The organism is Streptomyces sp. NPDC057900, from assembly GCF_042887885.1.
GTDB lineage: Bacteria > Actinomycetota > Actinomycetes > Streptomycetales > Streptomycetaceae > Streptomyces.
Genome location: NZ_JBHVOI010000002.1, coordinates 550,466 through 605,209, shown reverse-complemented (window position 1 = coordinate 605,209; position 54,744 = coordinate 550,466). Strand labels below are relative to the sequence as shown.

58 protein-coding genes and 1 pseudogene (2 of these 59 only partly in view) are annotated in these 54,744 nt (G+C 70.9%); 22 read left to right on the top strand and 37 right to left on the bottom strand.

Annotated features, from left to right (window positions below):
• Positions 1-1,665 carry the 5' portion of a glycerol-3-phosphate dehydrogenase/oxidase gene (locus ACFVQ0_RS10120; protein WP_390086376.1) on the bottom strand. Its footprint begins 42 nt before the window's first position, so 1,665 of the gene's 1,707 nt are visible here — the first part of the coding sequence; its start codon is at positions 1,663-1,665; the stop codon falls past the left edge of the window.
• Between the two features lie 248 nt (positions 1,666-1,913).
• Here ACFVQ0_RS10120 and ACFVQ0_RS10115 point away from each other — a divergent pair, with 248 nt between their 5' ends.
• Entirely contained in the window at positions 1,914-3,176 is a 1,263-nt protein-coding gene (locus ACFVQ0_RS10115) for a nucleotide sugar dehydrogenase (RefSeq protein WP_390086374.1), read from the top strand.
• Positions 3,177-3,290: 114 nt separating this feature from the next.
• Positions 3,291-3,914: a hypothetical protein gene (locus ACFVQ0_RS10110; RefSeq protein ID WP_390086373.1), complete on the top strand. Its 624-nt coding sequence runs from the start codon at positions 3,291-3,293 to the stop codon at positions 3,912-3,914.
• Positions 3,915-3,990: 76 nt separating this feature from the next.
• Here the strand turns inward: ACFVQ0_RS10110 and ACFVQ0_RS10105 are convergent, their stop codons facing one another.
• The 4 genes from ACFVQ0_RS10105 to ACFVQ0_RS10090 form a co-directional block, all read right to left on the bottom strand.
• A complete protein-coding gene (locus ACFVQ0_RS10105) occupies positions 3,991-5,115 on the bottom strand; it encodes a GuaB3 family IMP dehydrogenase-related protein (RefSeq protein ID WP_024490221.1) in 1,125 nt (374 codons plus the stop codon).
• Between the two features lie 105 nt (positions 5,116-5,220).
• Positions 5,221-6,723, bottom strand: coding sequence for an IMP dehydrogenase (gene guaB / locus ACFVQ0_RS10100; RefSeq protein WP_390086371.1), 1,503 nt, complete (start codon positions 6,721-6,723; stop codon positions 5,221-5,223).
• Between the two features lie 150 nt (positions 6,724-6,873).
• On the bottom strand, positions 6,874-7,449 hold the full coding sequence (locus tag ACFVQ0_RS10095; RefSeq protein WP_024490219.1) for a sigma-70 family RNA polymerase sigma factor: 576 nt from the start codon (positions 7,447-7,449) through the stop codon (positions 6,874-6,876).
• 285 nt (positions 7,450-7,734) lie between these two features.
• Positions 7,735-8,346 carry a response regulator transcription factor gene (locus tag ACFVQ0_RS10090; RefSeq protein ID WP_003948568.1) on the bottom strand — a complete coding sequence of 204 codons (612 nt, stop codon included), beginning with the start codon at positions 8,344-8,346 and terminating at the stop codon, positions 7,735-7,737.
• A gap of 413 nt (positions 8,347-8,759) precedes the next feature.
• On the opposite strand from ACFVQ0_RS10090, the gene ACFVQ0_RS10085 reads away from it, so the two are divergent.
• The gene (locus ACFVQ0_RS10085; protein WP_073732621.1) at positions 8,760-9,095 is read left to right on the top strand and encodes a WhiB family transcriptional regulator; all 336 of its coding nucleotides are present in this window, start codon (positions 8,760-8,762) and stop codon (positions 9,093-9,095) included.
• A 129-nt stretch (positions 9,096-9,224) separates the two neighbouring features.
• Here the strand turns inward: ACFVQ0_RS10085 and ACFVQ0_RS10080 are convergent, their stop codons facing one another.
• The gene (locus tag ACFVQ0_RS10080; protein ID WP_390086369.1) at positions 9,225-10,115 is read right to left on the bottom strand and encodes a LysR family transcriptional regulator; all 891 of its coding nucleotides are present in this window, start codon (positions 10,113-10,115) and stop codon (positions 9,225-9,227) included.
• Positions 10,116-10,230: 115 nt separating this feature from the next.
• Between ACFVQ0_RS10080 and ACFVQ0_RS10075 the strand changes: the two genes are divergently transcribed.
• The 6 genes from ACFVQ0_RS10075 (at position 10,231) to ACFVQ0_RS10050 (ending at position 16,695) form a co-directional block, all read left to right on the top strand.
• Positions 10,231-11,004, top strand: coding sequence for an SDR family NAD(P)-dependent oxidoreductase (locus ACFVQ0_RS10075; protein WP_390086367.1), 774 nt, complete (start codon positions 10,231-10,233; stop codon positions 11,002-11,004).
• 108 nt (positions 11,005-11,112) lie between these two features.
• Entirely contained in the window at positions 11,113-12,240 is a 1,128-nt protein-coding gene (locus ACFVQ0_RS10070; protein ID WP_390086365.1) for a substrate-binding domain-containing protein, read from the top strand.
• Between the two features lie 209 nt (positions 12,241-12,449).
• Positions 12,450-13,781 (top strand): ABC transporter substrate-binding protein, encoded by a 1,332-nt coding sequence (locus tag ACFVQ0_RS10065; protein WP_390086363.1) that lies wholly within the window; start codon positions 12,450-12,452, stop codon positions 13,779-13,781.
• On the top strand, positions 13,778-14,716 hold the full coding sequence (locus ACFVQ0_RS10060) for a carbohydrate ABC transporter permease (RefSeq protein WP_390086361.1): 939 nt from the start codon (positions 13,778-13,780) through the stop codon (positions 14,714-14,716). The genes ACFVQ0_RS10065 and ACFVQ0_RS10060 overlap by 4 nt, the downstream gene beginning before the upstream one ends.
• A complete protein-coding gene (locus ACFVQ0_RS10055; protein WP_390086359.1) occupies positions 14,713-15,642 on the top strand; it encodes a carbohydrate ABC transporter permease in 930 nt (309 codons plus the stop codon). The genes ACFVQ0_RS10060 and ACFVQ0_RS10055 overlap by 4 nt, the downstream gene beginning before the upstream one ends.
• Before the next feature lie 24 nt (positions 15,643-15,666).
• A complete protein-coding gene (locus ACFVQ0_RS10050; protein ID WP_390086357.1) occupies positions 15,667-16,695 on the top strand; it encodes a hydroxyacid dehydrogenase in 1,029 nt (342 codons plus the stop codon).
• Between the two features lie 93 nt (positions 16,696-16,788).
• Here ACFVQ0_RS10050 and groL read toward each other — a convergent pair whose 3' ends face one another.
• From groL to ACFVQ0_RS10030, 4 genes are all read right to left on the bottom strand, one after another.
• Positions 16,789-18,411 carry a chaperonin GroEL gene (groL, locus tag ACFVQ0_RS10045; RefSeq protein WP_073732630.1) on the bottom strand — a complete coding sequence of 541 codons (1,623 nt, stop codon included), beginning with the start codon at positions 18,409-18,411 and terminating at the stop codon, positions 16,789-16,791.
• A gap of 104 nt (positions 18,412-18,515) precedes the next feature.
• Positions 18,516-18,824 carry a co-chaperone GroES gene (gene groES, locus ACFVQ0_RS10040; protein WP_311303721.1) on the bottom strand — a complete coding sequence of 103 codons (309 nt, stop codon included), beginning with the start codon at positions 18,822-18,824 and terminating at the stop codon, positions 18,516-18,518.
• Positions 18,825-18,976: 152 nt separating this feature from the next.
• Positions 18,977-19,309: a hypothetical protein gene (locus tag ACFVQ0_RS10035; protein WP_390086355.1), complete on the bottom strand. Its 333-nt coding sequence runs from the start codon at positions 19,307-19,309 to the stop codon at positions 18,977-18,979.
• Positions 19,306-20,328, bottom strand: a complete 1,023-nt coding sequence (locus ACFVQ0_RS10030) for a polysaccharide deacetylase family protein (RefSeq protein WP_390086353.1) — start codon at positions 20,326-20,328, stop codon at positions 19,306-19,308. The genes ACFVQ0_RS10035 and ACFVQ0_RS10030 overlap by 4 nt, the downstream gene beginning before the upstream one ends.
• Positions 20,329-20,410: 82 nt before the next feature.
• On the opposite strand from ACFVQ0_RS10030, the gene ACFVQ0_RS10025 reads away from it, so the two are divergent.
• Positions 20,411-21,685 carry a methyltransferase domain-containing protein gene (locus ACFVQ0_RS10025; RefSeq protein WP_390086351.1) on the top strand — a complete coding sequence of 425 codons (1,275 nt, stop codon included), beginning with the start codon at positions 20,411-20,413 and terminating at the stop codon, positions 21,683-21,685.
• A 25-nt stretch (positions 21,686-21,710) separates the two neighbouring features.
• On the opposite strand, the gene ACFVQ0_RS10020 is transcribed toward ACFVQ0_RS10025, so the two are convergent.
• The 4 genes from ACFVQ0_RS10020 to ACFVQ0_RS10005 form a co-directional block, all read right to left on the bottom strand.
• A complete protein-coding gene (locus ACFVQ0_RS10020) occupies positions 21,711-22,076 on the bottom strand; it encodes a hypothetical protein (protein ID WP_390086349.1) in 366 nt (121 codons plus the stop codon).
• A 52-nt stretch (positions 22,077-22,128) separates the two neighbouring features.
• Positions 22,129-22,794 (bottom strand): hypothetical protein, encoded by a 666-nt coding sequence (locus ACFVQ0_RS10015; RefSeq protein WP_390086347.1) that lies wholly within the window; start codon positions 22,792-22,794, stop codon positions 22,129-22,131.
• Positions 22,795-22,879: 85 nt separating this feature from the next.
• A complete protein-coding gene (locus ACFVQ0_RS10010; RefSeq protein WP_390086346.1) occupies positions 22,880-23,350 on the bottom strand; it encodes a VOC family protein in 471 nt (156 codons plus the stop codon).
• A gap of 63 nt (positions 23,351-23,413) precedes the next feature.
• Positions 23,414-24,892: an MFS transporter gene (locus ACFVQ0_RS10005; protein WP_390087749.1), complete on the bottom strand. Its 1,479-nt coding sequence runs from the start codon at positions 24,890-24,892 to the stop codon at positions 23,414-23,416.
• Between the two features lie 122 nt (positions 24,893-25,014).
• Here ACFVQ0_RS10005 and ACFVQ0_RS10000 point away from each other — a divergent pair, with 122 nt between their 5' ends.
• Positions 25,015-25,740, top strand: a complete 726-nt coding sequence (locus ACFVQ0_RS10000) for a TetR/AcrR family transcriptional regulator (protein WP_390086345.1) — start codon at positions 25,015-25,017, stop codon at positions 25,738-25,740.
• On the opposite strand, the gene ACFVQ0_RS09995 is transcribed toward ACFVQ0_RS10000, so the two are convergent.
• From ACFVQ0_RS09995 to tsaB, 4 genes are read right to left on the bottom strand one after another with little or no spacing between them, the layout of a single operon-like run.
• Positions 25,667-25,969, bottom strand: coding sequence for a hypothetical protein (locus ACFVQ0_RS09995; RefSeq protein WP_390086344.1), 303 nt, complete (start codon positions 25,967-25,969; stop codon positions 25,667-25,669). The genes ACFVQ0_RS10000 and ACFVQ0_RS09995 overlap by 74 nt on opposite strands.
• Positions 25,966-27,078: a tRNA (adenosine(37)-N6)-threonylcarbamoyltransferase complex transferase subunit TsaD gene (gene tsaD / locus ACFVQ0_RS09990; RefSeq protein ID WP_390086342.1), complete on the bottom strand. Its 1,113-nt coding sequence runs from the start codon at positions 27,076-27,078 to the stop codon at positions 25,966-25,968. The genes ACFVQ0_RS09995 and tsaD overlap by 4 nt, the downstream gene beginning before the upstream one ends.
• Positions 27,078-27,569, bottom strand: a complete 492-nt coding sequence (gene rimI / locus ACFVQ0_RS09985; RefSeq protein WP_390086340.1) for a ribosomal protein S18-alanine N-acetyltransferase — start codon at positions 27,567-27,569, stop codon at positions 27,078-27,080. The genes tsaD and rimI overlap by 1 nt, the downstream gene beginning before the upstream one ends.
• Entirely contained in the window at positions 27,566-28,213 is a 648-nt protein-coding gene (tsaB, locus tag ACFVQ0_RS09980; RefSeq protein WP_390087747.1) for a tRNA (adenosine(37)-N6)-threonylcarbamoyltransferase complex dimerization subunit type 1 TsaB, read from the bottom strand. The genes rimI and tsaB overlap by 4 nt, the downstream gene beginning before the upstream one ends.
• A gap of 185 nt (positions 28,214-28,398) precedes the next feature.
• On the opposite strand from tsaB, the gene ACFVQ0_RS09975 reads away from it, so the two are divergent.
• Entirely contained in the window at positions 28,399-28,932 is a 534-nt protein-coding gene (locus ACFVQ0_RS09975) for a hypothetical protein (RefSeq protein ID WP_390087745.1), read from the top strand.
• A 6-nt stretch (positions 28,933-28,938) separates the two neighbouring features.
• Here the strand turns inward: ACFVQ0_RS09975 and ACFVQ0_RS09970 are convergent, their stop codons facing one another.
• The 9 genes from ACFVQ0_RS09970 to ACFVQ0_RS09930 all read right to left on the bottom strand — a co-directional run bounded on the left by ACFVQ0_RS09970 (position 28,939) and on the right by ACFVQ0_RS09930 (position 36,962).
• Positions 28,939-29,100: a hypothetical protein gene (locus ACFVQ0_RS09970; protein WP_390086338.1), complete on the bottom strand. Its 162-nt coding sequence runs from the start codon at positions 29,098-29,100 to the stop codon at positions 28,939-28,941.
• 129 nt (positions 29,101-29,229) lie between these two features.
• Entirely contained in the window at positions 29,230-29,793 is a 564-nt protein-coding gene (gene tsaE, locus ACFVQ0_RS09965) for a tRNA (adenosine(37)-N6)-threonylcarbamoyltransferase complex ATPase subunit type 1 TsaE (protein WP_390086336.1), read from the bottom strand.
• Entirely contained in the window at positions 29,759-31,012 is a 1,254-nt protein-coding gene (locus ACFVQ0_RS09960) for an alpha/beta fold hydrolase (protein WP_390086334.1), read from the bottom strand. Before ACFVQ0_RS09960 ends, tsaE begins: the two co-directional genes overlap by 35 nt.
• Positions 31,013-31,154: 142 nt before the next feature.
• Positions 31,155-32,357, bottom strand: a complete 1,203-nt coding sequence (alr, locus tag ACFVQ0_RS09955) for an alanine racemase (protein WP_390086332.1) — start codon at positions 32,355-32,357, stop codon at positions 31,155-31,157.
• A gap of 86 nt (positions 32,358-32,443) precedes the next feature.
• On the bottom strand, positions 32,444-32,833 hold the full coding sequence (locus ACFVQ0_RS09950; RefSeq protein ID WP_390086330.1) for a DUF488 domain-containing protein: 390 nt from the start codon (positions 32,831-32,833) through the stop codon (positions 32,444-32,446).
• A gap of 38 nt (positions 32,834-32,871) precedes the next feature.
• Entirely contained in the window at positions 32,872-34,347 is a 1,476-nt protein-coding gene (locus tag ACFVQ0_RS09945) for an NAD(P)H-hydrate dehydratase (RefSeq protein WP_390086328.1), read from the bottom strand.
• Positions 34,348-34,395: 48 nt separating this feature from the next.
• A complete protein-coding gene (locus ACFVQ0_RS09940) occupies positions 34,396-34,764 on the bottom strand; it encodes a holo-ACP synthase (RefSeq protein WP_390086326.1) in 369 nt (122 codons plus the stop codon).
• Between the two features lie 28 nt (positions 34,765-34,792).
• Positions 34,793-36,640 (bottom strand): glutamine--fructose-6-phosphate transaminase (isomerizing), encoded by a 1,848-nt coding sequence (gene glmS, locus ACFVQ0_RS09935; RefSeq protein ID WP_390086324.1) that lies wholly within the window; start codon positions 36,638-36,640, stop codon positions 34,793-34,795.
• Between the two features lie 133 nt (positions 36,641-36,773).
• Positions 36,774-36,962, bottom strand: coding sequence for a hypothetical protein (locus ACFVQ0_RS09930; RefSeq protein ID WP_390086322.1), 189 nt, complete (start codon positions 36,960-36,962; stop codon positions 36,774-36,776).
• A 234-nt stretch (positions 36,963-37,196) separates the two neighbouring features.
• Here ACFVQ0_RS09930 and ACFVQ0_RS09925 point away from each other — a divergent pair, with 234 nt between their 5' ends.
• Both ACFVQ0_RS09925 and ACFVQ0_RS09920 read left to right on the top strand, forming a co-directional pair.
• Positions 37,197-38,732, top strand: a complete 1,536-nt coding sequence (locus ACFVQ0_RS09925; protein WP_390086320.1) for a restriction endonuclease fold toxin-2 domain-containing protein — start codon at positions 37,197-37,199, stop codon at positions 38,730-38,732.
• Positions 38,733-38,769: 37 nt separating this feature from the next.
• Entirely contained in the window at positions 38,770-39,243 is a 474-nt protein-coding gene (locus tag ACFVQ0_RS09920; RefSeq protein WP_390086318.1) for a hypothetical protein, read from the top strand.
• Positions 39,244-39,335: 92 nt separating this feature from the next.
• Here the strand turns inward: ACFVQ0_RS09920 and ACFVQ0_RS09915 are convergent, their stop codons facing one another.
• Positions 39,336-39,563, bottom strand: a complete 228-nt coding sequence (locus tag ACFVQ0_RS09915) for a DUF397 domain-containing protein (RefSeq protein WP_390087743.1) — start codon at positions 39,561-39,563, stop codon at positions 39,336-39,338.
• 153 nt (positions 39,564-39,716) lie between these two features.
• Positions 39,717-40,448, bottom strand: coding sequence for an SDR family oxidoreductase (locus ACFVQ0_RS09910; protein ID WP_390086316.1), 732 nt, complete (start codon positions 40,446-40,448; stop codon positions 39,717-39,719).
• 129 nt (positions 40,449-40,577) lie between these two features.
• Between ACFVQ0_RS09910 and ACFVQ0_RS09905 the strand changes: the two genes are divergently transcribed.
• Positions 40,578-41,168, top strand: a complete 591-nt coding sequence (locus tag ACFVQ0_RS09905) for a TetR/AcrR family transcriptional regulator (protein ID WP_390086314.1) — start codon at positions 40,578-40,580, stop codon at positions 41,166-41,168.
• 99 nt (positions 41,169-41,267) lie between these two features.
• On the opposite strand, the gene ACFVQ0_RS09900 is transcribed toward ACFVQ0_RS09905, so the two are convergent.
• On the bottom strand, positions 41,268-41,891 hold the full coding sequence (locus tag ACFVQ0_RS09900) for a TetR/AcrR family transcriptional regulator (protein ID WP_390086311.1): 624 nt from the start codon (positions 41,889-41,891) through the stop codon (positions 41,268-41,270).
• 115 nt (positions 41,892-42,006) lie between these two features.
• On the opposite strand from ACFVQ0_RS09900, the gene ACFVQ0_RS09895 reads away from it, so the two are divergent.
• Entirely contained in the window at positions 42,007-43,458 is a 1,452-nt protein-coding gene (locus ACFVQ0_RS09895) for an amidase (RefSeq protein WP_390086309.1), read from the top strand.
• A gap of 178 nt (positions 43,459-43,636) precedes the next feature.
• Entirely contained in the window at positions 43,637-43,984 is a 348-nt protein-coding gene (locus ACFVQ0_RS09890; RefSeq protein ID WP_390086307.1) for a hypothetical protein, read from the top strand.
• Positions 43,985-44,034: 50 nt separating this feature from the next.
• Here the strand turns inward: ACFVQ0_RS09890 and ACFVQ0_RS09885 are convergent.
• Positions 44,035-44,224, bottom strand: a pseudogene (locus ACFVQ0_RS09885) (DUF397 domain-containing protein).
• Between the two features lie 47 nt (positions 44,225-44,271).
• Here ACFVQ0_RS09885 and ACFVQ0_RS09880 point away from each other — a divergent pair.
• Complete coding sequence (locus tag ACFVQ0_RS09880; protein ID WP_390086305.1) at positions 44,272-45,231, top strand: aldo/keto reductase; 960 nt, start codon at positions 44,272-44,274, stop codon at positions 45,229-45,231.
• A gap of 106 nt (positions 45,232-45,337) precedes the next feature.
• Here the strand turns inward: ACFVQ0_RS09880 and ACFVQ0_RS09875 are convergent, their stop codons facing one another.
• Positions 45,338-45,832, bottom strand: coding sequence for a hypothetical protein (locus ACFVQ0_RS09875; protein ID WP_390086303.1), 495 nt, complete (start codon positions 45,830-45,832; stop codon positions 45,338-45,340).
• Complete coding sequence (locus tag ACFVQ0_RS09870) at positions 45,829-48,600, bottom strand: hypothetical protein (RefSeq protein ID WP_390086301.1); 2,772 nt, start codon at positions 48,598-48,600, stop codon at positions 45,829-45,831. Before ACFVQ0_RS09870 ends, ACFVQ0_RS09875 begins: the two co-directional genes overlap by 4 nt.
• A gap of 265 nt (positions 48,601-48,865) precedes the next feature.
• Here ACFVQ0_RS09870 and ACFVQ0_RS09865 point away from each other — a divergent pair, with 265 nt between their 5' ends.
• Positions 48,866-49,903 (top strand): sodium:calcium antiporter, encoded by a 1,038-nt coding sequence (locus tag ACFVQ0_RS09865; RefSeq protein WP_390086299.1) that lies wholly within the window; start codon positions 48,866-48,868, stop codon positions 49,901-49,903.
• Between the two features lie 27 nt (positions 49,904-49,930).
• Here the strand turns inward: ACFVQ0_RS09865 and ACFVQ0_RS09860 are convergent, their stop codons facing one another.
• From ACFVQ0_RS09860 to ACFVQ0_RS09850, 3 genes are read right to left on the bottom strand one after another with little or no spacing between them, the layout of a single operon-like run.
• Positions 49,931-50,344: a VOC family protein gene (locus ACFVQ0_RS09860; protein WP_390086297.1), complete on the bottom strand. Its 414-nt coding sequence runs from the start codon at positions 50,342-50,344 to the stop codon at positions 49,931-49,933.
• Positions 50,345-50,392: 48 nt separating this feature from the next.
• Positions 50,393-50,785: a helix-turn-helix domain-containing protein gene (locus ACFVQ0_RS09855; RefSeq protein WP_390086295.1), complete on the bottom strand. Its 393-nt coding sequence runs from the start codon at positions 50,783-50,785 to the stop codon at positions 50,393-50,395.
• Positions 50,786-50,811: 26 nt separating this feature from the next.
• Complete coding sequence (locus tag ACFVQ0_RS09850) at positions 50,812-51,732, bottom strand: LysR substrate-binding domain-containing protein (protein WP_390086293.1); 921 nt, start codon at positions 51,730-51,732, stop codon at positions 50,812-50,814.
• Positions 51,733-51,885: 153 nt separating this feature from the next.
• Here ACFVQ0_RS09850 and ACFVQ0_RS09845 point away from each other — a divergent pair, with 153 nt between their 5' ends.
• Both ACFVQ0_RS09845 and ACFVQ0_RS09840 read left to right on the top strand, forming a co-directional pair.
• On the top strand, positions 51,886-52,302 hold the full coding sequence (locus ACFVQ0_RS09845) for a nuclear transport factor 2 family protein (protein ID WP_390086291.1): 417 nt from the start codon (positions 51,886-51,888) through the stop codon (positions 52,300-52,302).
• Between the two features lie 60 nt (positions 52,303-52,362).
• A complete protein-coding gene (locus tag ACFVQ0_RS09840; protein WP_390086289.1) occupies positions 52,363-53,289 on the top strand; it encodes a zinc-binding dehydrogenase in 927 nt (308 codons plus the stop codon).
• A 23-nt stretch (positions 53,290-53,312) separates the two neighbouring features.
• Here ACFVQ0_RS09840 and ACFVQ0_RS09835 read toward each other — a convergent pair whose 3' ends face one another.
• Positions 53,313-54,218, bottom strand: a complete 906-nt coding sequence (locus tag ACFVQ0_RS09835) for a LysR family transcriptional regulator ArgP (RefSeq protein ID WP_390087741.1) — start codon at positions 54,216-54,218, stop codon at positions 53,313-53,315.
• 69 nt (positions 54,219-54,287) lie between these two features.
• Between ACFVQ0_RS09835 and ACFVQ0_RS09830 the strand changes: the two genes are divergently transcribed.
• A protein-coding gene (locus ACFVQ0_RS09830; protein WP_390086287.1) for a LysE/ArgO family amino acid transporter crosses the window boundary here: on the top strand, positions 54,288-54,744 show its 5' portion. Its footprint extends 170 nt past the window's final position; only the first 457 of its 627 coding nucleotides appear in the window; the start codon lies at positions 54,288-54,290; its stop codon lies beyond the right edge, outside the window.

The window sequence follows — 54,744 nt, the reverse complement described above, 5'->3', positions numbered from 1 at the left end:
CGCCGTGAGGTCGTCAGGCTGGCGCTGCGACTCCCGTTCCGCCTCCACGCGCTTCTCGTAGTGCGTGACCTCCCGGTCGATCTGGCTCTTGTCCCAGCCGAGCACCGGGGCCATCAGCTCGGCGCAGAGCCGGGCGGAACGCGTGCCCCGGTCGAAGGTCTCGATGGAGATCCGGGTCCGCCGGGTCAGCACGTCGTCGAGGTGGCGGGCGCCCTCGTGCGAGGCCGCGTAGACGATCTCGGCCTTGAGGTAGTCGTCGGCGGACGGCAGCGGCTCGCCGAGCACCGGCTCCGCGGCGATCAGCTCCAGGATCTCCTCGGTCATCGCGCCGTACCTGTTCAGCAGATGCTCCACCCGGGCGACGTGCAGCCCGGTCCGGGCGGCGATCCTGGCCCGCGCGTTCCACAGCGCGTGGTAGCCCTCCGCGCCCAGCAGCGGGATGTCCTCCGTGACACAGTCGGCCACCCGCTGGTCGAGGCCGTGCACCGCCTCGTCGACGGCGTCCTTGGCCATCACCCGGTACGTCGTGTACTTGCCGCCCGCGACGACGACGAGGCCCGGCGCCGGATGCGCCACCGTGTGCTCGCGGGACAGCTTGCTGGTCGCGTCCGACTCACCGGCCAGCAGGGGGCGCAGTCCGGCGTAGACGCCCTCGACGTCGTCCCTGGTCAGCGGGGTGAACAGGACCGAGTTGACGTGTTCGAGCAGATAGTCGATATCGGCGCTGGACGCCGCCGGGTGGGCCTTGTCCAGGTCCCAGTCGGTGTCGGTCGTGCCGATGATCCAGTGGCGGCCCCACGGGATGACGAAGAGCACGGACTTCTCGGTGCGCAGGATCAGGCCGGTGGAGGAGTGGATGCGGTCCTTCGGGACGACGAGGTGGATGCCCTTGGAGGCCCGGACGTGGAACTGGCCGCGCTCCCCGATCAGCGCCTGGGTGTCATCCGTCCAGACGCCGGTGGCGTTGACCACCTGTTTGGCCCTGATCTCGTACTCGCCGCCCGCCTCGACGTCCTCCACCCGGGCGCCGACGACCCGCTCGCCCTCCCGGAGGAAGGCGGTCACCCGGGCCCCGTTCGCCACCTGGGCGCCGTACCCGGCGGCGGTCCGCACCAGCGTCGCCACATAGCGGGCGTCGTCCATCTGGGCGTCGTAGTACTGCAGGGCCCCCACCAGCGCGTCCTTCTTCAGCGCGGGGGCGATCCGCAGGGCGTGGCGGCGCGAGAGGTGCCGGTGCACGGGCAGCCCTCTGCCGTGCCCGGACGACACCGACATCGCGTCGTACAGCGCGACGCCGGAGCCCGCGTACAGCCGCTCCCAGCCCTTGTGCTGCAACGGGTAGAGGAACGGCACCGGCTTCACCAGATGTGGCGCGAGGCGTCCCAGCAGCAGCCCGCGCTCCTTCAGTGCCTCCCGGACGAGCGCGAAGTCGAGCATCTCCAGATAGCGCAGCCCGCCGTGGATCAGCTTGCTCGACCTGCTCGACGTGCCGGACGCCCAGTCGCGCGCCTCGACCAGGCCGGTCGAGAGCCCTCTCGTGGCCGCGTCGAGTGCCGTCCCGGCGCCGACCACGCCCGCCCCCACGACCAGCACGTCCAGTTCGCGCTCGGCCATCGCTGCGAGCGCCTCGACGCGCTCCGCGGGTCCCAGTGTCGCTGTCCTCACCGCTGCCTCCCGGTAGATCGGGGTGGTACGGGCACGGGGTGCGGTCCGACCGGGGGGTCGGACACCCGTGCCCACCCCTCGATTCTGTCCGCGCTTCGCGACTTCAGCCACCGCCTGTGGACAACACCCGGACAACCACGGCCACACAATGCGACATATAGGTCATATTTACGCCTAGTCTGACATTGCGCTGTCCCCAGGGGTTGCGCTTTCTGTCCTCATGGTCTTAGGGAAGGACGGCCACCCACGTGCCTGCAGACCTCGCCGTCATCGGACTCGGTCACCTCGGCCTGCCCCTCGCCCAAGCCGCCGTCGCAGCCGGTATCCAGACCGTCGGCTACGACACCGACCCCCGGGCCTTCGCGGAGCTCTCCGCGGGCCGCACCCCCGTCGAGGGATCACTCCCCGCGTCCGACATCCGGCGCATGCTCTCCGGGGGATTCCGCCCCACCACCAACGAGGCCGAGCTCGGCCGGGTCCGCACCGCCGTGATCTGCGCGCCCACCCCGCTCGGCCCGGACCGCACCCTGGACCTGAGCGCCGTCGGCGAGGCGGCCCGCGCCCTCGCCGCCCGGCTTCGGCCGCACACCACGGTGCTGCTGGAATCCTCGGTGCCGCCCGGCACCACGGAGAACTTCCTGCTCCCCCTCCTGGAAAAGGGCTCCGGGCTGCGCGGCGGCCGCGATTTCCACCTCGCGTACTCCCCGACCCGGCTCGACCCCGGCAACCGCACCCACGTCTACGCCAACACCCCCAAGGTCATCGGCGGCCTCACCCCCGCCTGCACCGAATCGGCCGCGGCCTTCTACAGCCGGCTCACCGACAAGGTCGTCCGCGCCCGCGGCCCGCGCGAGGCCGAGATGACGAAGGTCCTGGAGACCAACTTCCGGCACGTCAACATCGCCCTGGTCAACGAGATGGCCGTGCTCTGCCACGACCTCGGCGTCGACCTCTGGGACGTCATCCGGTGCGCGGAGACCAAGCCCTTCGGCTTCCAGCCCTTCCGTCCGGGCCCCGGCGTCGGCGGCCACGGAGCCCCGGTCGACCCCGGCTTCCTCCCGTACAGCAGCCGCACCCCGGGCCACCCGCTGCGGATGGTCTCGCTCGCCCAGGAGATCAACGACCGGATGCCGCAGTACGTGATCCAGCGCTGCGCCACCCTCCTCAACGAGCACGGCAAGTCCGTGCGCGGCGCCCGGATCCTCCTCCTCGGCGTCACCTACAAGCCCGACCTCGCCGACCAGGAGGCCTCCCCCGCCCGCGAGATCGCCACCCGGCTGATGGACATGGGCGCCCAGATCGGCTACCACGACCCCCACGTGCTGGACTGGCGGGTACGCGAACTCCCGGTCCCGCGCGCCGACTCGCTGTACGAGGCGGCCTCCAGCGCCGACCTCACGGTGCTGCTCCAGCACCACCGCACGTACGACCTCCAGGGGCTCGCCGTGAAGGCTCAACTGCTCCTTGACACCCGGGGCGCGACCCCCGCCGGGGCCGCGCACCGGCTCTAGCGAACTCTGGGCGCAATCCAGCCACGGAATCTTCTGGGCCGATGTCCGACGCGGCTGCTAGCCTGCGGCGTCACTTATCGCACAGCCGTGCGCATCGCCCAGGGGGGAACCCAAATGAGCCAGCCCGTACCACCGCCGAACCAGCCTTACGACGCCCAGCCGCAGGGCGGTGCGCCGAAACCGGCGGACGGCAACCCGTACGCCGGACAGCAGCCGGGCCAGCCCCAGCCCGGCGCCCCGACCGGCAACCCGTTCGGCGCCCAGCAGCCTGGTCCGTACGGCCAGCCGGGTGCCCAGTTCGGCGGCGGCGCACCGTTCGCGCCGGTGGCCCCGGCGCGGGACAACCTCGCGCTCGGGCTGGTCGTCGCGTTCGTGGCGGCCCTGGTCGCCGCGGGCATCTACGGCGCGATCATCGGTGCCACCAAGCACGAGATCGGCTACGCGGCCGTGGGTGTGGGCGCCATCGTCGGCTTCGCCGCGGGCAAGATCGGCGGCCGCAACCCCGTCCTGCCGGTGCTCGGCGCCGTCTTCGCGCTGATCGGCGTCTACGCCGGGCAGCTGCTCGGTGAGGCCATCATCATCAGCAAGCAGCTCCCGCTGTCCGTCACGGACATCTTCCTCGACCACTTCAGCGACCTGAACACGGTGTGGAAGGAAGACTCCGACTTCGTCAGCGTCCTCTTCTTCGTGGTCGCCGCGGTGGTCGCGTTCTCCACGGCGAAGAAGACGGCCGACTAGTCACGGACCGCACACCGCACGCACCGGAGGGCCCGGACGGCGATCGCCGTCCGGGCCCTCCGTCGTACGCGTGCGCTCAGCGGCGGTGCTGCGAGTCGGCCACCGTGACCTCGACGCGCTGGAACTCCTTGAGGTCGCTGTAGCCCGTGGTCGCCATCGCCCGGCGCAGTGCGCCGAAGATGTTCATCGAGCCGTCGGGGGTGTGCGAGGGGCCGGTGAGGACCTCCTCCGTCGTCCCGACCGAGCCGAGGTCGACCAGCTTGCCGCGCGGCACGTCCTCGTGGACGGCCTCCATGCCCCAGTGCCGGCCGCGGCCCGGCGCGTCCGTCGCGCGGGCGAGCGGGGAGCCCATCATCACGGCGTCCGCGCCGCAGGCGATGGCCTTCGGCAGGTCGCCGGACCAGCCGACGCCGCCGTCCGCGATCACGTGCACGTACCGGCCGCCGGACTCGTCCATGTAGTCGCGGCGGGCACCGGCCACGTCCGCGACGGCGGTCGCCATCGGGACCTGGATGCCGAAGACGTTGCGCGTGGTGTGCGCGGCGCCGCCGCCGAAGCCGACCAGGACACCGGCCGCGCCGGTACGCATCAGGTGCAGGGCGGCGGTGTACGTGGCGCAGCCGCCGACGATCACCGGGACGTCCAGCTCGTAGATGAACTGCTTCAGGTTGAGCGGCTCGGCCGCGCCCGAGACGTGCTCGGCGGAGACCGTGGTCCCCCGGATGACGAAGATGTCCACACCCGCGTCGACGACGGCCTTGGAGAACTGGGCGGTGCGCTGCGGGGAGAGCGCGGCGGCGGTGACGACACCGGAGTCGCGCACCTCCTTGATGCGCTGCCCGATCAGCTCCTCCTGGATGGGGGCGGAGTAGATCTCCTGGAGCCGGCGGGTGGCCGACTCGACGGGCATCTGGGCGATCTCGTCGAGCAGCGGCTGCGGGTCGGCGTGCCGGGTCCACAGGCCTTCCAGGTTGAGGACGCCGAGGCCGCCGAGCTCGCCGATGCGGATGGCGTGCTGCGGGGAGACGACGGAGTCCATGGGAGCGGCCAGGAACGGCAGCTCGAAGCGGTAGGCGTCGATCTGCCAGGCGATCGAGACCTCCTTCGGGTCGCGGGTCCGGCGGCTCGGGACGACGGCGATGTCGTCGAATGCGTAAGCCCGGCGGCCGCGCTTGCCGCGCCCGATCTCGATCTCAGTCACGATGGTGTGGCCTTTCCCTCTACGTCTGCGCTGTCCAGTATCCCCGACACATACAGGAGGGGCGGTTCCGGGAACCCCGGACCGCCCCTCACCTGCGCTGTCGCGTTACTTCCTGCTGTAGTTCGGTGCTTCGACCGTCATCTGGATGTCGTGCGGGTGGCTCTCCTTGAGACCCGCGGAGGTGATCCGGACGAAGCGGCCCTTGCTCTCCATCTCGTCGACGGAGGCGGCGCCCACGTAGCCCATCGTCTGGCGGAGGCCGCCGACGAGCTGGTGCAGGACGTTGGCCAGCGGGCCCCGGTAGGGCACCTGGCCCTCGATGCCTTCGGGGACGAGCTTGTCGTCGGAGGACACCTCGGCCTGGAAGTACCGGTCCTTCGAGTACGAGCGGCCCTGGCCGCGGGACTGCATCGCGCCGAGCGAGCCCATGCCCCGGTACGACTTGAACTGCTTGCCGTTGATGAACTGCAGCTCGCCCGGGGACTCCTCGCAGCCCGCGAGCAGCGAGCCGAGCATCACCGCGTCGGCGCCGGCCACCAGGGCCTTGCCGATGTCGCCGGAGTACTGGAGGCCGCCGTCGCCGATGACCGGGACGCCCGCCGCACGGGCCGCGAGAGCGGCCTCGTAGATCGCGGTGACCTGCGGGACGCCGATGCCGGCGACCACGCGGGTGGTGCAGATCGAACCGGGTCCGACGCCCACCTTGACGCCGTCCACGCCGGCGTCGACCAGGGCCTGGGCGCCGTCGCGGGTCGCGACGTTGCCGCCGATGACGTCCACGTTCACGGCCGACTTGATCTTCGCCATCCAGTTGAGGGCGTTGCTGTTGTGGCCGTGCGAGGTGTCGACGATCAGGAAGTCCACCCCGGCACCGGCCAGCGCCTGGGCGCGGTCCAGCGCCTCCGGGCTGGCGCCGACGGCCGCGCCGACGAGCAGCCGGCCCTCGGCGTCCTTGGCGGCGTTCGGGTACTGCTCGGCCTTCTTGAAGTCCTTGACCGTGATGAGGCCCTTGAGGATGCCCGCCTCGTCGACCAGCGGCAGCTTCTCGATCTTGTGGCGGCGCAGCAGCTCCATGGCGTCCACGCCGGAGATGCCGACCCGGCCGGTGACCAGCGGCATCGGCGTCATGACCTCGCGCACCTGGCGCGCGCGGTCCGACTCGAAGGCCATGTCGCGGTTGGTGACGATGCCGAGCAGCTTGCCCGCCGCGTCGGTGACCGGAACGCCGCTGATGCGGAACTTGGCACACAGCGCGTCGGCCTCGCCGAGCGTGGCGTCCGGGCTGACCGTGATCGGGTCGGTGACCATGCCGGACTCGGACCGCTTCACCAGGTCCACCTGGTTGACCTGGTCCTCGACCGAGAGATTGCGGTGCAGTACGCCCACGCCGCCCTGCCGGGCCATGGCGATCGCCATGCGGGCCTCGGTCACCTTGTCCATCGCGGCGGAGAGCAGCGGGATGTTCACGCGTACGTTCCGCGAGATGAGCGACGAGGTGTCGACCGCGTTGGGCAGCACGTCAGATGCGCCCGGCAGCAGCAGCACGTCGTCGTATGTCAGCCCGAGCGTCGCGAATTTCTCGGGCACTCCGTCGACGTTTGCAGTCATGACACCTTCCCCAAATGGCCTTGATCGGTGCGGATGTCCATGCTAACGGCCTCCGTGCGTGTCTCATTCCACGAGCAAGATCACCAAGAGGTTCTGTACCTTCCTACGGGAGCGCGGCGACCCGGTCCGCGGGATCCCCGAGGCCCCGGCTCACTGCTCCGCGAGAGCCCGCAGCCGGCTCAGCGCACGGTGCTGGGCGACCCGGACCGCGCCCGGCGACATGCCCAGCAGCTGTCCGGTCTCCTCCGCGGTCAGCCCGACCGCGACGCGCAGAACCAGCAGCTCGCGCTGGTTCTCCGGAAGGTTGGCGAGGAGCCGCTTGGCCCAGGCGGCGTCGCTGCTGAGCAGCGCGCGCTCCTCGGGCCCGAGTGAATCGTCCGGCCGCTCCGGCATCTCGTCGGAGGGCACCGCGGTCGATCCCGGGTGGCGCATCGCGGCCCGCTGGAGATCGGCCACCTTGTGGCCGGCGATGGCGAAGACGAAGGCTTCGAAGGGTCTGCCGGTGTCCTTGTACCGGGGCAGCGCCATCAGCACCGCGACACAGACCTCCTGCGCCAGGTCTTCCACGAAGTGGCGGGCATCACCGGGCAGCCGGTTCAGCCGGGACCTGCAGTAGCGCAGGGCGAGGGGGTGGACATGAGCCAGCAGATCGTGCGTGGCCTGCGCGTCGCCCTCGACGGCGCGGTGCACCAGGGCACCGATCGCCGTCGTTCCGTCGTCGCGCATCGGACCATGGTGCCCCGGTGCCGCGTCATCCGCGGCACCGCGTCCGTAGTTGTGCACCGAAGCGTTATGAGCGGGTGCGCCGGAAGTCATGTCCTGCGCCCTCCCCTTCCGCTCGACCGAATCGTTCCCGAGGAACTCCACATCTCAAGGATGCGGCATCGGCCGGGAAGCGTCACATACCGCGGGGGCGGCGGACTCCTCTGGCGGGAAACCGCCGGGCCCCGGGTCGCCCCGTCCGCCGGTGTGCGGACGGGGGGTGAATCGACTGCCGACCGTGCCCGGCCCTCAGCGGACCAGACCCCAGCGGAAGCCGAGCGCGACGGCGTGCGCCCGGTCCGAGGCTCCGAGCTTCTTGAAAAGACGCCTGGCGTGTGTCTTCACCGTGTCCTCCGAGAGGAACAGCTCACGGCCGATCTCCGCGTTGGAGCGGCCGTGACTCATCCCTTCGAGCACCTGGATCTCACGCGCGGTGAGCGTGGGGGCCGCGCCCATCTCCGCCGACCGCAGCCGTCGCGGGGCCAGTCGCCACGTCGGATCGGCCAGCGCCTGGGTGACGGTCGCCCGGAGCTCCGCCCGGGAGGCGTCCTTGTGCAGATACCCGCGGGCCCCGGCGGCGACCGCGAGCGCCACACCGTCCAGGTCCTCCGCGACGGTCAGCATGATGATCCGCGCTCCGGGATCGGCGGAGAGCAGCCGCCGGACCGTCTCCACACCTCCCAGACCGGGCATGCGTACGTCCATCAGAATCAGATCCGAACGGTCGGCACCCCAGCGGCGGAGGACTTCCTCGCCGTTGGCCGCCGTCGTCACACGCTCGACGCCGGGCACGGTCGCGACCGCGCGACGGAGCGCCTCTCGGGCAAGCGGGGAGTCGTCGCAGACGAGGACGGATGTCATGACCGCCCTCCGAAGCTGATGCGCGTCACCTTGAGCCTCCAGGCTGTTACAAGTCGTCACCTGTGCGGTTGACGCTCTCGGACACCTGCCCGATCGCTTTCTCTGTCAACCGCCTCCGCACTCTCAACGATGGTCACTCGAAAGAGTTACGGGTCGGAGAACAGGGTTCGGCACTCTACGTGAGGGAGCGGACACAGAGGAGTGCGCCACGGGTTCGTCCAGCCGTCAACTGAAACTTCACAGGGACGCATGCCCCATTTAGCGGGTTTTCTTCCCTTTTGCTGGTGTCTGTGACTAGATTCGCAATCAGTCATATTTACATCTACTAACACCCTAGATGTACGGTCATGAACACGGCCGATGACGGACGACAACGACGTTTCCGACTCAGCACGGTTTCGAGGGGACAAGCAATGGCAGATTTCTCCCGCCTTCCCGGACCCAACGCCGATCTGTGGGACTGGCAGCTGCTGGCGGCCTGCCGCGGGGTCGACAGCTCGCTGTTCTTCCACCCGGAGGGCGAACGGGGCGCCGCCCGGAGCGCCCGCGAGAACTCCGCGAAAGAGGTCTGCATGCGGTGCCCGGTGCGCGCCGAGTGCGCGGCCCACGCCCTGGCGGTGCGAGAGCCCTACGGGGTGTGGGGCGGACTGACAGAGGACGAGCGCGAGGAGCTCATGGGACGGGCCCGCAACCGGCTGATCTCCGCGACGGCGCCCGCAGGCCCGGCGTCACCCCCCGGGCACGGCTGACCCTCGCCGCCGCCCAGTACGGCAGAAACGTTTCTTCACGCGGATGGCGTGACGTACGCGCCGCAATCCCCGCTCCGCGGACTCCGCGCCCCGCGGACCCCTCGGCGCGGCCCCCTCAGCGCGGACCCTTCAGCGGGCGGCCGCCAGCGACAGCTGGTCCAGCGTGGCCGCCACGGCCGGGACCTGCGCCAGGTCGGGCAGGGTCAGCGCGACGATCTCGCGCTCGATGGCCGGTTCCACGGTGACCGTCACGGCGCCACGGGGGCGCACCGACTCGATCGCCAGCGCCGGCAGCACGGCCACCCCGAGACCGGCGCCGACCAGGCCGATCACGGCGGGGTAGTCGTCGGTGGCGAAGTCGATCCGGGGGGTGAAGCCGGACTCCTCGCAGACCTCCACCAGCTGCCGGCGGCAGCGCGGGCAGCCGGCGATCCACGGTTCCGCGGCGAGTTCCCCGATGCCCACCGCCGTCCGGCCCGCCAGCTGATGTCCGTCGGGCAGCAGGCCGACGAGCCGGTCGGTGAGCAGCGGGCGCACCACCAGGTCGTCCCACTCGGCGCCCTGTGTGCCGTACCGGAAGGCCAGGGCGATGTCGCAGTCGCCGTCGCGCAGCATCTCCACCGAACGGGGCGGCTCGGCCTCGACCAGGGAGACCCGGGTGCCGGGGTGCTCGGCCCGCAGCGCCGCGAGGGCGCCCGGGACCAGGCTGGAACTGCCGCTCGGGAAGGACACCAGCCGGACCCGGCCGGCCCGCAGGCCCGCGATCGCGGCGACCTCCTCCTCCGCGGCGGTGAGCCCGGCGAGGATGCCGGAGGCGTGCCGTACGAGCGCCTGGCCGGCCTGCGTCAGCCGCATCTCGCGTCCGGTCCGGATGAGCAGCGTGGTGCCGGCGGAGGATTCCAGGGCCTTCATCTGCTGGCTGACCGCGGGCTGTGTGCAGCCCAGCTCGCGGGCGGCGGCGGAGAAGGAGCCGGTGGCGGAGACGGCTCGCAGGACGCGGAGATGACGGGCTTCGATCACCCTTCGAATATAAGCCCCTCTTGGGGCAGGTGCGAATTGTTCGCGTGTGACTTTGAGCCACCGGCCGGGGAGGGGGCGCGTCAGGGGGGTCGCGCGGGGCACTAACGTGCCGCGTATGACGACTGCACTGATTACGGGCGCGACCTCGGGCATCGGGGCCGCGTTCGCGCGGCGGCTCGCGGCCGAGGGGCACAACCTGGTCCTGGTGGCCCGTGACACCGAGCGGCTGCGCGAGCAGGCCACCGAGCTGCACGACCGGCACGGCATCGAGGCCGAGGTGCTGCCCGCCGACCTGTCCCTGGACGAGGGGATCGCGGCGGTGGAGGCCCGGCTGAGCGACCGCCTTCAGTCCGTCGATCTTCTGGTCAACAACGCCGGGTTCGGCAACAGGGGCAGTTATCTGGACGTCCCCATGGCCGATGAGCTGGCGATGCTGAAGGTGCACTGCGAGGCGGTGCTGCGGCTGACGTCCGCGGCGGCGGCCGGGATGAAGGAGCGCGGCCGGGGCGGCGTGGTGAACGTGGCCTCGGTGGCGGCGTTCGTGCCGCGCGGTACGTACGGGGCGTCCAAGGCGTGGGTCGTGCAGTTCACCCAGGGCGCGGCCAAGGACCTGGCGGGCTCGGGGGTGCGGCTGATGGCGCTCTGCCCCGGCTTCGTACGGACGGAGTTCCACCAGCGGGCCGGTATGGGCACGGGAAACATCCCGGGCTGGATGTGGCTGGACGCCGACAAGCTGGTGACCGCGGCCCTGGCGGACCTGGCGCGGGGCAAGTCGGTCTCGGTCCCGGACCCCCGCTACAAGGCGCTCATGGGGCTGGTCAAGGTGACGCCGCGCGGTCTGCTCGGGGGCGTCACCTCCAGGACGGGCCGCAAGTACGGACCTCAGTGACGGTCGGCATGACGGTGGGCGCACCGTGACGCCCTCGGCCGATTGTGATCGAATGATCAGAACAGTGCAACGTTCGATCATCCGCTAACCGCCTGAGGGGCTGCCACCGTGCGCGAAGGTGCCGCTGAACGTCATGACCGACTGCTGAAACTGGTGCGCGAGCAGGGCACCGCACGGGTCTCGGACCTCGCGGACCGGCTCGGCGTCTCCCCGGTGACGGCGCGCCGCGACGCCGAGGCGCTGGCCGCACGGGGGCTGCTCGACCGGGTGCACGGTTCGGTCTCCTGGCCCGCCGAACGCGGACCGGCCGGCACCCCGGCGGGCGGCGGCCCGGTCATCGGGATGCTGGCCCCGGCCGCCGTCTACTACTTCGCCGAGGTGATCCGCGGCGCCCACGAGGCGGCGGCCCGGCTCGGCGCCCGGCTGATCCTGCGGGTCACCGACTACCGCCCGGAGGACGACGCGGCGCACGCCGCCGGACTGCTGGCGGCCGGGGCGCAGGGGCTGCTGCTGGCCCCGAGCTGGACGGAGCCGGGGCATCCGGCCGCCTACAGCGACTGGCTCGCCCAGCTGCCCGTGGAGAAGGTCCTGGTGGAGCGGACCGGGGTGCCGGGCGGGCCGCTGGACGGTTTCGACCGGGTCTGCTCGGACCACGCGCACGGGGTCCTGCTCGCCATCCGGTACCTGCTGGAGCTGGGCCACGGGGCGCCGCTGCTGGTCGCTCGGGCGGACAGCCCGACGGCGCAGGCGGTCCGGGCCGGGTACGCGCGGGGGCTGGCGGTGCTGGGGCTGCGCGCGCCGGGCCCGGTGATCGAGTCGTCCTCGGACGAGCGCGATCCGGTGCTGTTCGAGCAGGCCGCGCTCGGGCTCCGGGACGCGGTGCGGCGCGGGCGGGCGACCGCGGCGCTGATGCACAACGACGAGGACGCCATCCGGATGATGCGGCGGCTGGCAGAGCTCGGTGTCCGGGTGCCCGACGACCTGTCCCTGGTCACGTACGACGACGAGGTGGCGGCGCTCGCGGACACCCCGCTCACCGCGGTGGCGCCGCCCAAGCGGGAGGTCGGGCGCAGCGCGGCGGAACTGCTGGTCGAGCGGTTGTCGGGGGAGCGCTACGGGGTGCCCGCCGACCTGGCGCCGAGGCGTCATGTCGCCCTGCTGCCGACGCTGCGGGTGCGGGACTCGTGCGGGCGGCCGTCGGGCCGGACGGCGGACTCGGGGGCGGCCGAGAGCTGAGGCCGGCGCAGCCGGCTCACCGGCCCCACGGGCACCCCGGGCACCACGGGCACCACTCCACACATGCCTCATTTATTCCGTTTGACCCCATTCACCACCTCCCCGTTCGATCATTTTTCGATCATTCAATCTTTCGCTCTTGACTTCGCTCACCGCAGATCGAAACATCACGGCCAATGCCTGTTCCCGCACGTACAGGAGCTGTCCCCGTGAGCCGCAGTTGGTCCCGTCCCATCCATGCACTGGTCGGCGCTGCCACCGCCCTCGCCGTCCTGACGGCGTGCGGCGGCAGCGCCGACGACTCCCCCGCCCATGGCACCGCAGAACACCCCGTGACCGTCTCCTTCTGGGCATGGACCAAGGGGTCGCAGGAGGTCGTGGACGCGTTCAACGCGACCCACGACACGATCAAGGTCAAGTTCGAGGAGATACCGTCCGGCGGTCTCGGCGGCTATCCGAAGATCGCCAACGCGGTGAAGGCGGGCATCGCCCCCGACCTGCTCTCCATCGAGTACCCGCAGCTCTCCGCGTTCGTCAGCCAGGGCTCGCTCCAGGACATCAGCAGCTACCTCACGGACGACATCAAGAAGAAGTTCCTGCCGCAGACCATCGAGATGACGACGCTCGGCGGCAAGAACTGGGCGGTGCCGTTCGACGCGGCGCCGCAGGTCTTCTACTACCGCAAGGACTTCTTCACCGAGCACCACATCGCGCTGCCGAAGACCTGGGACGACTTCAAGGCCGCCGCCGCCGACGTCAAGAAGGCGGCGCCGAAGACCAGGATCGCCACCTTCTTCCCGGACGACCCGACGTTCTTCCAGGCGCTGGCCTGGCAGGCCGGCGCCCAGTGGTTCAGCGCCGGCAAGGACGCCTGGAAGATCGACACCACGGACCCCGCCTCGAAGCGGACCGCGGAGTACTGGCAGGGGCTGATCGACGACAAACTGGTGAGCACCGCCTCCTCGTTCAGCCCGGAGTGGACCAGCTCCCTGAAGCAGGGCACCACGGTCGGCTACCTCGGCGCCTCCTGGAGCGCCGGGGTGCTCGCGGGCATCGTCCCCGAGGAGAAGGGCAAGTGGGCGGCCCTGCCGCTGCCCAGCTGGGAGGCGGACAAGCCCGCCAGCGGGATGGTCGGCGGCTCCACCTTCGCCGTGAGCAAGAACAGCAAGAAGGCCGCGGCCGCCGTCGAGTTCGCGCTGTGGATGTCCACCCACGAGGACGCCATCAACGCCCGGATCGGGGCGAGCACGTCGAGCGCGCTGCCCGCCTCCCCCGCGATGGTGCCGATCGCCCGCAAGGCCTTCGACACCAGCTTCTACGGCGGCCAGGACCTGTACGGCCTGTTCACGAAGGCGGGCGCGTCGATCGGGCCCGACTGGGTGTGGGGTCCGAGCCCCGGCGCCACCAACTCCGCACTCGGCGACGAACTCGGTGAGGTCGTCGGCGACGGCTCCACCCTGCCGCACGCGATCAAGACCGCCCATGACGCCACTGTCGCCGATCTCAAGAAGCGCGGCCTGAAGGTCGAGGAGCCCTCATGAGCACGCCTCCCACATCCGGTACCCGCCCCGGCGGGCTGAGCGCGAAGGCCCGCACCCGGATCGCGGCCGGTACCTTCCTCACGCCGTTCTTCGTGCTGTTCACCGTCGCGATGATCATTCCGGTCTGCTACGCGCTCTGGCTGAGCCTGTTCACCGAGAAGCAGTCCGGGCTCGGCTTCGACGGTCCCCGTACGGTCTTCGACGGGCTCGGGAACTACGCCTCCGCCCTCGGGGACCAGGCGTTCCGCGACGGCTTCTGGGTGCTCCTGGGCTACTGCGCCTTCTACATCCCGCTGATGGCGGGCGGCGCGATCGTGCTGGCGCTGCTGCTGGACACCGCGCTGGCCCGCGCCCGGCGCTTCTTCCAGCTGGCGTTCTTCCTGCCGCACGCCATCCCCGGGCTGATCGCGGCGCTGATCTGGATCTACCTGTACACGCCGCAGCTCAGCCCGGTCGTCAAGGCGATGGAGTCGGGCGGGATCGGCTTCGACTTCTTCTCGTCCCAGGGCACGCTGCCCTCCATCGTCAACATCGCCCTGTGGGAGTGGCTCGGCTACAACGTGGTGATCTTCTACGCCGCGCTGCAGGCCGTCGACCGCTCGCTGCTGGAGGCCGCGACCGTGGACGGCGCGGGGAACTGGCGGATCGCCTTCTCCATCAAACTCCCGCTGATCCGCTCCTCGCTGGTGATGGTGCTCCTCTTCACCATCATCGGCTCGCTCCAGCTGTTCACCGAGCCGCTGATCCTGAACCGGGGCTCCGGCTCGGCCGTGACCAGCACCTGGACCCCGAACATGTACGCCTACAGCGCCGCCTTCGAGCGCAACGACTACGGCCTCGCCGCGGCCGCCTCCGTGCTCATCGCCCTCGTCGCCGCCGCGCTCTCCTTCGTCGTCACGCGCTTCACCAACAACCGCAAGGAGGCACGGGCATGACCTCCCCCGTCATGATCGACCCGGCCGCGCCGACCCGCACCCCCGCCCGCACCGAGGGCCGCGCGCCCGTCGGCACGGGAGGCGCCCGGTCCAGCCGCTGGCTGTCCAAGACCGCGGTCAACGGCGTACTCGTCATCGCCGCCGTCTACACGCTGTTCCCGCTGATCTGGCTGGTCACCGCGGCCACCAAGGACGCCGGGAACCTGCTGGGCGGTGACGTCTTCTCCTTCGAGGGCTTCAACCTCGGCGGCAACCTCTCCGCCCTGTCCACCTACCAGGACGGCGTCTACTTCCGCTGGTACGGCAACTCCCTGCTGTACGCGGGCATCGGGGCGCTCGGCTGCTCGCTGGTCAGCGTCGCCGCGGGGTACGCCTTCGACAAGTACCGCTTCCGGGGGAAGGAGAAGCTGTTCGCGCTCGTCCTGCTCGGTGTGCTGCTGCCCTCCACCGCGCTGTCCCTGCCGCTCTACCTGCTGGCCGTGAAGACCGGGACCGTCAACACCTACTGGGCGGTGCTGATCCCGTCCCTGGTGAACCCGTTCGGCGTGTACCTCTCCCGGATCTTCAGCGCCGGCTACATACCGGACGAGGTCCTGGAGGCGGCCCGGATCGACGGGGCGGGCGAGATGCGCACGTTCTGGTCGGTGGGTCTGCGCATGGTCATGCCGGGGTTCGTGACCGTCTTCCTCTTCCAGTTCACCGCGATCTGGAACAACTTCTTCCTCCCCCTGGTCATGCTCTCGGACAAGAAGCTCTACCCGCTGAGCCTCGGCCTCTACAACTGGCACAGCACCGCCAACGCCGACCCCACCTTCTATCCGATGGTCGTCACCGGATCCCTCCTCGCCGTCGCTCCGCTGATCATCGCCTTCATCACCCTGCAACGTCACTGGAAGGCCGGTATGACCGCCGGCAGCGTCAAGTGACACCCGAGGAGCCCGAGTTCCACCATGCACCACACCACTGACACCCGGCCCGCCGCGCTCCTGGCGATGGGACCGGGGATCGCCGAACGGCTGCTCACCCCCGCTCACCGGGACCGGCTGACCGGCCTCGTCCGCACCGATCCGGATCTCGTCGCCCACCGGTTGGACGACCCGGCCCCGCAGGTCGCCGCCGCGCTGGCCGAGGCCGAGGTCCTGCTCACCTGCTGGGGTGCGCCCCTGCTCACCGAGGAGGTTCTGGCTGCCGCGCCCCGGCTGCGCGCGATCGTCCACGCCGCGGGCAGCGTCAAGCACCACATCACCGACGCGTGCTGGGAGCGGGGCATCCAGGTCACCTCCGTGGCCGGTGCGAACGCCCGGCCGGTGGCCGAGTACACGCTGGCCGCGATCCTCTTCGCGGGCAAGAACGTGCTGGGCAGCGCCCGCCGCTACCGGGAGCTGCGCGCCCCGCACGACTGGCGCGAGGAGCTCGACGGCTGGGGCAACCACGGCCGCACGGTGGGCATCGTCGGCGCGTCCCGCACCGGACGCCGGGTCATCGAGCTGCTGCGGCCGTTCGACTTCGAGGTCCTGCTGTACGACCCGTACCTGGAACCGGCGGCGGCCACCCGGCTCGGCGTGCAGCCGGTCCCGCTCGACGAGCTCTGCGCCCGCAGCGGGATCGTCTCCGTCCACGCCCCGGAGCTGCCGGCCACCCGCCGGCTGATCGGAGCGGCCCAACTGGCGGCCATGCCGGACGGCTCCACCCTCATCAACACCGCACGCGGTTCGCTGATCGACGAACCGGCCCTGGTCACGGAGCTGGTACGGGGCCGGCTGCACGCCGTCCTGGACGTGACGGACCCCGACCTGCCCCCAGAGTCCTCACCGCTCTACGACCTGCCGAACGTGCTGCTGACCCCGCATATCGCGGGCTCGCTCGGCAACGAGCTGCACCGGATGGCGGACCAGGCACTCGACGAACTGCGGCACTTCGCCAACGGCCGCCCGTTCGCGGACCCGGTCCACGGCGACGCGCTGTCGCGCTCGGCGTAGTCGACCACCCCCCGGGGCTCCGCCCCGGACACGCGAAAGGCCCGGCACCCCCGTGGGGTGCCGGGCCTCACCGCTTGCGCGGAGAGCTACGCGCTAGTGGGAGTGACCGTGGCCGTGACCGGCCTCGGCCTCTTCCTCGGCCGGCTTCTCGACGACCAGGGTCTCGGTCGTGAGCAGCAGCGACGCGATGGACGCGGCGTTCTCCAGGGCGGAGCGGGTGACCTTGACCGGGTCGATGACGCCGGCCTTGACCAGGTCGCCGTACTCGCCGGTCGCGGCGTTGAAGCCCTGGCCCTTGTCGAGCTCGGAGACCTTCGAGGTGATGACGTAACCCTCAAGGCCCGCGTTCTCGGCGATCCAGCGGAGCGGCTCGACGGCGGCGCGGCGCACGACCGCGACACCGGTGGCCTCGTCGCCGGTCTTGCCGAGGTTGCCCTCAAGGACCTTGACGGCGTGGACCAGAGCGGAGCCACCACCGGAGACGATGCCCTCCTCGACCGCGGCGCGGGTCGCGGAGATGGCGTCCTCCAGACGGTGCTTCTTCTCCTTGAGCTCCACCTCGGTGGCCGCACCGACGCGGATCACGCAGACCCCGCCGGCCAGCTTCGCCAGGCGCTCCTGGAGCTTCTCGCGGTCCCAGTCGGAGTCCGTGGACTCGATCTCGGCCTTGATCTGGTTGACGCGGCCGGTGACCTCGTCGGACTTGCCGCCACCGTCGACGATGGTGGTGTCGTCCTTGGAGACGGTCACGCGGCGGGCGGTGCCCAGCACGTCCAGACCGGCCTGGTCGAGCTTGAGGCCGACCTCCTCGGCGATGACGGTCGCACCGGTGAGGGTGGCGATGTCGCCGAGCATGGCCTTGCGGCGGTCACCGAAGCCGGGGGCCTTCACCGCGACGGCGTTGAAGGTGCCACGGATCTTGTTGACGACCAGGGTCGACAGGGCCTCGCCCTCGACGTCCTCGGCGATGATCAGCAGCGGCTTGGAGGCACCGGCCTGGATGACCTTCTCCAGGAGCGGCAGCAGCTCCTGGATCGAGCCGATCTTGCCCTGGTGGATCAGGATGTACGGGTCGTCGAGGACGGCCTCCATACGCTCCTGGTCGGTCACCATGTACGGGGACAGGTAGCCCTTGTCGAAGGCCATGCCCTCGGTGAACTCAAGGTCCAGACCGAAGGTGTTGGACTCCTCGACGGTGATGACACCGTCCTTGCCGACCTTGTCCATCGCGTCCGCGATGAGGTCGCCGACCTGGCTGTCCTGCGCGGAGAGCGCGGCCACGGCGGCGATGTCGGACTTGTCGTCGATCGGGCGGGCCGTCGCGAGGAGCTCCTCGGACACGGCCTTGACCGCGGCGTCGATGCCCTTCTTCAGGGCGGCCGGGGACGCGCCCGCGGCCACGTTGCGCAGGCCCTCGCGGACGAGCGCCTGGGCGAGCACGGTGGCGGTGGTCGTACCGTCACCCGCTACGTCGTTGGTCTTGGTCGCCACCTCCTTCACCAGCTGGGCACCGAGGTTCTCGTACGGGTCGTCGAGCTCGACCTCGCGCGCGATGGTGACACCGTCGTTGGTGATGGTGGGCGCACCGAACTTCTTGTCGATGACGACGTTGCGGCCCTTGGGGCCGATCGTCACCTTCACCGTGTCGGCAAGCTTGTTGACGCCGCGCTCAAGGGCGCGACGGGCGTCCTCGTCGAACTTCAGGATCTTCGCCATGGAGCTGAACTGTCCTCTCAAAAACAAGCACTGCGCCCCTCGCCGCCCGGCTAGTTATGTCGCAGGGGGCCAGGGGCGCAGAACAGAAGCAAACGTCGGGTGAATTACTTCTCGATGATCGCGAGCACGTCGCGGGCCGAGAGGACGAGGTACTCCTCGCCGTTGTACTTCACCTCGGTGCCGCCGTACTTGCTGTACAGCACGATGTCACCGGTCTTGACGTCGAGCGGAAGGCGCTCGCCGTTCTCGAAGCGGCCCGGGCCCACGGCCAGGACGACGCCCTCCTGGGGCTTCTCCTTGGCGGTGTCGGGAATGACCAGGCCGGAGGCCGTGGTCTGCTCGGCGTCGAGCGGCTGGACCACAATGCGGTCCTCAAGCGGCTTGATCGCAACCTTGGTGCTGGCGGTCGACACGATCCGGTCTCCCCCTTCGGAGATCTCACGGGGTTAACAGTCTTTGGGTGGCGACCAGGTGGGCCCGTCGTCGCGGGTGCCGGACCTGCCGGTCGCACAGTACTGCTGGCACTCTCCAGTGGGGAGTGCCAGCACTGAGACTATGACCGCGATTAGCACTCGGTCAAGCGGAGTGCCAATTCACGCCCCTCGTGGCGTCCGTGCCGGATCTCACCGGCGGCGGACACGGTCCGCCCCGGCCGGGGCGGACGTCCGCAGGAGACGACGACCAGCGCCCCCGGCGCCCCGTGGTCACCCCGCGGCACCTGGGCGGCGCGCGGGCCCGCCGGCCGCGCCGCCGCCCGGCTCGGTGGCGGGTTCACCCGCTGCGCGGCCTTGCGGCCGAGCCGTTCGATCGGGTCCACCGACTGCGCGCAGCCGGTGGTGGCGGTCAGGAGCGCACCGGCGGCCAGCAGTCCGGCCAGCAGCCGGTGCGCCCTTCTCATACGTAGTCCTCCAGCCGGGCCACGGCGTATCCCTTGTCCGTGATGACCTTCATGACGGCCCGGACCATGTCGGGCATGGAGCCCTTCCAGTCCTTCTTGCCGCGGAAGTGGGTGAGGATGATGTCTCCGGGGTGCAGGTCCTGGTCCTCCTCCCGCCACTCCATGTGGTCGGGGAACGCCTCCTCCGACCACAGGGGCACGGCGGTGATGCCGCAGGACTTGGCGATCCGCAGGGTGTCGCCGTTGTAGTTGCCGTACGGCGGCCGGAAGAGCCGGGGGCGCTCGCCGTACTGCTTCTGGAGGATGTCCTGCTGGTCGCAGATCTCCTGCTTCTGCTCGTCGTAGGAGAGGCCGGGCAGGTAGCGGTGGTTGAGCGTGTGGTTGTTGATGGTGACGCCACGGGCCTGCGCGTCCTTGAAGTACCCGTAGTCGTCGCGCACCAGGTAGTCGCTGAGGAAGGCGCTGTACGGGATGTTCAGGTCCGACATCATCCGCAGCAGCTCGGGGTCCTTGTCGTCCCCGTCGTCCATCGTCAGGAAGACGATCTTCTTGTCGGTCGGGACGGTGGTGAAGACCGGCGGCAGCGAGTCGTCACCGCCCTCGACCTCGAAGCCCTTGCGGGTGGTGATGTGCGGCTTCACGGCGGGCGGGACGGGCGCGGCCAGCGGGGTGCTCGCCAGGCCCCACTTCTTCGCGGCGACCGCGCGGGCGGCCTGGGCGAGGCGCGCCTTCTCGGCCTGCGCGGCGCGGGTGCCCGCCGCTCCGGCGTTCCCGGCCGGACCGCCCGGCTGCCCGGCGAGGGCCTTGGCCCCCTGTCCGGCCCCCACGTCGGTGCGGCTGTCGGTCCCGGCCGCGCAGCCGGAGCCGACCGCGGCGACCAGGAGCGCGGCCAGGACCGCGTAACCGGGCCGGCGCCGCAGGTATCCCCTCCCGCGTCCGGTGCCGCCCCGCCCCTGCTCCGCCTGTCCAGGTCTGCGCCTCTTCATGGTGAATTCTTCCTTTTGTCGTACAAGCTGCATGGCGCCGCATCCTGCCAGTACGTCATCGGGCTCCCGGGCCGACACCGCCGCCGGACCCGCACGGTCCCCCGGCTGGCTCACAATGGGACAGGTGAACGCTCTCGCCCCGGCCGACGGCCCCGATCCGTCCGACACCCACGGCCCGTCCGACGCCCCCGACCCCCTCACCGGCTTCCTGGCCCTGCGCACCCCGGAGGGTGCCGAGCTGCTGGCCGGGCTGCGCTCGTACGACCCGGCCACCGAACTCGCCACCGCCACCCGGCTGCGCCGCGCCCACCCGGCCGGTCTGGTCTCCGCGGCGCTCGGGCAGGCGCGGCTGCGGCAGCGGGCGGTGGCGAAGTTCGGCGCCGAGGACGCGCACCGGATGTTCTTCACGCCGAACGGGGTGGAACAGGCGACCCGCACCTCGGTGGCGGCCCACCGCGCCGGACGGTTCGCGGGCGCCGGAGTCCGCAGCGTCGCCGACCTCTGCTGCGGGATCGGCGGCGACGCCATCGCACTGGCCCGCGCCGGGATCTCCGTCCTCGCCGTGGACCGCGACCCGCTGACCGCGGAGGTGGCCAGGGCCAACGCCGCCGCGCTCGGCCTGGACGCGCTGATCGAGGTGCGGTGCGCCGATGTCACGGAGATCGACACCTCGCCCTACGACGCGGTGTTCGTCGACCCGGCCCGCCGGGGCGGCCGGGGCCGGATCTTCGACCCGGAGGCCTACTCCCCGCCGCTCTCCTGGGCGACCGCCGCCGCGCTGAAGGCCCCGAGGGCGGCGCTGAAGATCGCCCCCGGCGTCCCGCACGAGGCGATCGGCCCGCAGGCGGAGGCCGAGTGGATCTCGGACGGCGGTGACGTGAAGGAGGCGGTGCTCTGGTTCGGGGAGGGCTTCGCGGCGGGCGCCTACCGCGCCACCCTGCTCCCGTCGGGGGCCACCCTCGCGGCCCCGGCCGCGCTGCCCGCCCCGCCTGTCGGGCCGGTCGGCCGTTATCTGTACGAGCCGGACGGCGCGGTGATCCGGGCCCACCTGGTCGCGGGCATCGTGGACCGGTGCGGCGGCCGGCTGATCGACGAGATGATCGCGTACGTCACGAGCGACGAGCTGTACGACTCCCCGTACGCCGCCGGGTACGAGATCACCGATCAGCTGCCGTTCAACATGAAGCGGCTGAAGGCGCTGCTGCGGGAGCGGAAGGTCGGCGTCCTGACGGTCAAGAAGCGCGGCTCGCCGGTCGAACCGGAGGAGCTGCGCCGGAAGATGAAGCTCCAGGGCCCCAACCGGGCCACCGTCTTCCTGACCCGGGTCGCGGACGCGCCGACGATGCTGATCGGCCACCCCGTGACCGGCCCGGAGGCCGGCCACCGGTAGCGGCGGCGGCGCTCCGGGGAGCGCTCTACCCGAGGTCGGTCAGCTCGTCCGCGTACACCTGCGAGAGCGGCTGCGGGCCCACGTACTGCTGGCAGTTGCACCCGCCCGACTCGAAGCGGACCGGCTTCTTCTGCTCGTCCCAGGCGGTCGGCACCTCGACCAGCTCATGGCACTTGCCCTGCTTGTCGTGCTTGGCGAGGTGGTGCGTGCAGCCGCAGACCGGCTCCGGTGGCTTGTTCGCCGCCTCGACGGCCAGCCGTTCCCGCTTTCCGGCCTCCAGCAGCTCCAGCCTGCGCTCGTGCCGGTTGCGCAGCGCCGTACGGGCGTTGTCGACCAGCCAGCCGAATCCGCCCGTCCAGAAGATGATCAGCAACCACCAGTACCACTCCATGACACGCCCTCCCCCAGAGTCCTTCGTGTACGCGCCAAGGATAGGACCGGAGTCAGCGGTGCGCCCCGCCTCCGGAGGAGATCAGCGCGCCGGGCGCGGGCGCCCCGATGAGCACCCGGACGACCCAACGCCGGTGCAGGAGGGCCTTGGTGACGCCGATCAGCCCGACGAGCCAGCCGATCAGCCCGAGCCCCATGCCGAGGGCGACCAGCCCGTAGGTGTCGTCCCCTCGGGTCGCACCGGCCGGAACGGCGACGCAGGTGAACAGCCCGCCCGCGCACAGCAGGAAGGAGAGCAGCAGCCAGACCAGGCTCGTCCCCGGCATCCGGAGCGCGCGGTCACCCACCGGATCGCGGTCCAGCTCTCCCCATCCCGCGAGCAGTCGGCGGAGCTGGATGTCCCGGCGCAGCCCGACGAGGACCAGGACGACGGCCGGTATCAGGGCGCCCGCGCCCAGGCCGAGGAAGACCACTCCGTAGAGGGCGCCGAAGACGTCGTAGGACTGCTCGAAGGAGATGAACGCCGTGCCGACCAGTGACCAGCCGAGCGCGCCGAGCGCACCCCAGAGCCACAGCAGCCCGAGCCGCCCGAACCCCAGGTGCATCTTCACCAACTCGCCGAGAACCAGGGCCCGGTCGGCGAGCAGTGCGCCGCGGTCGGGCCAGGCGCGTATCTCCACGGGCGGCGGGGGCGGGGGCAGCGCTGAACGGCGGGACATGGACGGGACCCTACCGAGTGCGCCCGCCCGCCGGGCGCCCCGGACAGCCCTCGGACAGCTCCCGGCCGGCTCTCGGGGCCGGGTTTCAGGCGTTGCGCAGGGCCTCGATGTCGAGCCGCTTCATCCCGCGCATCGCCTTCATGGCACGGGCCGCCTTCTCCGGGTCCGGGTCGGTCAGGGCGTCACCGAGACCGGGCGGGATGATCTGCCAGGAGACGCCGAACCGGTCCTTGAGCCAGCCGCACTGGCTCTCCTGTCCGCCGTCCGCCGTGAGCTCGTCCCAGAGCCGGTCCGCCTCCTCCTGGGAGGAGCATTCGACGGAGAGCGACATGGCCTCGCTGAAGGGGAACTCGGGCCCGCCGTTGAACGCGATGTACTCCGTGCCCTCCAGCTGGAAACGCACGGTCATCACGGCGCCCGCCTCGCCGGGTGACGACGCGGTCCAGCGGGTCACGTCCAGGACGCGGGAGTCGCCGCCGACGACCGAGATGTAGTGATCCGCGGCCTCCTCGGCCCGGTTGTGGTCGAACCACAGGAACGTGGTGACTTTCTGCATGGTGTTCTCCTCGCACGGTGGTGCGGACGGTCGTGCAGGGTAGACCGGCCCCGGGCCCGGAATTCATCGGCCGGGCGCGGCCGGATCGACGTCTCCGGTCGAATGCTTCCGGAGGTCTTCCGGACCTGCCACCGGGACGCCCGCCGGTCCGGTCACGGGAGCGGCCGCCGCCCCGGCTCCCCGGTCGCGCGGGAGCAGGAGCAGCGCCGCCGCCGTCCCCGCCGCGAGCAGCCCGGCGGCGGCCCAGAAGGCCGTCGCGTATCCGGAGACCAGGTCGGCGGGCCGGCCGGAGTCCCCGCCGGCCCGCGCGGCGACCGTCACCAGGACCGCGAGCCCCAGCGAGCCGCCCACCTGCCGGGCACTGTTCAGCAGCCCGGAGGCCATCCCGGTCTCCCCGGCCCCGACACCGGTCGTGGCGGCGGTGCCGAGCGGCACGAAGCACATGCCGATGCCGATGGCGGAGACCACGGACGGGCCGAGGACGAAGGTGAGGAAGGTGCCGTCCGTCCGGGCGGTGACCGCGAACCCGGCGATGCCGAGAGCGGCCAGCGAACCGCCCAGGGCCAGCAGCCGCCGGGTGCCGAGCGCCGCGACCGTACGGGTGGCGATGACCGAGCCGGTGACGACGCCCGCGCAGAACGGCAGGAAGGCGATCCCGGCCGCGGTCGGCCCGTAGCCGAGCACCTGCTGGAGGCAGAGCGAGACGAAGTAGAACGCGGCGAACTGGGCGGAGCTGAGCAGCAGGCAGAACAGGTTCGCCGTCAGGACCGGCCGCCCCTTCAGCAGGCCGGGCCGCAGCAGCGGATGCGCGGTGCGCTGTTCGACGACGACGAAGGCGACGAGCAGCAGGGCCGCGCCCCCGAGCGTGCAGAGCGTCCTGGCGGAGCCCCACGGGTGGGTGGAGGTCCCCACGAGCCCGAGGACGAGCAGGGTCGTACCGCAGGTGGCGAGCAGCGCCCCGGCCACGTCGAGCCGCGCACCCGGCCCGGCAGGTCCGGCGGCCGGTCCGGTACGCAGGGAGGCGAACAGCGCGAAGGCCACGATCGGCACGTTGACGAGCATCACGGCACGCCAGCCCGCCGCGTCCGTGAGCACCCCGCCGGCCAGTACCCCGACCGCGCCGCCCGCCGCCCCCGCCATCCCCCAGAGCCCGAGGGCGCGGGAGCGCGCCGGTCCGGGCGGGAAGGCGATGGCGATCAGCGCGAAGGCCACCGGGGCGAGCGCGGCGGCGCCGACGCCCTGCACCGCCCGCGCGGCCAGCAGCGGGCCCGGCGACCCGGCGAGCCCGCCGGCCAGGCTCGCCGCCCCGAAGAGCGCCAGGCCGCCGATCAGCACGGGCCGGCTGCCGAGCAGGTCGGCGAGCCGCCCGCCGAGCATCAGCAGCCCGCCGAAGGCGAGCGCGTAGGCGTTCACGACCCACAGGAGCCCCTGCGGTGTGAAGCCGAGGTCGGCGCGCATGTCCGGCAGCGCGACGTTCACCACCGACATGTCCAGCGCCACCATGAACTGCACGGTGAGAGCTACCAGCAGGAGCCAACGCATCTGCCGTGACGGGTCGTTCACGGTCTTCCCCTTCCCTCGCGGTCACTCGGCCGAGAGATTACTATACGCGTATAGAAATTACGCGCGAAGGCCTCGGAACGGAGAGGGGAGAGAATGGCCGGGTGTCAGGGACAGAGAAGAAGCCGCCGGGGCCCAAGCGGTCCGTAGGGCGTCCGCGCAGGCTCGATCCGGACGCCATGGTCGCCACGGCGCGCCGGATCATCGAGGAAGAGGGCCTGGACGCCCTGAGCATGCGGCGGGTGGCCAAGGAGCTCGGCTCCACCCCGATGGCGCTCTACCACTACGTCCAGGACAAGGACGAGCTGCTGATGCTCACCCTGTCCGGGACGGCGGCCGCCTTCCCGCGTCCGGAGCTGCCCACGGACCCGCGCGAGCGGCTGACCGCCGTCGCCGCGCACATGCACGAGATCCTGGCGCAGATCCCCTGGGTGCTCGACATCCTGGCGCTGGGCGAGCTGACCGACCGCAACGCCCTCTGGATGGTCGAGGAGATCATCGGCTGCGCGCTCGACTGCGGCCTCTCCCCCGGCCGGGCGGTACGCGCCTACCGGACGATCTGGAGCTACGTCTACGGCGATCTGGTCTTCCGCCGGGCCGCCGCCAGGCGGGCCGAACACCCGCCGTCCAAGCGGTACTTCCCCGACATGGTCACCGAGGCGGACGCGGCGGAGCTGCCCCGGCTCACCGCGGTCAAGGACGACTGGCGGGCGTACGCCGCCGACTACGACGTGGTGGACGAACTCGACGCGATCATCACCGGTCTGCTGACCCGAGGGGCTCCAGGGGCCCCAGGGACTCGAAGCGCCAGCGGTGCACCGGCCGGGTGACGGCCCCCGCGTCCGGCTCGGGCAGCTCCGGCAGCTCATCGCCGTACGCGCCCTCCCACCAGGTGATGACCAGCACCCGGTCCTGCGGGGCGCGCAGCAGCTCGCTGCGCAGCGGCGGCCGCGCCAGCTCGCCGGCACGGGCGCGCGCCCATTCCAGCAGCTCGGCGCCCCGGCCCTCGGTGGCGCGGGCCTCCCACATCAGGGCGACGGTCGTACCGGTCCCGCTCATGAGTAGAGGTTGTCCTTGCTGATCTCGTGCACGTGATCATGATCGTGCGAGTGGGCGTGGCCGTGGGCTCCCGGTACGTGGGTCTCGGTCACCGGCAGCGAGGAGTCGGCCGACAGCTCCAGGTCGGAGGACGGCCGGTTGCGGGCCACCATCTCCGCGCCCAGGGCGGCGACCATCGCGCCGTTGTCGGTGCACAGGCCGGGCCTCGGCACCCGCAGCCGGATACCGGCGCGCTCGCAGCGCTCCTGGGCGAGTGCCCGCAGCCGCGAGTTGGCCGCGACCCCGCCGCCGATCATCAGGTGGTCGACGCCCTCGTCCTTGCAGGCGCGGACGGCCTTCCGGGTGAGTACGTCCACCACGGCCTCCTGGAAGGACGCCGCCACGTCCCGTACCGGCACCTCCTCGCCGGCCGCGCGCTTCGCCTCGATCCAGCGGGCGACGGAGGTCTTCAGGCCGGAGAAGGAGAAGTCGTACGCGGGGTCGCGCGAGCCGGTCAGACCGCGCGGGAACGCGATGGCCTTCGGGTCGCCCTCCCTCGCGAGCCGGTCGATGACCGGGCCGCCGGGGAAGCCGAGCTGCAGCACCCGGGCGATCTTGTCGAAGGCCTCGCCCGCCGCGTCGTCGATGGTCGCGCCGAGCGGCCTTACGTCGTTGGTGATGTCGGGCGCCAGCAGCAGCGAGGAGTGCCCGCCGCTGACCAGCAGCGCCATCGTCGGCTCGGGCAGCGGGCCGTGCTCCAGCTGGTCGACGCAGATGTGCGAGGCCAGGTGGTTCACCCCGTACAGCGGCTTGTTCAGCGCGTACGCGTACGCCTTCGCCGCCGCGACACCGACGAGCAGCGCGCCGGCCAGCCCCGGACCGGCGGTGACGGAGATGCCGTCGAGGTCCCGGCCGCTGACCCCGGCCTCCTTCAGCGCGCGCTCGATGGTCGGGACCATCGCCTCCAGGTGCGCGCGGGAGGCGATCTCCGGGACGACGCCGCCGAAGCGGGCGTGCGTGTCGACACTGGAGGCGACGGCGTCGGCGAGCAGCGTCGTCCCCCGGACGATGCCCACGCCGGTTTCGTCGCAGGAGGTCTCGATACCGAGTACGAGCGGTTCGTCAGCCATCAGTCAGTCTCTGTTTCTTGTACGTGGAGGCGCATGACGAGCGCGTCGATGTTGCCGGGCTGGTAGTAGCCGCGCCGGAAGCCGATCGGTTCGAAGCCGAAGCGTTCGTACAACTTCTGCGCCCGGGTGTTGTCGACCCGGACTTCGAGGAGCACCTCCGCGCACTCGAAGGCCGTGGCGTGCTTCAGGAGGTCGGTCAGCAGCTCGGAGCCGAGGCCGCCGCCCCAGTGGTCGCGGGAGACGGCGATCGTCTGTACGTCGGCGAGGTCACCGGCCGCCGCGAGTCCCGCGTAGCCGACGATCCGGCCGGTGGCCGGGTCCTCCGCGACCACATAGCGGCGGGTCGCCCGCGGGCCGCGGGCGTGGGCCAGCTCGGACCAGAACATGCCGGGTGACCAGGCGTCGTCCGGGAACAGCTCGTGCTCCAGGTCGAGCACCGGCTCGATGTCCCACCAGCGCATCTCGCGCAGGGCGGCGGTCGCGGTGGTCACTTCGGGGTGACCACCTTGTAGTTCTTCGGAACCTGCGCGTCGGGCCTGCGGAGGTAGAGCGGCGTCGGCGGCAGCATCCCGGCGCCCGAGGCGAGGCGCTCGGCGGCGAGGCCGGCCAGCGCACCGGCCGCGACGTGCTGGGGGCCGCGCGCGTCCGGGAACGCCTCGGGGTAGAGCACCGCGCCCGCCCCGACGACGGGGAGCCCGGCGAGCCGCTCCGCGATCACCGCGGGCCGGTCGACGGCGGGGTCGCCGGTCCGGGTGCGGGGGTCCTCGTACCGCGCCCAGTAGACCTCCTTGCGGCGGGCGTCCGTCGCGACGGCGAACGGTCCCTCGACGCCGTCCTGTCCGGCGGCGTACGCGAGGCCGTCCAGGGTGCACAGCCCGTGCACGGGCACGGAGAGCACGGACCCGAACGTCGCGGCCGTCACCAGGCCGACCCGCAGTCCGGTGTACGGGCCGGGGCCGACGCCCACGACCACGTCCGTCACGGCGTCGAGCTTCACCCCGGCGGCGGCGAGGACCCGGTCGACGGCGGGCAGCAGCAGCTCCCCGTGCCGTCGGGCGTCGACCTGACCGGACTCGGCGACGACACGGGTCCCGTCGTGCAGGGCGACGGTGACGGCGGGGGTGGCGGTATCCATAGCGAGCAAGAGCACGCAAACAGCCTACGGCTCCCGCGCGGGGGCGGCCGCGCCCCGTCCGGCGTCCCGGCACCCGGGGTCACGGCTGCTACCGTCACCGGGTGTACGCGGAGTACGTGTAAACGCTTGTACGACAACCAACAGCGAAAGAGGCGCGCACGGTGTCTAGGGGCAGCTCGGGAATCGTGGTCGCGCTCACCGCGGCGGCCGTGGCCGCGGTGAGCTTCCTGGCCTACCAGGCGTCGGCGAACGCCCCCGCCAGCGTCGCCCCGAAGCCGAAGGCGTCCAGCAGCTCGCCGGCCGCAGGGCACGCCAAGCCGAAGCCCACGAAGGACCCGCTCGCGGTCCCGGGCTCCTCCGGTACGGGGATGCGGGTGGTGTACGCGCTGGGTGACCGGCGGGTGTGGCTGGTGGACGCGAAGGGCAAGGCGACCCGGACCTTCAAGGTGATGCCGAGCGCGGTCAGCGCGCTTCCGGGCACGTACGAGGTCTCCTCGCGCTCCGGCAGCGTCACCGGCTCCGACGGGGTGCCGATCGAACACGTGGTGCGGTTCGCGACGACCAACGACGTGGCCATCGGCTTCAGCGCCGCGCAGGACGGCTCCATGGAGAGCCCGGACCCGACGCTGAAGGCGGGCGGCGTACGGATGTCCCGTGCGGACGGCAACGCGGTGTGGACGTTCGCCACGGTCGGCGCGAAGGTCGTCGTGATCCCGTAGGCCGGATCAGCCGGCGGACGGTCTCGGAACGCCCTCGTCCTCGCCCTCACGCGGCGCGGGGGCCTCTTCCGGCGGTGTCGACACCGCGCTGGCCGCCGCCCCCGCCGCCAGCAGCTCGGTCATCGTCACCGCGCGCGGCGGCCGCAGGTCACTCTCGGATGTCGGCATGGACGCCTCCTGGGGCTCCGGTGGAAGGCACAGTTAGGCAGACCTAACCTGCTCTCGCCCTCCATGTCACCACGCCCGCCCCGCCCCGCGCAACAATTTGCCGACACCGCGTCGGAAACCGGGCGCCGCTCAGACGGCCCCCGCCGACACCCACGGCTCCCAGGACTCACGGGGCAGCCCGGCCCAGCGCGTACCCACGCCCACCAGCGTCACCACGCGCCGCTCGTCGTCCGTGTCACCGACCGCCCGGTCGATCAGCACCTGGAGCCGGTCGTCCGCCAGCTCCTCGACCTTGCCGTCGCCCCACTCGACGACCACCACCGATTCCGGCAGCGACACATCCAGGTCCAGGTCCTCCATCTCGTCGAGCCCGCCGCCCAGCCGGTAGGCGTCGACATGGACCAGGGCCGGGCCGTCGCCGAGCGGCGGATGGACGCGGGCGATCACGAACGTGGGGGACGTCACGGCGCCGCGCACCCCCAGGCCCTCACCGAGGCCGCGGGTCAGGGTGGTCTTCCCGGCGCCCAGCTCTCCGGTGAGCATCACGAGGTCGCCGGGGCGCAGCACACCGGAGATCCGGCGGCCGAGGGCCTGCATCTGTTCGGGGGACCCGACGGTCAGCGTCACGCTGACGGCGGTGGGCGCGTTCGCGGCGGTCTCAGCGGCCGCCGGGCTGTTGTGCGGTGCTTCCATGCCCGCCAACGTTAGAGGATTCCGGTACGGCTCCCGCGCGCACCAGGAGGTCCGCGAGCCGGTCGGTCACCGTCTCCGGGTGCTCCAGCATGACCAGGTGCCCGGCGTCCGGGACGATGACGAGTTCGGCGTCGGGCAGCCGGTCCGCGATCGCCTCGCTGTGCGAGCTGGGCGTCACCAGGTCCTTGTCCCCGGCCAGGATCAGCACCGGGATGTCGAGGAACAGGGGCAGCGCGTTGCTCTTGTCGTGCTCGGTGAAGGCCGGGTAGAACTCCGCGACCACATCGATCGGCGTGGACTCGATGAGGCGTTCCGCGAACCGTTCGACCGCCGGGTCCACGTCGCGCGAACCGAACGAGTACCGCTTGATGAGCCCGGCGAACAGGTCTGCGGTCGCCCGCCGGCCCCGCTCCACCAGCTCCGCCTGCGAGCCGAGCGCCCTCAGCACCCCGGGCAGCACCCGCCGTACCGCGTTCACGCCCGCGACCGGCAGCCCGAAGCTGACCTCACCGAGCTTCCCGCTCGACGTGCCGACGAAGGCGACGGCGGCGACCCGGTCGCGCATCAGGGCCGGGTACTGGTCGGCGAGCGCCATCATCGTCATGCCGCCCATGGAGTGCCCGACCAGCACCAGGGGCCCCTCGGGGGCGGCCGCGTCGATCACGGCCTTGAGGTCGCGGCCGAGCTGGTCGATGCCGACGTGGACGCCCTGTGCCTGGGCCCGGCCGCGCTCGGAGCGGCCGTGGCTGCGCTGGTCCCAGTGGACGGTGCGCACGAGTCCGCGCAGGGCGGCGCGCTGGAAGTGCCAGGAGTCCTGGCTGAGGCAGTAGCCGTGGCTGAAGACGACCGTGACGGGGGCGGGGGCCTTGCGCCCGAAGAGCCGGCGCCTGCGCGGACCGGCGGCGTTGCCCGGGGGCGTACCGCCGGTGCCGGTGCCGGTGCCGGGGTCGACCTCGTCGATCTCGTAGTACAGCTCGGTGCCGTCGTCGGCGGTGGCGCGGCCCGGCATCCCGCGCAGCGAGCCGTACGGCCCGGTGGCGTCCAGCGCCAGCCTGGCCCGCTTCCGCATTCCCCGGCCGACCGTCAGCCGCTCGACCGCGACACCGGCGGCGGCGCCCGCCGCGATCACGCCTATGGCGGCCCCCGCGACCCCCGCCCGGCGCCAGCCGACCGTCGAAGCGGCCGTCGCCATCGCGTCCCCCGCGCTGATCTCGCTCACCGTGCCGCGCTCCTCGTGGGTCGTGTCCTTCGGGTCAGTGCCGGTCCGATCACATCAGCTCCGATCGGACCGGTCCCGGTCCAATCTGCTCCGATCTGATCAGACCGAAACTGATCGTGCCTGGTCAGGAACGCTTCCTCGGTCAGGACCCGGCCGACTTTCCGTCCGACGTCCCGTACCCCGTTCCTTCCGACGTCCCCTCCGCCGTCCCGTCCCGGTAGACGCGTGGCACCCGGCCGCCGATCCGGGTGACGATCTCGTACGCGATCGTGTCCGCCGCCCGCGCCCAGTCCTCCGCGCTCGGCTCGCCCCGGTCACCGGGGCCGAACAGCAGCGCGTCGCTGCCCTCCGCGACCACGTCGCCGTCCAGGTCGACGACGAACTGGTCCATCGCCACCCGGCCCGCGACCGTCCGCCGGACCCCGCCGACCAGGACCGGGCCCCGGCCGGAGGCGTGGCGCGGGATGCCGTCCGCGTACCCGACCGGCACCAGGCCGAGCGTGGTCTCGCCGCTCGTCGTGTAGTGGTGCCCGTAGCTGATGCCGTGCCCGGCGGGCACCTGCTTGACCAGGGCGACGGAGGCGGCGAGCGTCATCACCGGACGGAGTCCGAAATCGGCCGGGGTGCCCAGCTCGGGGCTGGGCGAGATGCCGTACATGGCGATGCCCGTCCGCACCAGGTCGAAGTGCGACTCGGGGACGGTCAGCGTCGCCGGGGAGTTGGCGATGTGCCGTACCTCGGGCTCGGCACCGGCCTTCTCCGCGTACGCGACCAGGTCGCGGAACAGGGTCAGCTGGGCGGCGATGGAGGGGTGTCCGGGCTCGTCCGCGCAGGCGAAGTGGGACCAGAGGCCGGTGATCCGGACCGTCCCGGCCCGCTCCGCGGTGCGGGCGGCGGCGACCAGCTCGGGCCAGTCGGCGGGCTGGCAGCCGTTGCGGCCGAGACCGGTGTCGGCCTTGAGCTGGATACGGGCGGGGCGGCCGGCCTCCCTGGCCGCGGCGGTGACCTCGCGCAGCGCCCACATGCCGCTGACCGAGACATCGACATCGGCCTCGATCGCCTCGCGCCAGGGCCCGCCCGGCGTCCACAGCCAGCACATCACCCGGCCGCCAAGACCGGCCGCGCGCAGCGCCAGTGCCTCCTGCGGGGTGGCGGTGCCCAGCCAGGTCGCACCGGCTTCGAGCGCGGCACGGGCGCAGGGCACCGCGCCGTGTCCGTACGCGTCGGATTTGACGACGGCCATGAGCTGCGCACCGGACGCACGGGCACGCAGAACGCGCACGTTGGCGCGGAGTGCGGCGAGGTCGATCTCGGCACGGGCTCTCAAGGACGCTGTCTCGTTCATCGCGCCCAGTGTCTCAGAGCCGTCTCCCGGAGCCGTACGGTGCGGCCTGCGGGCACCGCTCGCGGCACGGCACGCCGGGGGCCGGTTCAGCCCCGGCGCAGCTCGTGTTCCAGGTGGTCGACGAGGACCGGTACGTGGCTGTGCGGGACGTCCTTGACCGCTGTCACGAGCGTCACCGGGCCGCCGTCGCGGACCAGCGCGACGAGTTCGCCCATGGCGGCGGTGTGCACGGGGTCGGCGAGTTCGGCGCGGTAGCGGTCGACGAAGTCGTCGTAGCGGGTGCCGGTGCGGTCCTCGTGGTACCAGGAGCGCAGTTCCTTCGACGGGGTGACGTCCTTGAGCCACTTGTCGATCCTGGCGCGTTCCTTGGCGACCCCGCGCGGCCAGAGCCGGTCGACCAGCACCCGGGTGCCGTCGCCGTCCTCCTGCGGGTCGTACACCCGGCGTACGCGCACGTCATTGCCGCTGTCGCCCACGGTCAGGTCCCCTCTCCGCTCGCCGCTTCCAGGATCGCTCAGGCCCGTACGTCCCGCCAGGCCGCCCGGATCGCCTCCGCGACGTCCTGGGCGGCGACCGGGGAGCCGTCGGAGGCGTGCCGGGCCGCGAGGCCGTGGAGGTGGGCGCCGGCGGACGCGGCGTCGCGGGGGGCGAGACCGGCGGCGAGCAGCGAGCCGGTCAGGCCGGAGAGCACGTCGCCGCTGCCCGCCGTGGCGAGCCAGGAGGTGCCGGTCGGGTTGACCCGCACGGGGGTGCCGGGATCGTCGGTGGCGATCAGCGTCGTCGAGCCCTTGAGCAGGACGGTGGCGCGGAACCGGGAGGCGAGTTCGCGTACGGCGGCGAGCCGCCCCGCCTCGACCTCCTCGCGCGGGACGCCGAGCAGGGCCGCGGCCTCCCCGGCGTGCGGGGTGAGGACGGTGGGCGCGGTGCGCGCCCGGACCACGTCGGCGTCCAGCAGCCGCAGCCCGTCCGCGTCGACCAGCACCGGCACGTCCGCGGCCAGCACGTCGGAGACGGCCTCCTCCGCGTACGTCCCGTCACCCAGCCCCGGTCCCACGACCCAGGCCTGCACCCGCCCCGCCTTCGACGGCGGGCCCGCGTGGACCAGGGTCTCGGGATGCCGCGCGATGACCGCGTCCGCGCCGGGGCCGACGTACCGCACCGCCCCGGCGCCGCCGCGCAGCGCCCCGGAGACGGCCAGCACGGCCGCGCCCGGGTAGCGCGCGGAGCCGGCGGCGATGCCGACGACGCCGCGCCGGTACTTGTCGCTCTCGGCGTCCGGTACGGGCAGCAGCGCGGCCACGTCCGCGTACTGGAGCGCCTCCAGCTCCGGTACGGCGGGCAGTTCGGCGCCGAGCCCGATGTCGACGAGGTGCAGCGCCCCGGCCCGTTCCGCGGCCGGGTCGATGAGGAGCCCCGGCTTGTAGGCCCCGAAGGTGACGGTCGCGTCGGCGCGGACCGCGTCGCCGAGCACCTCACCGGTGTCCGCCTCGACGCCGCTGGGCAGGTCTACGGCGACGACGGGCGCGTCGTGCGCCGTGTACCGGGCCACGAGCGCGGCGGCGCCGGGCCGCAGTCCGCCGCGCCCGCCGATGCCGGTGACGGCGTCGACGACGAGGTCCACGCGGCCCGCCCAGTCCCGGTGCCTGCTCGTCGCGGGGACGTCGAGCCCGTCCACCACCCGGCCGCCCGCCGCGCGCAGCGCCTCGCTCCCGCCCTCGTGGGCCCGGCCGGGCGAGACCCGCACGGCGAGCACACCGGCCCCGCGCCGGGCGAGCCGGGCGCCCGCGTACAGCGCGTCGCCGCCGTTGTCGCCGCTGCCGACCAGGAGGACGACGCGGGACCCGTACACCCGGCCGCCGCGCCGCAGCAGGTCGGTGCAGACGGCGGCGAGCCCCGCGGCGGCGCGCTGCATCAGCGCGCCCTCGGGGAGCCGTGTCATGAGGGCCTGTTCGGCGGCCCGTACGGTCGAGACGCTGTACGCGGTACGCATGGCTCCAACGTACGCAGAAAACGCCCGCCACGCCGTCACGCGCCCGGCTCAGCCCTCCGCGATCACCACGGCGGACGCCACCCCCGCGTCGTGGCTGAGCGACACGTGCCACTGCCGTACGCCCAGTTCGGCGGCGCGGGCGGCGACCGTGCCGCTCACCCGCAGCCGGGGCTGCCCGCTCTCCTCGACGTACACCTCGGCGTCCGTCCAGAGCAGCCCGGCGGGCGCGCCGAGCGCCTTGGCGAGCGCCTCCTTCGCGGCGAACCGGGCGGCCAGCGAGGCGATTCCGCGCCGCTCACCGTCCGGCAGCAGCAACTCGTTCTCCAGGAAGAGGCGTTGAGCCATCCTCGGGGTGCGCTCCAGCGCCTCGTCGAACCGCTCGATCTCCGCCACGTCGATACCGACCCCGATGATCACGTACGTACCCTCACTGCTCGTTCACGGCTCACTCCACGGTGACGGACTTCGCCAGATTGCGCGGCTGGTCCACTTCGTTGCCCCGGGCCGTCGCCAGCTCGCAGGCGAAGACCTGGAGCGGAACGGTGGCGACCAGCGGCTGAAGCAGCGTAGGCGTTGCGGGAATCCGGATGAGGTGGTCGGCGTACGGGACGACCGCCTCGTCGCCCTCCTCCGCGATGACGACGGTGAGCGCGCCACGGGCCCGGATCTCCTGGATGTTCGAAACGATCTTGCCGTGCAGCACGGAGCGTCCGCGCGGTGAGGGCACCACCACGACGACCGGGACGCCGTCCTCGATCAGCGCGATCGGCCCGTGCTTCAGCTCCCCGGCGGCGAACCCCTCCGCGTGCATGTACGCGAGTTCCTTGAGCTTCAACGCGCCTTCCAGGGCGACCGGGTAGCCGACGTGCCGGCCGAGGAAGAGCACCGTGTCGTGGCCCGCCAGCGAACGCGCCAGCGCGCGCACCGGCTCCATGGTCCCCAGGACCCGCCGCACCTCGCAGGAGATCTCGGAGAGCTGGCGGATGACGGTGCGGATCTCGTCGCCCCACTTGGTCCCCCGGACCTGGCCGAGGTACAGCGCGACGAGGTAGCAGGCGACGAGCTGGGTGAGGAACGCCTTGGTCGAGGCGACGGCGACCTCGGGCCCGGCGTGCGTGTACAGGACGGCGTCGGACTCGCGCGGGATGGTGGACCCGTTGGTGTTGCAGATGGCGAGGACCTTCGCGCCCTGCTCGCGGGCGTGCCGCACCGCCATCAGGGTGTCCATCGTCTCGCCGGACTGCGAGATCGCGACGACGAGCGTGCGCTGGTCCAGGATCGGGTCCCGGTAGCGGAACTCGCTGGCCAGCTCGGTCTCGCAGGGGATCCGGGTCCAGTGCTCGATGGCGTACTTGGCGATCATCCCGGCGTGGAACGCGGTCCCGCAGGCGACGATCACCACCTTGTCGACCTCGCGCAGCTCCGCCCGGGTGATCCGCACCTCGTCGAGGTGCAGGGTGCCCTCGGGGTCGATCCGGCCGAGGAGGGTGTCGGTGACGGCCTTCGGCTGCTCGGCGATCTCCTTGAGCATGAAGGAGGGGTAGCCGCCCTTCTCCGCGGCGGACGCGTCCCAGTCCACGTGGTACGGCAGCACCTCGGCGGGCCGCCCGTCGAACCCGGTGACGACGACCCCCTCCCGGCTCAGCTCCACCACCTGGTCCTGGCCCAGCTCGATCGCGGACCGGGTGTGCGCGATGAACGCGGCGACGTCGGAGGCCAGGAACGCCTCGCCCTCCCCCACCCCCACCACGAGCGGCGAGTTCCGCCGGGCCCCGACCACCACATCGGGCGCGTCCGCGAACACCGCGACGAGCGTGAACGCCCCTTCCAGCCTCCGGCAGACCTGCCGCATCGCCCCGGCCGGGTCCTCGCTGCCCGCGTACTCCTCCGCGAGGAGGTGCGCGACGACCTCGGTATCGGTCTCGGACGCCAGCTCGTGGCCGCGCCCGGTCAGCTCGGACCGCAGGGCGGCGAAGTTCTCGATGATCCCGTTGTGCACGACGGCGACGCGTCCGGCGTTGTCCAGGTGCGGGTGGGCGTTGGCGTCGGTGGGCCCGCCGTGCGTGGCCCACCGGGTGTGGCCGATCCCGGCGCTCCCGGCCGGCAGCGGCCGCTCGACCAGCAGCTTCTCCAGATTGACCAGCTTCCCGGCCCGCTTCGCGGCGGCCAGCCCGCCATCAGCGAGGACGGCGATCCCGGCGGAGTCGTACCCCCGGTACTCCAGCCGCTTGAGACCCGCGACGACGACGTCCTGCGCCGACTGCCCACCGACGTATCCGACGATCCCGCACATATCGGTCCCTTCATGGACATTCGCTTATGTTCCTCGCATAGTCGCAGAAGGACCCGGCATTTCACGCCCACGTCGGCGACATCGAGCCCATCCGACGATCCAGGGCCTCGCATCGCCGGAGGCCGCGCCGCGACTACGCCACGCGTGCCGCCTCCGGCACCGGGCTTCCAGAAGCCGGGCGGACACGACGCGGTCCTCGCACCAGCAGCACGACCACCCGCGCCACGACCACCGCCACGGCTCCGGCAACGACGGCGACCGCGTTCAGCGCGGAGACGAACGCCGCACCGCCCGCTCTGACGTACAGGACGGAGTTCCCCACCCGTCTCCAGTCCCGACACCGACCGGTGGCCCGCCGTATCGCCTTCGTCGGCTCGGTGAAGCGGCGTGACGAAGTCCCGGTCAGGGCCCGGCCGAACTCGCCTCGCCGGTTTACGGCCAGGAGCCGGAGGCAGTCGATGCAGCAGATCCAGCCGTTGTCGAACACGCGTGCGTGGTCACTGAATTCGTATCGCATAGGGTCGCGACACGCGTCTGCGTGGCACATGGGGGAGCATTGGATCTTCGACATCAAACCGAGAACTTCGTCAACGCATCCTGGTCCTTGGTGAATTTGAGGGACCTGATCTTCGAGATGCTGAGCCTGCTGTTCACCGAGCTTGAGGAGCAGGGCGGCATGGCAGGCGATGACGATGCCGGCCGCGCATTCGCCGGAGTGTACAAATCAGCGGTGAAGAGCGTCTTCGACTCGGCGGGTCATGCGCACCAAGCCATGGCCACTGGCGCGGGGGCGCTATTGAAGAGCGCTGAGGACTTCCTGAGACAGGAGAGCGCGATCTCAGCCAATCTGCTCAATGAGAGCACTGCTCCAGGGATCGCCGCTCAGCCATCCGGGCCGGACTGCACACCACGGGCCAGCCATAACGCGGAAGACCTACCCGAAGTGGTGGGCGAGACCAGTTGGACAGATCAGTACCTGCTCAGTACACGATTTCATGGCCAGCGGGACAAATTGCGCAATTCCGCAAAGAGTTGGCGTTCCGCTTCAGAGATCATGGGAGACGCGTACTGGGACTCGGAAGCGGCCTGGCAGGTCGCAGCGCTCGATCAGGTGGGCGAGACGGCTGACGCAGTCGAGGGCTGGTTCAGGCGTCTCGTCGGCAAGACTCCTCCGCCTGGCGAAGTGGGTGACGATGAGACGCTGATCTCGAACCTCTACGCCGCATGCAGAATGCTCGCCAACGCTTGCGACGCATACGCCGATCACATTGACACTGCGCTCAAGGAAATTCCGCAAGAGGACGATCCACTGTTCGGTGACCCGCTACTCATCTGGGAGCGGCCGATGTTCGGGGGCGAGGGACACGATGGAGGGCTCCACGGCCTGGTCGCAGGAGATATGCGTATCGCGGGTCTCGGGAATATTCCGCACGCATTGGACAAAGCCAAGTCCCGGGTTACGATCCAACCTCCTGATGAGAGGGGTGGATTCCTTCCCTCCCTGCCCCCATTCTTCGGCCCACTGATCCGGTCACCCTTGATCATACCGGCGGCGTACCGCCCTCCCGTCGGGCCGAGAGTCCAGCCCATATCCCCACCGATTCCTCCAGACCCCCGATTTCCACCCCTTGCAGGAAAGGCCTCGGGGGAATTTCACGTCTGGCTGAGCTCCCTGCGTCAAGGAGACGTATCCGGCGGCAAGCCTGCCGAGATGGCCTACCAGAAGCGCGTGGCGGGCTACCCGGAGTACGAGGTGCCGATCCCCCCGGGCTTGAGCAAGAACAGCACCCTCATGGTTGATGGAGTCCGCAGCACTGACGGTATGGCAATTGAAGCGAAGTACGTGAACGACGAGAAAAAATGCTACCGCACACTCGACAGCCTACGCGAGAGCCATAAAACGGGAAAGAAAGATTTTCTATATGGCCCTGACCGGAACGAACTCAAAAAATACTCCGCCGCATTGAAGGACCCGAGAAATTCAGAGCTGCGCGGAGTAGAAACAGTCACAAACAGTCAGGAGTCAGTCCCATACTGGCGCTTGATGATGGCAGCATATAAAGTAAAAGGTTACGCGCGCCACGTACCGTGATCAATTCGACCCACGCTGGAAGAAATGAGATTTGGCAGTGGAAAATTCCGATCTGGAAGAGCTGGAGACGCTGTTCATCTTCACTCCCTCGCCAGGCGATACATGGGGATTGACATTCACCCGCCTCAAGCAGCACCTGCTTGAGGCTGATCCCGAAGTATTCATTCGCGTAGAAGATCCCCGCGACGGGAACTCGCTCGGTGACTCTTTCATGTTTTTCGAATTCACGCTTGAGGGAAAAGAACTTGAAGGCATGTCCAAGGTTTCCCCCGAGGGCGTTGCAGCCCAAAACTGCACAGCAGGGCAGGCAGCAGATTTTGTGACATGGCTAAGCACCAGCGTGATCCCGCCTGGGCATACAATCACGTTCAATACCGAGTGGGGAATGGAAAGCGAAATTCCGGATGCGGACGTACCCATTACCGAGAAGAGCCAATTGATCGAACTTTTCCTGGCCCACATCGTCGAGACCGGTGGACTGGAGCAGCCCGACTCTCGTGAGGACAGCTAAGAGATTGAACTGGACCGGCCGCGCCTCCTCCCCGCGACTGCGCGAACGGGGCGCCCGCCAGGTCTACGCGCGGCCCGCCGACCGGAGACCGCTCAGTCGGTCGACGCGTACGAGACGAACTCGGCCCAGGCGCCCGGGGTGAAGCCGAGTTCGAGGCCGGGGATGTTCTTGGAGTCGCGGACATGGACGGTGGCAGGGGCGGCGGCGATCTCGACGCACGCGGGGCCGTCGTTCGAGCTGCAACCGCTGAACCGGGTTAAGGTCGGGAGGACTTCCAGCCGAGGCGTGAGCGCCTGGGCCGGGACCAGGCCGTACCGCATCTCAAGCGCGGCATACGCCTCCGCCCGAAGCCACCCGTCGATCACATCGAGTGGAGGCTTGCCCGGAGGGTCTCGGGGATCAGCCCGTGTACGTCAGCTGGGGCACCCGCGAGTTCCACAGGAATATGAGTCATGCCGTGTGGCCGCGCAGGCCTATCCCTGGGCGGTGGGGCGGACGACGATGTCGCCTACATCGACACCGTCCGGCTGTTCGATGGCGAAGGCGATGGCGCGGGCCACCGCATCGGGCGAAAGACCTGCCTCCATCATCTTGTCGATCTGATCCTTCACCTCCGGATCCATGCGCTCCGCGAAGTCCGTACGGACGACGCCGGGCGAGACGACGGTCACCCGCAGGCTGTCACCGGCCTCCTGGCGCAGGCCCTCGGAGATGGTGCGCACGGCGTTCTTCGTGCCGGCGTACACCGATTGGAGCGGCACGATGCGCAGTCCGGCGGTGGACACGGTGTTGACGAAGTGTCCGAAGCCCTGTTCCCGGAAGACGGGAAGGGCTGCGGCGATCCCGTACAGGACCCCTTTGAGGTTGACGTCGATCATCTCCTCCCAGTCCTCGACGCGCAGGTCGTCCAGACGGGAGATCAGACCGACCCCGGCATTGCTGACGAGGACGTCGAGCTTGCCGTATCGATCGCGTGCCAGCTCGACGAGGCCGGAAAGGTCCTCACGTCGCGTCACGTCCGTGCGCACCCAGGCGGCTTCACCGCCGGCCTTCTCGATGCGGGCGGCCAGGACCTCAAGACGCTCCGGACGGCGCGCCCCGAGGACGATCTTCGCGCCGCGCTCGGCGAGCAGGAGCGCGGTCGCCTCACCGATGCCGCTACTGGCACCCGTGATCGCCACGACTTTTCCTTCGATTCCCGGCATGGTGGACAGTCCTTCCGGTGGAGGGGTGGGGGCGGCCGTGCCCTAAAATGAAAGTGGAGGCGCCGCCACTTCGTCCACAGTAAGTGGCGGCACCTCCACTTAGCAAATGGAGACGAGGGAGAACCACTGATGACCCGGGACGCAGAACGCCCACTGCGGGCTGACGCACAGCGGAACCGGGACAAGATCCTGGCCGCCGCGGTGCGCGTGTTCACCGAGGAAGGACTGGATGCGCACTTCGAGCGCATCGCCAGAGAGGCGGGCGTGGGAACCGGCACCCTCTACCGCAACTTCCCGACCAGGGAAGCCCTGATCGAGGCGGCGTACCGCAACGAAGTGGCCCGGCTGTGCGACGCCGTCCCCGGCCTCCTTGAGACGATGCCGCCGCCCGAGGCCCTACGAGCCTGGACTCGCCGCTTCATCGACTACGCCACCGCCAAACTCGGCATGGCCGACGCGCTGCGAGCCGTCGTGAGCGCCGGAACGAATCCCTACGCCGACAGTCACAAGATGATTCAGGCCGCCCTCTCCTCGCTCATGGACGCCAACACCACCGCCGGAACGATCCGGTCCGACATCAGCCCGACCGACATGTTCGCCGCCCTCGCAGGCATCGCCCTCACCTCGGCCGAGCCCGAGCAACGAGAGCAGGCCGAACGCCTCCTCGACCTCACCCTGGACGGGCTGAAGGCCGCACCGTCGCGGCTCCCCGAGAACTGACGGCGTAGGCGCGGACGCGGAGCCGCCGGGCCCCGGGCGGCGTGCGGAGGATTGCCGCACATGCGTGCCGATGCCCGCCGGGTCGGCAAGGTCGGGGCTTCAGCGGCGGCGAGGACCTGTGCCGAGGCGGGAGCGGTGCCGGTCCACGATTCCCTCGACGATCTTCATCAGGCGGTCTCCCGTCCGATCGATGCTTCCGTTCTGTGTGCTGACCTGCGCCCCTTCGAGCACGAAGGTGATCTCGGCCGCGGCTTGTCCGGGGTCGGACATCTGGGCCCGGGTGCACATGCCGATCAGCCTGCGGGCCTGGTGGGCCTTGTGGTCCTCGATCACTCGCCGTGCCGGATGAAGGCGGTCGGGCAGCTCGGCGAGGGAGTTGATGAACGGGCAGCCCCTGTACGAGATCGCCGGCAGCCCCTCGGCGATGAAGCGGGCCAGGCCCAGAATCTGCTCCTCGGGCCGGTCGGGGTATTCGGTCTCCACGCGGTCGAAGGCCGCCTGATAGTCCGCGGCGACGATCCGCAGCCACTCCGCGACGAGCGCGTCCTTGGTCTCGAAGTGCCGGTAGATCGCCATTTTGGTGGTCTCGGCCTTGTCGGCGATCGCCTGGACCCCCACCTGCCGGATCCCTTCCCTCTGGAAGAGCTCCTCGGCCGCGTCGAGAATGCGCTCACGAGGCGGCAGCTTCGCCACTCTGCTCGGCCTGCTGCGGGTCGATGCCATGACTACTCCGGTCGATCGCGCGATTCACACCCTCGCCACGGTACCAGCCAGACCCACCCGATACCGTTGGGTATCGTGCAGCACTCAACGGTATCTTTCTTGGTGGGGAGTGACAGTGAGAGCTTCTGAGTACGTGGGCTTCGACGCGGTCGGGCTGGCGGAGCTGGTGGCCAAGGGCGAGGTGCTCCCCGCCGAACTGGAGGCGGCCGCGCGCGAGGCCGTACAGGCAGTTGATCCGCGGATCAACGCCGTCGTGGAGACGTGGCAGACCGACGACGAACCTGTCCCCGGCGGCACACCACTGGCCGGCGTCCCTTTCCTGATCAAGGACATCGCGGTGGCCATGGCCGGGAGGCGGATGGAGCTGGGAAGCCGCCTGGCGGCCGGTAACGTCGTCGGCGCCGACTCCTCGCTGATGCGGCGCTTCCGGCGCGCGGGCCTCGTGACGTTCGGGCGCACCGCGACACCGGAGATGGCCTATGGCATCTCGACGGAATCCGCGTTGTACGGCGCGACCCGCAACCCGTGGGACTTGGAGCGCGGCGCGGGCGGATCCAGTGGCGGCGCGGCCGCCGCTGTCGCCGCCGGGGTGGTTCCGGTCGCCCATGGCACGGATGCCGCCGGATCCCTCCGTATCCCCGCCGCCTACAACGGCCTCTTCGGGATCAAACCCACCCGTGGCCGGGTGTCCATGGGGCCCGACGTCGACGAGGTCTTCAGCGGCCTGGCCGTGCACGGCAGCGTCAGCCGCACCGTGCGCGACAGTGCGGTACTGCTCGACCAGATACGCGGCCCGGAGCCGGGCGACCCCTACTTCGCCCAGCAGCCGTCACGGCCGTACGCGGAGGAGGTCACCCGTCATCCGGGCTCGTTGCGGATCGGTGTCCTCGCCCGGGCGTGGGGCGGACGCCGTACTGCCGCACCGGTGACCGACGCCCTCTCCCGCACCGTGCGGTTGCTCGAATCCCTCGGCCACCAGGTGGAGGAGGCCGAGGTCGACCTCGGCGCCGGCTGGGAGGAATTCGTCCTGGCCAACGCCCGGCTCATGACGGTGAACCTCACCACCCTGGTCGACGGGCTGGCCGCCGCCCTCGGCCGCCCCATCGACTCCTCGACCCTTGAGCCGACGACCCTCGCCGGCTACCGCTACGGGCAGCGGGTCGGCGGCGCGCAGTTCCTCACCGCTCTCGCGATGCGGAACCGGGTGGCCCGAAGCCTGGCGCGGTACTTCGACGCGTACGACATCCTCCTCACGCCGACCCTGCCGGAGCCTCCCGTGCTGCTGGGCACCCCTGCCGAGGGCGCGGAGGCACTGGACGGCCTCGGCTGGATCGAGCGCATCAATGACCTGTCGCCGTTCACCATGCCGTTCAACGTGGCGGGCACACCTGCCATGTCCGTACCCGTGACGGCCGACGCCGGGACGGGGCTCCCGATCGGCATGCAGTTCGCCGCCGGATACGGCCTCGAAGGCCGGCTCTTCCGCCTCGCCGGCCAACTCGAACAGGCAAGTCCGTGGTCGGGCCGAACCCCTGCGGTATGGGCAGGGAACCACCCGGCCCGCTGACAGTGACCCGGTCCACCGAACCGTTGATCACTGCGGCGCTGCCGACGGAACCGGCCGGGCGTCCCCGGTCATCCAGGGCAGTACAGCACCGATCCGCGAGGGGGCAGCGATGCAGGGTTCCGGAACAAGTTCGAGAGCACCTTCCGGAGTGGGTGCGGGTGCGGGTACCGCACGGCCCATGCGGGCCGGTAACCAGCTGTGGGTCGCCGCCGCCGCCAACCTCGGCATCGGGCTGTGCGCCATCGTCCCCGGCCTGTGCATCCGTTGGCTCTTCAGGGACTACCTGCCGATGGACTGCGCGCCCCACGCGTCCGTCCACACCGCGAGCTGCGACAGGGAGACGTACGAGGACGGGCCCATCTACGTGTTCGGCGCCACGCTCAGTGGCCTCTTCGTCCTCGGGATGGCCGTCGTGGTCGACGTCCTCATGCCGCGCCAGGAGCGCTGGCGGATCGGCATCTGGCTCCCGATGGCCCTGCTCGTGCCCGTCCCGTTCTTCGCCGGTCAGTCGCTCGGCTGGTTCTGACGGAGGCACGAGCACGGCCATCGGGAACGGCAGTGGCGGTGGACCGGGGCTCAGTCGGTCGACGCGTACGAGACGAACTCGGCCCAGGCGTCCGGGGCGAAGCCGAGTTCGGGGCCGGGGAGGTTCTTGGAGTCGCGGACGTGGACGGTGGCGGGGGGCGGCGGCCACCTCGACGCACGAGGGGCCGTCGTGGTACCCCTCAGCTGCCCGCTCTGCAGTACGTGCGCGGAAATCGGCGATGCGGCCGACGCGGAACTTCCGGCAACCGGGCGCACGTTGGTCTCGACATGACTGAACTTCGCACCCTCGGTTCGTCCGACCTCCTCGTTTCCCGCCTGTGCCTGGGAGGCAACGTCTTCGGCTGGACCGCCGACAAAACCCAGTCGTTTGCGGTACTCGACGCCTACCGTGCCGCAGGCGGCAATTTCATCGACACCTCCGACTCCTATATGAACTACTTTCCCGAGCAGGGTAACGAGCCGGGACAGTCCGAGAGCATCATCGGCGACTGGCTCGCCGCCCGCCGCAACCGCGACGACGTGGTCGTCGCCACCAAGGTCGGCGACCACCCGAAGTACATGGGCCTTGCACCCGCCAACATCAAGGCCGCTGCCGAAGAGTCCCTGCGGCGGCTGCGTACCGACCACATCGATCTCTACTACACCCATTTCGACCGGGACGAATCCATCCCCGTGGATGAGATCATCACCGCTCTCGACGATCTCGTGAAGGCCGGCAAGGTGCGTGCCATCGCGACCTCCAACATCAGCCCCGAACGGCTCTCCGCATCAGTGGCCTTCTCCGATCGGGAAGGACTGGCCCGCTACGTGGCTCTGCAGCCGGAGTACAACCTCGTCTCACGCGACTCCTACGAGGGTGCGCGGCGGGAGGTCGTGCAACGCGAAGGGCTGGCCTGCGTTCCGTACTTCGCACTCGCCTCCGGCTTCCTCACCGGCAAGTACCGTCCCGGGAAGAGCATCGAGAACGTGCGCAACTTTCCCGGACTCGCCGGTGGCTACGCGGACACCGAACGCGGCGTGAAGGTGCTCAACGCGCTGGAGCAGATCGCGACGGCGCGGGGGGTGGAGATGGCCACTGTGGCGCTGGCCTGGCTCGCGCAGCAGCCGACCGTAACCGCGCCGATCGCCTCCGCACGCACCGTCGAGCAGCTGCCGGCGCTCTTCGCCGCGCAGGAACTGCACCTGTCGGAAACCGAGTTGCAGACCCTGACGACAGCCTCGTCCTGACCGGGGGCGTGGATGGATGCGCTTGGGGGTGAGGGCCCCGGTTGCAGGACGGGCGCAGGTCCTGGTGATCATGGAGTTGCGACGCTCTGTGATCACTCGGGAGACATCAGCGGGGCTCATCTCCCTCTGACACCACGACCCGGTCCGGCCCCTTGTCCGGGTACAGGAGAGTGAGGAACTCCCGCACGTTCGCAGCCACTTCCACCCAGATGGTGTCGTTCATGTACAGCACGCGGGGGTCGGTGAGCGATTGCCGGTAGTCGAGCATGACCGGCATGTCCGGGCCGAGGTCCGCGATCGAGAGCGACCGTTCCGGGACGATCCCCTCGTTCCGCTCGTCGGCCGGGTCCCCCAGCCAGACGGGGTCCGTCTCGGTGTGCCAGTCGTGGTTCTCCCGTACGAGCACGCTCTCGCTGTAGAAGCACGGCTGCACGGGCTCGTCGTCGAAGATCCGGCGCAGGACCTCCGTAGCGGGTGGCACCCACGTGCCCGCCCTGATGAGTCCGGCCAGCTCGGGAGGGACGGTGAGGCCGCCGACGACGAGCGCCTCGCCGCCGGCCCGTACACCGTTGCCACTGGCGCCACTGCCGTTCGCGCTCACGTCTTCTCTTCCACCTTCAGTCCGGTGATCTCCGCCAACTCCTCGATGATTTCCTTCTTGTACTCCTCCGGCACATAGGTGCGGCTCCCGAAGTGCGCCAGGTTCAGGCCGGAGATGAAGGTCACCTCCAGGTTGCCGTCCGGCTTCTTGATGGCCGCGAAGCCCACGGTGTCGTTGGCGTTGCCGAAGTCCTCCCGGTTGATCTTGGCGTGTCCGCCACGGCGGTTGACCAGGGCCCCCTCGGCGTCACCGCTCAGCCTTCCTCTCATCTTGCCGCCCGGCTGCCAGACGCCGGTGAACCCTTCGCCAGGATTCAGGTCGTCGATCGAGGCGCGGTTCTGCTCCTTGCTCTGGTTGTCGCCGAACTTCTTGTTGGGCGGCGGAGGGTCCTCGCAGTCGTCGTCAGCCGCGTTCCGGATACCGCCACCGGCGACGGCGGACACGCGCAGGACACCGCCCCGCTCGGCCTCACGGCTGGGAGGCGCGACCACCGGGCACTTGTCGTCGTCCGAGTCGTCAGAGTCGTCCGAATCATCGGAGCAGTCGTCCGAGGGCTCGGGCTCCGGGTCGTCCTCGATCGGCGGGGGCGGCGGGTCCGTGAGCCCGAGCGCGTTGCTGAGCCTGTCCTCCACGTCCTGGTACCTGTCGACACCGGGGAGGGTGAACCCGGACACCTTCGCCATCAGCTTCACCGGCGAAGGGTTCCTCCGTCCGTCTGCGAGCAGGCCGCTGCTGAGGGCCCGGTGCGGAGCGGCGGCCGAGGCGAGCGTGTAGCGCCCGTTGCCGGGGGCGACGGTGGTCAGGCCGCTGCGGTAGGCGGCGTTGTCGTCCCGGCAGTCGTCCTCGTCGTCATCATCGTCATCGTCATCGTCGTCGCTGTCGTCGCAGAGCGAGATGAGACGCGGTCCCGCGCCACCGATGCTGCGACCCCCGCCGATGCTCGCCGCGCCACCGGCGCTCGCCGGGCCACCGGTGTCCTTCGAACCACCGGACGACGATCCGCCGTCGTCGCAGTCGCCTTCATCGCCACCGGAGTCGCCGCCGGAGTCGCCGCCAGTGGAGTTGGTCCCGCCGGACTTGCCGCCGCTGTCGCCGCCGCCGGACGGACCACCACCACTGTTGCCGCCGCCGCTGACCGAACGGCCGCCGACTATTCCGCCGCTGATCAGGCCGCCGCTGAGGAGCCCACCGCTGATCAGTCCGCCACTGATCAGACCGCCGCTGGAGTGCCCTCCGGTGGAGGAGCCTCCGGAGGCACCACCGCTGCTGTTGTCTCCGCCCCCGGAGTCTCCGCCACCGGAGTCGCTGCCGCCGCTGCTGGAATCACTGCCGCCCGAGTCACTGCCCCCAGCGCTGTTGCCACCGCTGCTGGAATCACTGCCGCCGCTGTCCCCACCGCTGTTCCCACCGCTGGAGTCACCACCGCCGTCGCTCGCTCCGCCGCTGCTTGAATCATCGCCACCGGAGTCGTTACCGCCACTGTCGCCGCCACCGGAGTCGCCGCCACCGCTGCTGGAGTCGTTGCCCCCGGAGTCGTTGCCCCCGGAGTTGTTGCCACCGGACTTCCCACCACTGCTACCACCTGCGGCAGCACCGCCGCTGTCACCACTGTCACCGCTGTCACCGCTGTCACCGCTGTCACCACCGGAGGCACTGTCACCACCGGAGGCACTGTCGCCACCGGAGGTGCTGCCGCCCGAATGACCCCCGTCGTCCCCGCCACCGCTGGCTCCGCCGCTGGCGCCACCGCTGGAGCTGGAGTCGTCTCCCCCGGAGCTGTCCCCACCGGAGGCATTGCCGCTGCTGCCGGTGGAGTTGTCGCCACCGGACTTCCCTCCGCTGTTACCCCCGGAGACACCACCGCTGACTCCACCATCGGAGTCGTCTCCCCCGTCACTGCCCCCGTCACTGCCGCTGTCGCTGTCGCTGCTGCCGCCTGTGGCGCCACCGCCGTCGTCATCACCGTTGTCGTCACCCGAGCTCCCGCCCGAGCCATCACTACTGCCACCACTACTGCCACCGCGACTGCCGCCGCTGCTGCCACCACTGGCACCGCCTACACCACCGCTAACGCCCCCGGAGGAATCACCGCCCTGCCCGCCGTCGTCCCCGGCGACCGTGTCGCCCGAGCAGTCGTCCTTCGCGACGAGGTTGCACACCGCGTCCTGGATACGGCCCGTGATCTGGGCCCCCGTGCCGCTGAGCAGGAGTACGCCGATGATGGCCGCGACCAGGGTGATCAGGCCGAGGTACTCGACCGACGTCTGGCCACGGTTCCGGCGCCACGTGATCAGGTGCGGGATCGACGGGAACGCCTCCCGGCGGAACCGTTCACGCGTCCATCGAGGCCGCACCGCCCTCTGGTCCGGCGGCAGTTCGAACCAGGACCGGCTGGCGCCCACACTGGCCAGGGCCAGCAGCACGCCCGGCAGCAGCAGCTGGCTGAGCCCGCGCGTCGAGCCCTCGTACAGGTTGAGGATGCCGCCGGCCAGCAGCCAGACCTGGAGCGCGACCAGGCCGATCCAGACCGCTTTGCCACCGGTCCACACGAGCCGTGCCAGGATCACGGCGGCGATGCCCGGCACGACCGCGTACAGGGCCATCAGAGAGAGCATCGGCGTGACGCGACTGCCGATCTCCAGCAGCGAGTTCAGCACGTCGACGCCGCCCAGCAGCGTGAGGCCGAACATCAGGTACAGCAGCACCCGCGTCACGCCGAGCGACCGGGGAAGCTCCCCGCGAGCCACCAAGCCCTGTGAGTCCGACAACGGGCAACCCTTCACCGACTGCTGAAGACGTCCGGCCTCCCCGATCCAGCCGTGACGCGTATCCGTCACGTTATGTACGCGGGAGGCCCAACCCGAAGGGCCCACGGGCCCATGGTCAGGCCCAAAGGTCGCCGAAATAAACAGGTCAGCGACTTGCTGGAGTCACTGCGGCTCCCGGCAGCCGGTCCCGTGCAGAATCTGGCGGGTGGGCGTCGCGGACCCAGGAGCCCGGGAACCCGTGGTGCGGGAAGGCCGGGCGGTCAGTGTGATCCATTTTGTTCTGCTCATCGTGTGCGCGGTGGCGATCTACCTCTCGTGCGAGTGGTTCGTCAACGCGGTGGAGTGGCTGGGGCAGCGACTCGACGTCGGGAAGATGGCGGTCGGGACGATCCTGGCCGCGTTCGGCACCGCGCTGCCCGAGTCGGTCGTCACGCTGGTCGCGGTCACCACGGGCGCCGACGAGGAGGCCAAGAACATCGGCGTGGGCGCGGCGATGGGCGGCCCGCTCGCGCTGTCCACCATCGCCTACGGCGTGACCGGCGCGATGCTGTTCCTCAAGCGGCGCAGGGAGCGCGGCCCGGACCCGGCCGGCGGGGACGGCCGTGCCGGGGTACGGGCCCCGCTCGGGGACGAGAAGGACATGAGGCGGCTGGCCAAGGACCAGACGTGGTTCCTGCCGATCTTCGTGGTCAAGGTCGCGCTCGGGCTGGTGGCGTTCGCCTTCAAGCCGGTCCTCGGCGTGCTGTTCTTCGCCGCGTACGCCGTCTACTTCTGGCGCGAGATCCGCAGCGGGGACGACGGCGGGGAGGACGAGGAGCTGGAGCCGCTGAAGCTCCGCCCCCGGTCCGCCGCCCCGGAGACCTGGGCCGTCGTGGTCCAGACCCTGGCCACCCTCGCCGTCATCTTCTTCGCGTCCCAGCTGTTCGTGAGGCAGCTCGACGCGATCGGCCCCATGCTCGGGCTCTCGTCCGCCGTGACCGCGCTGCTCCTGTCACCGGTCGCGACGGAGCTCCCCGAGGTCATGAACGCGATCATCTGGGTCCGGCAGGGCAAGACCCAGCTGGCGCTGGCGAACATCTCCGGCGCCATGATGATCCAGGCGACCGTCCCCAGCGGGCTGGGGCTGCTGTTCACCAGCTGGAAGTTCGACGGCGCCCTGCTCTGGTCCGGGCTGATCACCATGGCCGCGATCGTCTACCTGCTGCTGACGATGCGCGCCCACCGGCTCACCCCCGGGCGGCTGGCCATGGCGGCGCTGTTCTACGCCGTCTTCGGGCTGGGGCTCGTCCCGATCCTGGCCTGAGCCGCCCGCCCCGCCCGCGGCCTGCCGTCAGCCGGTCTTCAGCTGAGTGAAGCGGAGACGGTTGCCGAAGGGGTCGCGCAGGCCGCAGTCGATTCCGTAGTCGCGGTCTGTGGGCTCCTCGGTGAACTCGACGCCCTTGGCCAGCAGCGTCTCGTACGTCTTGCGGCAGTCGTCCGTGGTGAGGATGAGCCAGCCGCCCATCGCGCCCTTGGTCACCAGCTCGCGTACCTGCTCCGCGGTCTCCTCGGACATCGCGGGGGCGCCCGGCCGCTCCAGCAGGATCTGGCGCTCGGGGTGGCCGGGGACGCTGACGGCGAGCCAGCGCATGAAGCCCATGTCGACATCGGCGGCGACCTCCAGACCGAGCTTGCCGACGTAGAAGTCGAGGGCCTGGTCCTGGTCGAGGACGTAGATCTGTGAGTGTGTGATCGCGTTGAACATGTGCTCAACGCTACGGGCGCGGGGCCGGGAAAACTTATCCGGAACTGCTCATTCGCTGGGCCTCGTCCAGGCCATCGTGAAGCACGTGGGTACGCCCGTCGGCACGGACTCCTTGCGGTACGCCCTCGGTGAGCGGCCGACGATCGCGCCGAACGTACGGCTGAAGGTGCCGGTGCTGCCGAAGCCGACCTCGAAGCAGATGTCCGTCACGCTGTGCCCGGTCTCCCGCAGCAGGAACATCGCGCGCTCCACCCGGCGGCGCTGGAGGTAGCGGTGCGGCGTCTCACCGAACGTGGCCCGGAACGTGCGCGAGAAGTGCGCCGGGGAGACGTGCGCGATACGGGCCAGGGCGGGTACGTCCAGCGGCTGCGCGTAGGAGCGGTCCATCGCGTCGCGGGCCCGGAGCATCCGGCGGTTCGACTCTTCTGCGGCGCGGCTCACCCCGCCATCACACCACGCCCGGTCCCTCAGCCGCGGGCGCGGTCCGGGGACCGCAGCCAGCCGGCGCCGCGGGCCGTCTCCGTGGCGGTGCGGAGCAGTTGCGCGACGACAGGGCGCTCGGTCCGGCCCCTCGTCAGCAGATGCAGCTCGATCGCCGCCCCACCGGCCAACGGCCGCCAGACCAGACCGGCCGGCAGACCCGCCACGACCGACCGGCCGACCACGGAGACCGCCTCGCCCCGCACCACCGGGGTGTGCCCGGCGTCGAACGACAGCGGGCGCAGCATCAGCGTCGGGCTGACGCCTGCGCGCGAGAGGAGGGCGGTGATCGCGTCGTAGTGGCCCGGGTTGGCCTCGCGGGGGTGGATGAGAAGCGTCTCGGCCGCCAGTTCGGCGGGGTCGACGGCGGGGTCGGACGCGAGCCGGTGGTCCGCCGCCATCAGGACGCCCTGCGGCTCCAGCCGCAGGAGGGTGCGGACGAGTTCCGGGGTGGGCGGCGGGCAGCGCACCAGGCCCGCGTCCAGCGTGCCGTCGGCGACACCGGCCAGGATCTCGGCGGTGGACAGCAGACGCGTGGTGGTCGTGAGGTCCGGCAGGCGTTCGGCCAGCGCGGAGAGGAGTGCGGGAGCCGTCTCGTAACTCGTACTCATGCTGTACCCGAGGGCCAGCGTGCCGTGCTCGCCCCCGGCGAACCCGCGCACGTCGCGCCAGAGCCGGTCGGCCTCCTCGCAGAGCGCGGCGCCCCGCTCGGACAACACGCGTCCCGCTTCCGTGGGTTCGACGGAGTGGGTGTTCCGGTCGAGGAGCCGGACGCCCAGTTCCTTCTCCAGTTCGCGTATCTGCCTGCTCAGCGCCGGCTGGGCGATGTGCAGCCGCTCCGCGGCACGGGTGAAGTTGCGTTCCTCGGCCACGGCCAGGAAGTAGCGAAGGCGTCGGAGATCTGACATGCACAGCAGCATACGAGCCGCTCTGAACAGCGGTGATGCCGAACGGTTCTGACGTGATCGAGAACAGGTCTTTCCCTGCTGGTACCGCCCCTCCATAGCCTTCAGGAGTCGGAGCAACACCGGTGAGAAACCACAGGAAAGGCCGTACGAACCATGAGCGACACCGCGGAAACCCAGCCCACCGCCAAGGCCATCGTCCTCGACTACCTGGACGCGCTCGCCACGGGCGACCTGGACCGGCTGCGCGCCTTCTTCGACCCCGAGGCCACCTGGACGCTCGCCGGTGACCTGCCCCTGTCGGGCACCTGGACCGGGCCGGACGAGATCTTCGGCTCGTTCGTGGCCCGGATGGTGGAGCGACTGGTGCCGGAATCAATGGAGTTCGAGTTCGTCGGGGTGATCGCGGAGGGCGAGCGCGTCCTGGCGGAGTGGAAGACCCGGGCGCAGGCCCGAGCGGGTGGGCGGTACGACCAGCACTGCCTGGCGGTGTTCACCGTGCGGGACGGGCGGATCGCCAGCGTCCGCGAGCACTTCGACACGCTGCACGCCCACACCGTCGTCTTCGCCTGATCCCCGCTTCACCCCTACCCCCGCATTTCCCTTCGTTCGACGATGAGTTGGAGACATCCCATGCGCGCCATGCTTCCCGAAGCCGGTGGATCGGTCCTGCCGGGTGAGGCTCCGGATCCGGAGCCGGCCGACGACGAGGTGCTGATAGCGGTGGAGGCGTACTCCGTGAACCGGGGCGAGACGTTCCAGCTCGACGGCCGGCTGGACCGGCGCCGGCCCGGCTGGCGCCCCGGCAAGGACGTGGCCGGCACGGTCGTACGGGCCGCCGCCGACGGCACCGGCCCGGCGGCCGGGGCCCGGGTGGTCGCCCATCCGCCCGCGTCCGGCTGGGCCGAGCGCGTCGCCGTCCCGGTGCACAGCGTCGCCGCACTCCCGGACAGCATCGACGCGGTGACCGCCGCCGCGCTCCCGCTGGCCGGAATCACCGCGATCCGGCTGCTCCGGGCGGCCGGCCCGGTCGCGGGCCGGCGGCTGCTGATCACCGGTGCGAGCGGGGGTGTCGGCCACTACGTCACCGAGCTGGCAGCGTCCTCGGGCGCGGCGGTGACGGCGGTCAGCTCGACGCCGGAGCGCGGCGCCCGGCTGCTGGAGCTGGGCGCGGCCGGCATCGTGACGTCACCGGCGGACGCCGGGGGCCCGTACGACATCGTGCTGGAATCCGTCGGCGGCGCCTCGCTGCCCGCCGCCCTGGCCCGGCTCGCCCCGGGCGGGCTGCTGGTCTGGTTCGGCCAGGCGAGCCGGACCCCGGTCACGCTGGACTTCTTCGACTTCTTCAACGGCCCGGCCCAGGCCCGTATCGCGCACTTCGACTACACCCTCGCCGACACGACGTACGCCGCCGAACTCGCCACCCTGGTCCGGCTCGTCGCCGGGGGGCGCCTCCACCCGGAGATCGGCACGGTGCGCGACTGGTCCCGCACCGCCGAGGTCATCGAGGACATCCGCGGGCGGCGGGTGCGGGGGAACGCGGTGCTGACGGTGGGGTGAGAACGAGCCCGCGGGCCCCGGTGTCAATCCCGGGAGTACAGGAACTCGGCCGCCGTCGCGGCGATGACTCCCGTCACGACGGCCAGCGCGGGCACGTCCAGCTTCCAGTGCTGCCAGTACAGGGGCACGTCCAGCCGCCGCCCCGGCGCCAGCTCCACGAGGGCGCCCGACCGCAGCAGGGGGTCCGCCTGTGTCTCCGGGACGAGACCCCAGCCGAGACCGGCGGCCACCGCGTCGCAGAACCCCTCCGACGTGGGCACGTGGTGACGCATCCGGCCCGCGCCCGGGGCGCTGGGCGAGAGGGACCGGACGAAGCGGTCCTGGAGTTCGTCCCGGCGGTCGAAAACGATCACCGGCGCCTCGGACAGCGAGCGCTCAAGGGGCGCCGTTCCCAGATGGCGTTCCACGAATCCGGGGCTCGCCACCGGCAGATAGCGGGCCAGGCCGAGCGGGCGCACGACGCAGCCGGCGACCGGCTCCGCGGCGGACGTCACCGCCGCCATCACCTGCCCCTCGCGCAACAGCGTCGCGGTGTGCGTCTCGTCCTCGCGGTGCAGCTCGAAGCAGACCGGCACGTCCTGCGGCACCCGGGTCAGTGCGGTGAGGAACCAGGTGGCCAGGGAGTCCGCGTTCACCGCCATCGGCAGCCGCGCCGGGCCCGAGGCGTCCGCGATGCCCAGCTCCAGGTGCGCTTCCCGCTCCAGGGCGGCCAGTTGGCGCGCGTACCGCACGACCACCCGGCCGGACTCCGTCAGCCTGACCGGCTTCGTACGCATCAGCAGCACGCGGCCGGTGCGCTGCTCCAGCGCCTTGATCCGCTGGCTGACCGCGGACGGCGTCACATGCAGAACCGCGGCGGCGGCGTCGAAGGTGCCCTCGGCCACGACGGCGAGCAGCGTGCGCATGTGGTCGGACGGAAGCTCGATCATCACGATCGCTAATCTTACTTAAGAAACTTTAGCTGTACTGATGATCCCGCACTCCATAGCGTCGAGAACGTGAACAGCGACATCCTTCCGGTGGCCATCGCCGGATTCAGCACGGGCCTCTCCCTCATCGTCGCCATCGGCGCACAGAACGCCTTCGTCCTGCGCCAGGGCGTGCGCAGGCAGGCCGTGCTCGCGGTGGTGGGCATCTGCGCCGCGTCCGATGCCGCCCTCATCGCCCTGGGAGTGGCCGGGCTGGGAACCGTGGTCGCCGCGTGGCCCGCCGTCCTGACCGCGGTCGGCCTGGCCGGTGGCGGCTACCTGCTCTGTTACGGCGCCCTGGCCGCCCGCCGCGCCCTGCGACCCGCCTCCGGGCAGGCCCTGACGACGGAGGGCGCCTCCACCGGCTCCATCCGTACGGCGGTACTCACCTGCCTGGCCCTGACCTGGCTCAACCCGCACGTGTACCTGGACACCGTGCTGCTGCTCGGCTCGGTCGCCGCCGAACGCGGCTCACTGCGCTGGGTCT

Bases quoted from the DNA above. Each gene is read 5' to 3' on its own strand.
- ACFVQ0_RS10110 (WP_390086373.1), top strand. From the start codon at position 3,291: ATGAGCCAGCCCGTACCACCGCCGAACCAGCCTTACGACGCCCAGCCG.
- guaB (WP_390086371.1), bottom strand. From the start codon at position 6,723: ATGACTGCAAACGTCGACGGAGTGCCCGAGAAATTCGCGACGCTCGGG.
- ACFVQ0_RS10095 (WP_024490219.1), bottom strand. From the start codon at position 7,449: ATGCGCGACGACGGAACGACGGCGATCGGTGCCCTGGTGCACCGCGCC.
- ACFVQ0_RS10090 (WP_003948568.1), bottom strand. From the start codon at position 8,346: ATGACATCCGTCCTCGTCTGCGACGACTCCCCGCTTGCCCGAGAGGCG.
- ACFVQ0_RS10085 (WP_073732621.1), top strand. From the start codon at position 8,760: ATGGCAGATTTCTCCCGCCTTCCCGGACCCAACGCCGATCTGTGGGAC.
- ACFVQ0_RS10075 (WP_390086367.1), top strand. From the start codon at position 10,231: ATGACGACTGCACTGATTACGGGCGCGACCTCGGGCATCGGGGCCGCG.
- ACFVQ0_RS10060 (WP_390086361.1), top strand. From the start codon at position 13,778: ATGAGCACGCCTCCCACATCCGGTACCCGCCCCGGCGGGCTGAGCGCG.
- ACFVQ0_RS10055 (WP_390086359.1), top strand. From the start codon at position 14,713: ATGACCTCCCCCGTCATGATCGACCCGGCCGCGCCGACCCGCACCCCC.
- ACFVQ0_RS10050 (WP_390086357.1), top strand. From the start codon at position 15,667: ATGCACCACACCACTGACACCCGGCCCGCCGCGCTCCTGGCGATGGGA.
- groL (WP_073732630.1), bottom strand. From the start codon at position 18,411: ATGGCGAAGATCCTGAAGTTCGACGAGGACGCCCGTCGCGCCCTTGAG.
- ACFVQ0_RS10035 (WP_390086355.1), bottom strand. From the start codon at position 19,309: ATGAGAAGGGCGCACCGGCTGCTGGCCGGACTGCTGGCCGCCGGTGCG.
- ACFVQ0_RS10030 (WP_390086353.1), bottom strand. From the start codon at position 20,328: ATGCAGCTTGTACGACAAAAGGAAGAATTCACCATGAAGAGGCGCAGA.
- ACFVQ0_RS10025 (WP_390086351.1), top strand. From the start codon at position 20,411: ATGGGACAGGTGAACGCTCTCGCCCCGGCCGACGGCCCCGATCCGTCC.
- ACFVQ0_RS10020 (WP_390086349.1), bottom strand. From the start codon at position 22,076: ATGGAGTGGTACTGGTGGTTGCTGATCATCTTCTGGACGGGCGGATTC.
- ACFVQ0_RS10015 (WP_390086347.1), bottom strand. From the start codon at position 22,794: ATGTCCCGCCGTTCAGCGCTGCCCCCGCCCCCGCCGCCCGTGGAGATA.
- ACFVQ0_RS10010 (WP_390086346.1), bottom strand. From the start codon at position 23,350: ATGCAGAAAGTCACCACGTTCCTGTGGTTCGACCACAACCGGGCCGAG.
- ACFVQ0_RS10005 (WP_390087749.1), bottom strand. From the start codon at position 24,892: ATGCGTTGGCTCCTGCTGGTAGCTCTCACCGTGCAGTTCATGGTGGCG.
- ACFVQ0_RS09995 (WP_390086344.1), bottom strand. From the start codon at position 25,969: ATGAGCGGGACCGGTACGACCGTCGCCCTGATGTGGGAGGCCCGCGCC.
- tsaD (WP_390086342.1), bottom strand. From the start codon at position 27,078: ATGGCTGACGAACCGCTCGTACTCGGTATCGAGACCTCCTGCGACGAA.
- tsaB (WP_390087747.1), bottom strand. From the start codon at position 28,213: ATGGATACCGCCACCCCCGCCGTCACCGTCGCCCTGCACGACGGGACC.
- ACFVQ0_RS09970 (WP_390086338.1), bottom strand. From the start codon at position 29,100: ATGCCGACATCCGAGAGTGACCTGCGGCCGCCGCGCGCGGTGACGATG.
- tsaE (WP_390086336.1), bottom strand. From the start codon at position 29,793: ATGGAAGCACCGCACAACAGCCCGGCGGCCGCTGAGACCGCCGCGAAC.
- alr (WP_390086332.1), bottom strand. From the start codon at position 32,357: ATGAACGAGACAGCGTCCTTGAGAGCCCGTGCCGAGATCGACCTCGCC.
- ACFVQ0_RS09945 (WP_390086328.1), bottom strand. From the start codon at position 34,347: ATGCGTACCGCGTACAGCGTCTCGACCGTACGGGCCGCCGAACAGGCC.
- glmS (WP_390086324.1), bottom strand. From the start codon at position 36,640: ATGTGCGGGATCGTCGGATACGTCGGTGGGCAGTCGGCGCAGGACGTC.
- ACFVQ0_RS09915 (WP_390087743.1), bottom strand. From the start codon at position 39,563: ATGCGGTACGGCCTGGTCCCGGCCCAGGCGCTCACGCCTCGGCTGGAA.
- ACFVQ0_RS09910 (WP_390086316.1), bottom strand. From the start codon at position 40,448: ATGCCGGGAATCGAAGGAAAAGTCGTGGCGATCACGGGTGCCAGTAGC.
- ACFVQ0_RS09905 (WP_390086314.1), top strand. From the start codon at position 40,578: ATGACCCGGGACGCAGAACGCCCACTGCGGGCTGACGCACAGCGGAAC.
- ACFVQ0_RS09900 (WP_390086311.1), bottom strand. From the start codon at position 41,891: ATGGCATCGACCCGCAGCAGGCCGAGCAGAGTGGCGAAGCTGCCGCCT.
- ACFVQ0_RS09890 (WP_390086307.1), top strand. From the start codon at position 43,637: ATGCGGGCCGGTAACCAGCTGTGGGTCGCCGCCGCCGCCAACCTCGGC.
- ACFVQ0_RS09880 (WP_390086305.1), top strand. From the start codon at position 44,272: ATGACTGAACTTCGCACCCTCGGTTCGTCCGACCTCCTCGTTTCCCGC.
- ACFVQ0_RS09860 (WP_390086297.1), bottom strand. From the start codon at position 50,344: ATGTTCAACGCGATCACACACTCACAGATCTACGTCCTCGACCAGGAC.
- ACFVQ0_RS09850 (WP_390086293.1), bottom strand. From the start codon at position 51,732: ATGTCAGATCTCCGACGCCTTCGCTACTTCCTGGCCGTGGCCGAGGAA.
- ACFVQ0_RS09845 (WP_390086291.1), top strand. From the start codon at position 51,886: ATGAGCGACACCGCGGAAACCCAGCCCACCGCCAAGGCCATCGTCCTC.
- ACFVQ0_RS09840 (WP_390086289.1), top strand. From the start codon at position 52,363: ATGCGCGCCATGCTTCCCGAAGCCGGTGGATCGGTCCTGCCGGGTGAG.
- ACFVQ0_RS09835 (WP_390087741.1), bottom strand. From the start codon at position 54,218: ATGATCGAGCTTCCGTCCGACCACATGCGCACGCTGCTCGCCGTCGTG.